General features: G+C 71.1%; 48 protein-coding genes and 1 pseudogene (1 of these 49 running past the window's edge). 23 read left to right on the top strand and 26 right to left on the bottom strand.

Annotation, left to right across the window (positions count from 1 at the left end; genetic code table 11):
* Window positions 1–716, top strand: partial view of an ABC transporter permease gene (locus NMN56_RS18405; RefSeq protein WP_283742494.1) — the 3' portion only. It extends 1,249 nt beyond the left edge of the window; only the last 716 of its 1,965 coding nucleotides appear in the window; its start codon lies off the left edge, out of view; it ends in the stop codon at window positions 714–716.
* Window positions 717–786: 70 nt separating this feature from the next.
* Here NMN56_RS18405 and NMN56_RS18400 read toward each other — a convergent pair whose 3' ends face one another.
* From NMN56_RS18400 to NMN56_RS18390, 3 genes are all read right to left on the bottom strand, one after another.
* Complete coding sequence (locus NMN56_RS18400; RefSeq protein WP_280842714.1) at window positions 787–1,350, bottom strand: RDD family protein; 564 nt, start codon at window positions 1,348–1,350, stop codon at window positions 787–789.
* Window positions 1,351–1,511: 161 nt separating this feature from the next.
* A complete protein-coding gene (locus NMN56_RS18395) occupies window positions 1,512–2,453 on the bottom strand; it encodes an SDR family NAD(P)-dependent oxidoreductase (RefSeq protein ID WP_274041697.1) in 942 nt (313 codons plus the stop codon).
* A 225-nt stretch (window positions 2,454–2,678) separates the two neighbouring features.
* The gene (locus NMN56_RS18390) at window positions 2,679–3,143 is read right to left on the bottom strand and encodes an ATP-binding protein (RefSeq protein WP_274041698.1); all 465 of its coding nucleotides are present in this window, start codon (window positions 3,141–3,143) and stop codon (window positions 2,679–2,681) included.
* A 159-nt stretch (window positions 3,144–3,302) separates the two neighbouring features.
* Between NMN56_RS18390 and NMN56_RS18385 the strand changes: the two genes are divergently transcribed.
* Window positions 3,303–4,142 carry a helix-turn-helix domain-containing protein gene (locus NMN56_RS18385; RefSeq protein WP_274041699.1) on the top strand — a complete coding sequence of 280 codons (840 nt, stop codon included), beginning with the start codon at window positions 3,303–3,305 and terminating at the stop codon, window positions 4,140–4,142.
* A complete protein-coding gene (locus tag NMN56_RS18380; protein ID WP_274041700.1) occupies window positions 4,139–4,387 on the top strand; it encodes a DUF397 domain-containing protein in 249 nt (82 codons plus the stop codon). Before NMN56_RS18385 ends, NMN56_RS18380 begins: the two co-directional genes overlap by 4 nt.
* Before the next feature lie 88 nt (window positions 4,388–4,475).
* Here NMN56_RS18380 and NMN56_RS18375 read toward each other — a convergent pair whose 3' ends face one another.
* Together NMN56_RS18375 and NMN56_RS18370 are read right to left on the bottom strand one after the other, a co-directional pair.
* Window positions 4,476–5,702: an alpha/beta hydrolase family protein gene (locus NMN56_RS18375; RefSeq protein WP_274041701.1), complete on the bottom strand. Its 1,227-nt coding sequence runs from the start codon at window positions 5,700–5,702 to the stop codon at window positions 4,476–4,478.
* Between the two features lie 187 nt (window positions 5,703–5,889).
* Window positions 5,890–7,479: an MFS transporter gene (locus NMN56_RS18370; protein WP_274041702.1), complete on the bottom strand. Its 1,590-nt coding sequence runs from the start codon at window positions 7,477–7,479 to the stop codon at window positions 5,890–5,892.
* A gap of 126 nt (window positions 7,480–7,605) precedes the next feature.
* Between NMN56_RS18370 and NMN56_RS18365 the strand changes: the two genes are divergently transcribed.
* From NMN56_RS18365 to NMN56_RS18355, 3 genes are all read left to right on the top strand, one after another.
* The gene (locus NMN56_RS18365; protein WP_274041703.1) at window positions 7,606–8,466 is read left to right on the top strand and encodes a helix-turn-helix transcriptional regulator; all 861 of its coding nucleotides are present in this window, start codon (window positions 7,606–7,608) and stop codon (window positions 8,464–8,466) included.
* Window positions 8,467–8,557: 91 nt separating this feature from the next.
* Window positions 8,558–9,298 carry a maleylpyruvate isomerase family mycothiol-dependent enzyme gene (locus NMN56_RS18360; protein ID WP_274041704.1) on the top strand — a complete coding sequence of 247 codons (741 nt, stop codon included), beginning with the start codon at window positions 8,558–8,560 and terminating at the stop codon, window positions 9,296–9,298.
* A gap of 209 nt (window positions 9,299–9,507) precedes the next feature.
* Entirely contained in the window at window positions 9,508–10,272 is a 765-nt protein-coding gene (locus NMN56_RS18355) for an NAD(P)-binding domain-containing protein (RefSeq protein ID WP_274041705.1), read from the top strand.
* Window positions 10,273–10,395: 123 nt separating this feature from the next.
* Here the strand turns inward: NMN56_RS18355 and NMN56_RS18350 are convergent, their stop codons facing one another.
* Entirely contained in the window at window positions 10,396–11,226 is an 831-nt protein-coding gene (locus NMN56_RS18350) for a helix-turn-helix transcriptional regulator (protein ID WP_274041706.1), read from the bottom strand.
* Window positions 11,227–11,346: 120 nt separating this feature from the next.
* On the opposite strand from NMN56_RS18350, the gene NMN56_RS18345 reads away from it, so the two are divergent.
* On the top strand, window positions 11,347–12,405 hold the full coding sequence (locus NMN56_RS18345; protein WP_274041707.1) for an aldo/keto reductase: 1,059 nt from the start codon (window positions 11,347–11,349) through the stop codon (window positions 12,403–12,405).
* A 128-nt stretch (window positions 12,406–12,533) separates the two neighbouring features.
* Here the strand turns inward: NMN56_RS18345 and NMN56_RS18340 are convergent, their stop codons facing one another.
* Window positions 12,534–13,139 (bottom strand): GNAT family N-acetyltransferase, encoded by a 606-nt coding sequence (locus NMN56_RS18340; protein WP_274041708.1) that lies wholly within the window; start codon window positions 13,137–13,139, stop codon window positions 12,534–12,536.
* A 243-nt stretch (window positions 13,140–13,382) separates the two neighbouring features.
* Window positions 13,383–14,594, bottom strand: a complete 1,212-nt coding sequence (locus NMN56_RS18335) for a Cmx/CmrA family chloramphenicol efflux MFS transporter (protein WP_274041709.1) — start codon at window positions 14,592–14,594, stop codon at window positions 13,383–13,385.
* 459 nt (window positions 14,595–15,053) lie between these two features.
* Between NMN56_RS18335 and NMN56_RS18330 the strand changes: the two genes are divergently transcribed.
* Entirely contained in the window at window positions 15,054–15,761 is a 708-nt protein-coding gene (locus tag NMN56_RS18330; protein WP_274041710.1) for an HD domain-containing protein, read from the top strand.
* Window positions 15,762–15,900: 139 nt separating this feature from the next.
* Here the strand turns inward: NMN56_RS18330 and NMN56_RS18325 are convergent, their stop codons facing one another.
* Window positions 15,901–16,635: a TetR/AcrR family transcriptional regulator gene (locus NMN56_RS18325; RefSeq protein WP_274041711.1), complete on the bottom strand. Its 735-nt coding sequence runs from the start codon at window positions 16,633–16,635 to the stop codon at window positions 15,901–15,903.
* A gap of 233 nt (window positions 16,636–16,868) precedes the next feature.
* Here NMN56_RS18325 and NMN56_RS18320 point away from each other — a divergent pair, with 233 nt between their 5' ends.
* Window positions 16,869–17,630 (top strand): siderophore-interacting protein, encoded by a 762-nt coding sequence (locus tag NMN56_RS18320; RefSeq protein WP_274041712.1) that lies wholly within the window; start codon window positions 16,869–16,871, stop codon window positions 17,628–17,630.
* A 167-nt stretch (window positions 17,631–17,797) separates the two neighbouring features.
* Here NMN56_RS18320 and NMN56_RS18315 read toward each other — a convergent pair whose 3' ends face one another.
* Window positions 17,798–19,480, bottom strand: a complete 1,683-nt coding sequence (locus NMN56_RS18315; RefSeq protein WP_274041713.1) for a CocE/NonD family hydrolase — start codon at window positions 19,478–19,480, stop codon at window positions 17,798–17,800.
* A gap of 191 nt (window positions 19,481–19,671) precedes the next feature.
* Between NMN56_RS18315 and NMN56_RS18310 the strand changes: the two genes are divergently transcribed.
* The gene (locus NMN56_RS18310) at window positions 19,672–20,442 is read left to right on the top strand and encodes a TetR/AcrR family transcriptional regulator (protein ID WP_274041940.1); all 771 of its coding nucleotides are present in this window, start codon (window positions 19,672–19,674) and stop codon (window positions 20,440–20,442) included.
* A gap of 44 nt (window positions 20,443–20,486) precedes the next feature.
* Here NMN56_RS18310 and NMN56_RS18305 read toward each other — a convergent pair whose 3' ends face one another.
* Window positions 20,487–21,206, bottom strand: a complete 720-nt coding sequence (locus NMN56_RS18305) for an SDR family NAD(P)-dependent oxidoreductase (RefSeq protein ID WP_274041714.1) — start codon at window positions 21,204–21,206, stop codon at window positions 20,487–20,489.
* A 208-nt stretch (window positions 21,207–21,414) separates the two neighbouring features.
* On the opposite strand from NMN56_RS18305, the gene NMN56_RS18300 reads away from it, so the two are divergent.
* Window positions 21,415–21,975, top strand: coding sequence for a MarR family winged helix-turn-helix transcriptional regulator (locus tag NMN56_RS18300; RefSeq protein ID WP_274041941.1), 561 nt, complete (start codon window positions 21,415–21,417; stop codon window positions 21,973–21,975).
* Between the two features lie 267 nt (window positions 21,976–22,242).
* A complete protein-coding gene (locus NMN56_RS18295; RefSeq protein WP_274041715.1) occupies window positions 22,243–23,121 on the top strand; it encodes a hypothetical protein in 879 nt (292 codons plus the stop codon).
* A 137-nt stretch (window positions 23,122–23,258) separates the two neighbouring features.
* Here NMN56_RS18295 and NMN56_RS18290 read toward each other — a convergent pair whose 3' ends face one another.
* The 4 genes from NMN56_RS18290 to NMN56_RS18275 form a co-directional block, all read right to left on the bottom strand.
* Window positions 23,259–24,722: a glutamate synthase subunit beta gene (locus NMN56_RS18290; protein ID WP_274041716.1), complete on the bottom strand. Its 1,464-nt coding sequence runs from the start codon at window positions 24,720–24,722 to the stop codon at window positions 23,259–23,261.
* On the bottom strand, window positions 24,715–29,337 hold the full coding sequence (gene gltB / locus NMN56_RS18285; protein WP_274041717.1) for a glutamate synthase large subunit: 4,623 nt from the start codon (window positions 29,335–29,337) through the stop codon (window positions 24,715–24,717). The genes NMN56_RS18290 and gltB overlap by 8 nt, the downstream gene beginning before the upstream one ends.
* Window positions 29,338–29,874: 537 nt before the next feature.
* Window positions 29,875–31,203, bottom strand: coding sequence for a cytochrome P450 family protein (locus NMN56_RS18280; protein ID WP_274041942.1), 1,329 nt, complete (start codon window positions 31,201–31,203; stop codon window positions 29,875–29,877).
* A 113-nt stretch (window positions 31,204–31,316) separates the two neighbouring features.
* Window positions 31,317–32,600 carry a cytochrome P450 gene (locus NMN56_RS18275; RefSeq protein WP_430542620.1) on the bottom strand — a complete coding sequence of 428 codons (1,284 nt, stop codon included), beginning with the start codon at window positions 32,598–32,600 and terminating at the stop codon, window positions 31,317–31,319.
* 311 nt (window positions 32,601–32,911) lie between these two features.
* Here NMN56_RS18275 and NMN56_RS18270 point away from each other — a divergent pair, with 311 nt between their 5' ends.
* The 11 genes and pseudogenes from NMN56_RS18270 to NMN56_RS18220 all read left to right on the top strand — a co-directional run bounded on the left by NMN56_RS18270 (window position 32,912) and on the right by NMN56_RS18220 (window position 45,607).
* Window positions 32,912–34,078 (top strand): LacI family DNA-binding transcriptional regulator, encoded by a 1,167-nt coding sequence (locus NMN56_RS18270; RefSeq protein ID WP_274041718.1) that lies wholly within the window; start codon window positions 32,912–32,914, stop codon window positions 34,076–34,078.
* Entirely contained in the window at window positions 34,075–35,034 is a 960-nt protein-coding gene (locus NMN56_RS18265) for a carbohydrate ABC transporter permease (RefSeq protein ID WP_274041719.1), read from the top strand. Before NMN56_RS18270 ends, NMN56_RS18265 begins: the two co-directional genes overlap by 4 nt.
* Window positions 35,031–35,888, top strand: coding sequence for a carbohydrate ABC transporter permease (locus NMN56_RS18260; protein WP_274041720.1), 858 nt, complete (start codon window positions 35,031–35,033; stop codon window positions 35,886–35,888). Before NMN56_RS18265 ends, NMN56_RS18260 begins: the two co-directional genes overlap by 4 nt.
* Window positions 35,888–37,195 (top strand): ABC transporter substrate-binding protein, encoded by a 1,308-nt coding sequence (locus NMN56_RS18255; RefSeq protein WP_274041721.1) that lies wholly within the window; start codon window positions 35,888–35,890, stop codon window positions 37,193–37,195. Before NMN56_RS18260 ends, NMN56_RS18255 begins: the two co-directional genes overlap by 1 nt.
* A 153-nt stretch (window positions 37,196–37,348) precedes the next feature.
* Window positions 37,349–38,362, top strand: a complete 1,014-nt coding sequence (locus tag NMN56_RS18250) for an ADP-ribosylglycohydrolase family protein (RefSeq protein WP_274041722.1) — start codon at window positions 37,349–37,351, stop codon at window positions 38,360–38,362.
* Window positions 38,359–39,642 (top strand): ADP-ribosylglycohydrolase family protein, encoded by a 1,284-nt coding sequence (locus tag NMN56_RS18245; protein WP_274041723.1) that lies wholly within the window; start codon window positions 38,359–38,361, stop codon window positions 39,640–39,642. The genes NMN56_RS18250 and NMN56_RS18245 overlap by 4 nt, the downstream gene beginning before the upstream one ends.
* Window positions 39,639–40,814: an ADP-ribosylglycohydrolase family protein gene (locus NMN56_RS18240; RefSeq protein WP_274041724.1), complete on the top strand. Its 1,176-nt coding sequence runs from the start codon at window positions 39,639–39,641 to the stop codon at window positions 40,812–40,814. The genes NMN56_RS18245 and NMN56_RS18240 overlap by 4 nt, the downstream gene beginning before the upstream one ends.
* A gap of 325 nt (window positions 40,815–41,139) precedes the next feature.
* Window positions 41,140–42,513 (top strand): annotated as a pseudogene (locus NMN56_RS18235) (ADP-ribosylglycohydrolase family protein); the annotation flags it as partial.
* Window positions 42,514–42,591: 78 nt separating this feature from the next.
* Window positions 42,592–43,530, top strand: coding sequence for a ribokinase (gene rbsK / locus NMN56_RS18230; RefSeq protein WP_283742493.1), 939 nt, complete (start codon window positions 42,592–42,594; stop codon window positions 43,528–43,530).
* Complete coding sequence (locus NMN56_RS18225; RefSeq protein WP_274041725.1) at window positions 43,527–44,762, top strand: CaiB/BaiF CoA transferase family protein; 1,236 nt, start codon at window positions 43,527–43,529, stop codon at window positions 44,760–44,762. Before rbsK ends, NMN56_RS18225 begins: the two co-directional genes overlap by 4 nt.
* A complete protein-coding gene (locus tag NMN56_RS18220) occupies window positions 44,759–45,607 on the top strand; it encodes an HpcH/HpaI aldolase/citrate lyase family protein (protein WP_274041726.1) in 849 nt (282 codons plus the stop codon). The genes NMN56_RS18225 and NMN56_RS18220 overlap by 4 nt, the downstream gene beginning before the upstream one ends.
* A 37-nt stretch (window positions 45,608–45,644) precedes the next feature.
* On the opposite strand, the gene NMN56_RS18215 is transcribed toward NMN56_RS18220, so the two are convergent.
* The 11 genes from NMN56_RS18215 to trpB all read right to left on the bottom strand — a co-directional run bounded on the left by NMN56_RS18215 (window position 45,645) and on the right by trpB (window position 57,545).
* The gene (locus NMN56_RS18215) at window positions 45,645–46,385 is read right to left on the bottom strand and encodes a VIT1/CCC1 transporter family protein (protein ID WP_274041727.1); all 741 of its coding nucleotides are present in this window, start codon (window positions 46,383–46,385) and stop codon (window positions 45,645–45,647) included.
* A gap of 126 nt (window positions 46,386–46,511) precedes the next feature.
* Window positions 46,512–46,886, bottom strand: a complete 375-nt coding sequence (gene mnhG / locus NMN56_RS18210; RefSeq protein WP_274041728.1) for a monovalent cation/H(+) antiporter subunit G — start codon at window positions 46,884–46,886, stop codon at window positions 46,512–46,514.
* Window positions 46,883–47,188, bottom strand: coding sequence for an MrpF/PhaF family protein (locus tag NMN56_RS18205; RefSeq protein ID WP_274041945.1), 306 nt, complete (start codon window positions 47,186–47,188; stop codon window positions 46,883–46,885). The genes mnhG and NMN56_RS18205 overlap by 4 nt, the downstream gene beginning before the upstream one ends.
* Window positions 47,188–47,772 (bottom strand): Na+/H+ antiporter subunit E, encoded by a 585-nt coding sequence (locus NMN56_RS18200; protein ID WP_274041729.1) that lies wholly within the window; start codon window positions 47,770–47,772, stop codon window positions 47,188–47,190. The genes NMN56_RS18205 and NMN56_RS18200 overlap by 1 nt, the downstream gene beginning before the upstream one ends.
* Window positions 47,769–49,568, bottom strand: coding sequence for a Na+/H+ antiporter subunit D (locus tag NMN56_RS18195; protein WP_274041730.1), 1,800 nt, complete (start codon window positions 49,566–49,568; stop codon window positions 47,769–47,771). The genes NMN56_RS18200 and NMN56_RS18195 overlap by 4 nt, the downstream gene beginning before the upstream one ends.
* A gap of 55 nt (window positions 49,569–49,623) precedes the next feature.
* On the bottom strand, window positions 49,624–50,259 hold the full coding sequence (locus NMN56_RS18190; protein WP_274041731.1) for a Na(+)/H(+) antiporter subunit C: 636 nt from the start codon (window positions 50,257–50,259) through the stop codon (window positions 49,624–49,626).
* Window positions 50,256–53,294 (bottom strand): Na+/H+ antiporter subunit A, encoded by a 3,039-nt coding sequence (locus NMN56_RS18185; RefSeq protein WP_274041732.1) that lies wholly within the window; start codon window positions 53,292–53,294, stop codon window positions 50,256–50,258. Before NMN56_RS18185 ends, NMN56_RS18190 begins: the two co-directional genes overlap by 4 nt.
* A gap of 131 nt (window positions 53,295–53,425) precedes the next feature.
* On the bottom strand, window positions 53,426–54,556 hold the full coding sequence (lgt, locus tag NMN56_RS18180) for a prolipoprotein diacylglyceryl transferase (protein ID WP_274041733.1): 1,131 nt from the start codon (window positions 54,554–54,556) through the stop codon (window positions 53,426–53,428).
* A gap of 70 nt (window positions 54,557–54,626) precedes the next feature.
* Window positions 54,627–55,367, bottom strand: a complete 741-nt coding sequence (locus tag NMN56_RS18175; protein ID WP_274041734.1) for a DsbA family protein — start codon at window positions 55,365–55,367, stop codon at window positions 54,627–54,629.
* Window positions 55,368–55,491: 124 nt separating this feature from the next.
* Window positions 55,492–56,310 (bottom strand): tryptophan synthase subunit alpha, encoded by an 819-nt coding sequence (gene trpA, locus NMN56_RS18170; protein ID WP_274041735.1) that lies wholly within the window; start codon window positions 56,308–56,310, stop codon window positions 55,492–55,494.
* Window positions 56,307–57,545 carry a tryptophan synthase subunit beta gene (trpB, locus tag NMN56_RS18165; protein ID WP_274041736.1) on the bottom strand — a complete coding sequence of 413 codons (1,239 nt, stop codon included), beginning with the start codon at window positions 57,543–57,545 and terminating at the stop codon, window positions 56,307–56,309. The genes trpA and trpB overlap by 4 nt, the downstream gene beginning before the upstream one ends.
* Between the last annotated feature and the right edge of the window lie 126 nt (window positions 57,546–57,671).

Below are 57,671 nucleotides of genomic sequence, written 5' to 3'. Positions count from 1 at the left end.
CGTGGCTGGACCGGCTCGGGGTCGGGCACCTGGCGCACCGCAAACCCGCGCAGCTCTCCGGCGGGCAGGCCCAACGGGTCGCGCTCGCAAGGGCGTTGGCGGCGCGGCCCCGCCTCCTCCTGCTGGACGAACCACTCGCGGCGCTCGACCAGACGACACGCGCCCACGTACGGCACACACTCCGCCGCCACCTCGAAGGGTTCGGCGGCGTCTGCCTGATCGTCACCCACGACCCGGTGGAGGCGGTCTCGCTGGCTGACCGCGTCCTCGTGCTGGAAGAGGGCCGCGCCGTGCAGGACGCGCCCCCTTCCGAGGTCACCCGCCACCCGCGTTCGCCCTGGGTGGCCCGCATGCTCGGCCGTAACGCACTCGCCGGTACGGCGGCGCCCGACGGCACCCTCACACTGACCGACGGCGGACGCCTGGTCGTCGCCGACCCCGTGGACGAGGGCACGCGCGCCCTCGCCGTCATCCCGCCCGAGGCGGTGGCACTCCACCGCGAGCGCCCCGAGGGCAGCCCCCGCAACGTCTGGCCCGGCACAGTCCGCGAGATCACCGCCGTCGGCAGCCGCCTGCGGGTGCTGGTGACCTCGGAGGAGAGCCCCGACCTGGTCGCCGAGATCACGACGAACGCCGCCACCGAGCTACGGCTCAGCGACGGCGCTTCCGTCTACACCAGCATCAAGGCCACGGAGATCACGCTCGTGGAGACCTGACCCGGGACCGGACCGACCGGGACCTGACTACCCCGACCGGCCGGGGCCGGGGCCGAGGCCGGGCGACTCCTCACCACACGCGCTGCACGGCCTGCCCGGTCCGCGTTCTGAAGGTGCTGCGGTCGACAGTTATGGTCCCGGACACCTTGTCGTGCCAGCACTGGCGGTACGGCTTGTCCCAGAGGCACCATGCCTGGTTGAGGAAGCCGGCGACCGGCACGAACGACACCGCCAGATGGAACAGTTCGCGCCACGCGGCCCGCCAGAAGCCGACCCGCTTCCCGTTCCGCAGCCGTACGACCCGCAGTCCCACGAGTGCCTTGCCTATCGTGCTTTCGAACCGCATCAGCGCGAACGGGAACAGCAGCACCCACAGCACCGCCACCCCGGACACCACAGCGGTCCCCGACGCCGTGCTCCACTCGTCGCCGATCTGCGGCAGTCCCAACTGCACGATGAACGCGACCCCCGCGAAAAACAGCATCAGATCCACGGCCCGCGCCACGAACCGCTGAGCCCGGCTCGCCAGCACTATGGTCGCCCCAGCGCTCGGCGGCGGCGCCACCCCCGCTCCACCGTCACCGAACCCCGCAGCAGCGGCTCCACCCTGAGCGCCGTAGGACTGCAATGTCACCAAACTCCCCGATATCAACTCTCCATGGACCGCTTCACCGCGCCACGGCAGCCCAGTATGACCCCCACGCCTCCGGCGCCTCGGAGCGCGGTGACGGTCTCCGGTGGAGCGCGGTGACGGTCTCCGGTGGAGCGCGGTGACGGTCTCGGACGGCCGGGCGCTCAGAACTCCGGTTCCACACCCGCCAGTTCGCGGGAAGCTTCCCACAGCCCGGCCGCGACATCGGTGTCGGTCAGGTGCTTCCAGAGGGGTGCGTTACGGGGCCGCCCGCGCAGTTCGAACATCCGGGGGCCCCACATCTGCCCGCCCCGCACCTCCGGGTCGAGCAGGGCCCGGACGGCGGGCCAGGCACCCGCCTCCTTGCCCTGGACGAACAGTCCGAGCGGCAGCGCCCGCAGCCGCTCGCCCGTCGTACGGACATGAACCGGCGGGCGCGACGGGGTCAGCCCGTCGAGGGCTCCGCCCGGGTGGGCGATCACGCTCAACGCCGTACTGCCCGCTGCGCGCAGGCGGCGGTCCAGTTCGAGCGCGAAGAGAATCTGCGCCAGTTTGGAGCGCCCGTAGGTGCGCTCGGGGTCGTAGTCGCGGACGTTCTGGAGGTCGTCCAGGTCCAGGCGTTCGGACTTGGCGGCGAAGCTGCCCGTGGTGACGATCCGCGCGCTGCCCGCCGCCTCCAGCAGGGGCGCCAGCCAGGCGGTCAGTGCGAAGTGCCCCAGGTGGTTGACGCCGAACATCAGCTCGTGCCCGTCCTTCGTCTCCTGCCGCGGCGGGTGGTCCAGCGCGACACCCGCGTTGTGCACGACCCCGTCGAGGCGGTCGAGACCCAGCGCGTCGACGGACGCCTTGAGCGAGCCGAGTTCGGCCAGGTCCAGGCGCAGATGGCGCACCGCGGCCCCGGGCACCCGCGCCCTGATCGAGGCGAGCGCCGCCTCGGCCTTCACCGCGTCCCTGCTGCCGAGCACGACGGTGGCGCCCGTACCGGCCAGCTGTTCGGCCACGAAGTACCCGATGCCCGCGTTCCCACCCGTGACCAGGAACGTACGTCCTCCGGCAGCGGGCAAGCGGTGAACATCCCACGACCGGACACGGGCTACGGACGACATCGCGCTCTCCTCGCACTCTCACTGGCAGGCGTCCCGCCGCTTCCAGCCCCGGCGGCACCCCAAGGACCCGGCGGACCCGACGGAGACCCGACGCACCCAATGGACCCGGCGGGCCCACAGCCCCACACTCCCCCACGCCCACCGACAATCCGCCGACAGCCGCACCCGTGCCCGTCCCGTGCCCACCTACAGCTCCCCGACAGACCTCGTGCCAGGCGCCGGGGGTCACACCCCGCCCACACCGCCACCCCGTCGCACCGAGACCTCCGCCCACACCGCTTTCAACGGCGCCGCACCCTCCAGCACGCCCCACCGCGTACTCAGCGCCTCGACGATCAGCAGCCCGCGCCCCGACTCCGCCTCGTCCGAAGGCGCCGCCGCCGAGGCCGGAGGCCGCGAGTCCGCACGGGTGTCGGTCACCTCGACGCGCACCAGCTCCGCACCCTCCAGCGCCATCCGCACCTCGAAGTCCCGCCCCGGCACCCTGCCGTGCAGCACCGCGTTGGACGCCAGTTCCGCGACGATCGCCGCCACGTCCTCGGACACGGGGCTGCCGTACGGATGGCCCCACTCGTCGAGCTGGTGCAGCACGAGCAGCCGCGCCAGCCGTGCGCCCCGCCGGGTGGCGGAGAAGCGCTGGCAGAACACACGTACGGTAATCGGCATCTGGGCCTGTGAGGTGGCGTGCATACGTACACGGTGGCGGCCCCGCAAGCCGCGTGACCAGCAACTCCGTTGGTACGCGGCGCCGCGTACCAGTTCCGGCCGTAGACAGTACGCCCAACATCCAGTAACCCTGGGTGAGTTCCCATGGGCGTGGGACTGATGCGACACCGGAGGTGCCGGTATATGACCGACTACGACGAGCGTTGGGGCTCCGGCGAGCCCGAATCCTCCGACAGCCTGCGCGAGTTCGGCTCGATCGTCCAGTCCTTCCGCGAACACCGCGGCTTCACCCAGGAGCAGGCGGCCCCCCTCATCGGGTACTCACCCCACACGCTCCGCTCCGTGGAACAGGGCCGCCGCTTCCCACCCCACGACTTCCCCCGCCGGGCCGACGCCACATTCATGGCCTTCAACACCATCATCAAGGCCGCCCGCTACCTATCCCGCAACCCGGGCCTGGCGGCCTGGTTCCGCATGTGGGCCAGGATGGAGAGGGAGGCGATCAGCCTGTGCACGTACGAGTGCCGGATCGTTCCCGGGCTCTTGCAGACCGAGGCGTACATGAGGGCGTCATTCCAGAGCAGTGTGCCGCCCCAGTCCGACGCCCGAGTCGAAGCGCAGATCGCAACGCGCCTCGACCGACAGCGCATGCTGCGGGAACGTCAAGAGACAGCGTTCAGCTTCATCGTCGAAGAAGCGCTCTTCCTCAGGAGGACTGGTGGGGCAGACGTCACACGGGAATTGATCGAATCGGTGCTGGACTTGATGAACCTGCGCAACATCGACGTCCAGGTCATGCCTCTGGTTCGTGAGAACCACAGTGGCCTAGATGGCCCGCTCCAACTGCTGGAGACGCCCGACAGTGTCTGGTACGCCTACTGCGAGGGCCAACGAGGAGGCTTCCTCGTCTCTGACGCGAAAGAGGTCAGTGTGCTCCAACTGCGCTATGCCAGGATGCGATCACAGGCTCTCACCCCCGAGGACACCGTGAGCCTGCTGACTCAGATGCGAGGAGCGCTATGAGCACCAGAGGTCTGAACTGGTTCAAGTCCAGCTACAGCGGCACCGACGGCGACAGCTGCCTCGAAGTAGCCCTCACCTGGCACAAGTCCAGCCACAGCGGCGGGGACGGCGACAGTTGCGTCGAGGTCGCCGAGTGCCCCGAGGCGATCCACGTCCGCGACTCCAAGGACACCACCCTCCCCCACCTCACCCTGACACCCCACACCTGGGCCGCGTTCACGACGTACGCCCGCTCGCAGGCGTAAGGACTCAAGGACACGAGGGCATAAGGATTCAAGGGCACAAGGTGAACGAACGGGTCCCGGGCCGTGCGGTCCGGGGCCCGTTCCGTGCTCAACGGGGCTCGTGGAAGGTGACTTCGGGGTTGGACGGCGTCGGCCGGTCGAGCACAGGGCGGGCGCTGCCTCGTAGGGCGTGGTCGAAGAAGGCGGCGACGTAGGTGGTGGTGATCTCTCCGGAGCGTTTGCCGGAGAGGGGGGCCGAGGGGTCGGTCTGGCCGAGTTGGCCGGCGAGTACGGGCAGGTCGGTGAAGGTGAAGTGGCCGGAATCGGCCACGGTGAGCCAGCGCTTCCAACCGTTCAGGCGCCGCCAGTCGCGTTCCCAGGTGGTGTCCTCGCCGCCGGGCGAGTGCCCCTTCTGGGTGCCGAGCATCAGGAACGGACGCCCGTTCAGGCCCTTGCGCGGTACGGGCGCGAAAAAGGTGCCGTCCAGGTTGGCGCCCGCGCGCACGCGCGGATCGGTGGCCATGGCGCGTGCGGCGGTGTTCCCGCCCAGCGAGTGGCCCGCGGCACCGACCCGCTTGGGGTCGATCATCGACGCGTGCTTCCAGACGGAGGGGCCGCGGCCCAGCAACCCGTCGAGAACGAAGGAGACATCGGCGGCCCGGTTCGTCGCGGCCTTGGCCAGCACCTTCTTCTCCGCCTTGTCCGTCGGGGCGCTCTCGACGGTCTCGCAGGCGACGCAGGTCAGGGTGCGTCCGCCGGGGAAACTGGTGCCGAAGGTTTCGTACGCGTGGTCCAGCAGGGCAACGACGTAGCCGCGCGAGGCCAGTTCCTCGGAGAGCAGGCTGAGGGTGGCACGCGAGGCCGTGAACCCGGGCGAGAGGACGACCAGCGGGTGCTTCCCGGCCACCGGCCGCGCCCCGGCGCGGGCGTGCGTACGGGTATCGGCGAGCTGCCCCGCGCCGACGCGGCCCCCCAACTTCTGGCCCTCGATCAGCAGCTTCGCCTCCGCATGGGTCATGTAGCGGGTGGGACGGCCGCCGCCCGCACGCGCGGGGTAGTAGAGCGAGAGCATCAGCTCCCGTCCCGCCGCCTTGGGCACCCATATGTCGCGGCGTTCCCTGTCCACGAGGTGCCGTGTGTCCCTCCCGACGGCGTACGGCCCGGACAGGTCCGGGATGGCGAGCCGCTGACCGGCGCCCGTTCGCGGGGACTCGGCGCCGTCCCTCTCCTGAGAGGCGGACGGCTCCTCACCGTTCGCCACGTACGCCCCGACCAGGGACAGGGGCAGGACCACCCCGAGGACAACCGCTGCTGCGCTACGACGAGTTCGGATCATGGAACGAACCTAGAGAGCGGCGCCCGCCCCACCACACCGACGAAAGTCATCCGCCGGCATCACTTTCCGGGTGGACGGAACGGATGAACCGGCCGGACACCAACCAATCGGTCCTCAATCGGCCCTCAATCGGCCCCCAACCGGTCACCTCCCGACCGGCTGCCCGACCGGCCACCCCGGCCGGCGGTCACGGCAGCTCACGGCGGACGGACCCCAGCAGCGCCCACCCCGCGACACCGGTCACCGCGACGAACCCGGACGCGGCCAGCAGGGCGAGGTGCAGGCCCGGTACGAAGCCGGATACCGGTCCGGCGAGGAAGACCCCGAACGCGGCGACGCCGAGCGCTCCGCCCGTCTGGCGGCTGGTGTTGAGGACGGCGGCGGCCGTGCCGGCGCGCTCGGGTGGGGTGTGGTCGAGGAGGAGCGTGGTGAGCGCGGGAACGACGGTGGCGCCCGCGACGCCTACGGGGATCATCAGGAGCGCGACGGCCGGTGCCGGGGTGTGCGCGCCGGTCAGGGTGAGGCCCAACAGGCCGGTCGCCAGGACGAGTTGCCCCGCGGTGATGACGGCGCGCGGGCCGTAACGGGCGGTCAGGCGCGGGGAGAGAAGGTTGAGCGCGGCGGTCGAGAGCGCCATGGGCACGAACATCGTTCCCGCCGACAGCGCCGACTGTCCGCGCGCCTGCTGGAAGAAGAGACCGAGCGCGAAGACGGCACCGTAGAACCCGGCGTTGGCCGCGAAGCCGACGACGACCGGCATCGAGACGGCGCGCAGCCGGAAGAGGTCAAGCGGCACCATCGGATCGGACCGCCGTGCCTCCACCACCACGAAGACGGCCCCCGCGACGAACGCCAGCGCGACGGCCCCCAGCACCACCCCGCTCCCGTAACCGGCGTGGCCGCCCTCGATGACGGCGTACGTCAGTCCGCCGAGGCCCACGACTGCGGCGCACTGGCCCGGCAGGTCGAAGGAGGCGGCGCGGCGCGGCGAGCGTCCCGTACGCAGGACGAGCAGCGCGAACGCGAGGCCACAGACGGGAACGTTGACGAAGAAGACCGCCCGCCAGTCCCACACCGTGATCAGCGCACCCCCGAGCACGGGCCCCGCCGCCATGGCGACGGCGCCACCGGCCGTCCACAGCGCGATGGCACGCGCGCGCCGCGCGGCATCGTCGTAGGTCTGCCGTATCAGCGCCAGCGAGGCGGGCATCATCGCTGCGGCGGCCACACCCTGCGCGATCCGCGCCGCGATCAACGCGCCCAGCGTGGGTGCGAACCCGCAGGCGAGGGACGCGAGCGTGAAGAGCACGAGGCCCGAGCCGTACGCGCGTTTCGCCCCGAAACGGTCGGAGAGGGCGCCTGCGGACAGCATGAGCGCCGCGAAGAAGAGCGTGTAGCTGTCGACGACCCACTGGAGCCCGGACATCCCGGCGCCGAGCCCGGCACGCACGGCGGGGAGCGAGACGTTCACGGCGGAGACGTCGATGGTGATGACGCAGAACCCGAGCAGCCCCGCGACCAGCACGGCACCCTGCCTGGCCGGCGGCACACCCCGCTTCGGCGGTGCGGCCCGGCTCGGCGGTGCGGCCCGCTTCGGCGGTGCGGCCCGCACTGGTGACCCGGGCGCCTCCGGCGGTCCCGGTGCCTCCGGCGGTCCCGGTGCCTCCGGTGTGCCACCGGGAATCTCGGTGCCGGCTGGGGCACCGGGGCCGTCTGCGACAGCGGCACCAGCTACGACATCGGCACCAGCAGGTGGCCGGGAGGGGGAGATCGACATGCCCTCACCCTCGCCCGCGCCCCCGTCCCCCCGGCAGACCGCACCCTTCGGGGGAGCGCGGTGCCAGGCCCTGTCAGGGCCCCCCACATGGTGCTCGTGTGACGCACTGGTTGCGACAATGGCCGGATGAGCGAGGGTACGGAACTGGGCCGCTTCCTCAGGGCCCGGCGCGGGCATGTGCGGCCGGAGGATGTGGGGCTTCCGGCCGGTACGGGGATACGCCGCACTCCGGGCCTGCGCCGTGAGGAGCTGGCGACGCTCGCCGGGGTCAGCGTCGACTACTACACGCGGCTGGAGCGTGGCCGCGAATCACGGCCGAGCCCCGAGGTGGTGGAGGCACTGGGCCGGGCGCTGCGGCTGCGCGGTGACGCGCTCCAGCGGCTGCGCGACCTGGCAGCCCTCGCGGCGCACAACGGCGGCGCCGCACGGCCGGTCGACCGTGCGGTCAGGCCCTCGGTGCTCCAGCTCCTGGAGGCGCTGCGCCCGGCGCCCGCGTACGTCGTCAGCCGTACGAACGACCTCCTGGCGGCCAACAGCCCCGGGCTGCGCCTGCTCCCCGGCATCGAGGAGTGGCCGGCGCCCCGCCGGAACATCACCCGGTACATGTTCCTCCACCCCCAGGGCCGGAAGCTCTTCAAGGACTGGGAGACGCGGGTGGCGCACAGCGTCGCGCACCTGCGCGCGGCGGCGGGGGCCGACCCCGACCAGCCCGAACTGGCCGCTCTTGTAGGCGAGTTGACGAGGAAGAGCCCGGTGTTCGCACGCGTATGGGAGCGTTACGAGGTCCAGACGCGGGGCGGCGGAGTCAAGCACTACCTGCACCCGCACGTCGGTGAGATGACCCTCTCCTACGAGGTCATGGCACTCTCCCGCACGGACGGCCAACGCCTCGTCGCCCACCAGGCAACCCCCGGCACCCCTGACCACGACGCGATGCTCCTCCTGGACATGGCACACCCGACACCGACACCGGCGCTCGACGGGTGAGGGCTCCTGTGACCTGCGCCCCGCGAAGGCCGGCCACAAGAGCGGCAAATCGTGTCGCGGTGCCGCGAGGCGGGCTGGCAGACTCCGCCGCGTGGAGACATCCGAGTACATCGAAGCCCTGCGCCGCGAGGGAAACCTCTTCGCCGACGCCGTCGAACGTACCGACCCCGCAGCGCCGGTTCCCTCGTGCCCTGACTGGCAGGTGCGCGATCTGGCCGCGCACCTGGGCAGCATGCAGCGCTGGGCCAGGGCCAACATGGCCGAGCGCAGACAGAAGATAGAACGGCCCGAAGGCGCACCGGAGATGAGCGACAAGGAACTCGTGCCGTGGCTGCGCGAAGGGCTCGGTCTGCTGCTGGAGACGCTGACCACGGCCCCGGCCGACCTGGACTGCTGTACGTTCCTGCCCGCGCCCTCGCCACTGGACTTCTGGGCCCGCCGGCAGGCACAGGAGGTGTCGATGCACCGCGTGGACGCGGAGCAGGCGGGCGGAATCCCGCTCTCCCCCGTCGACCCGGCCTTCGCGGCCGACGGCATCGATGAACTGCTCACCGGCTTCTACCCGCGCGGCAACCGCCCCCTGTACACCGAGGCGCCCAGGACCCTGCGCGTCCACGCGACGGACGTACCCGGCGCGACCTGGACCATCGACCTCCAGGACCCGACCCGCACGGCACGCACGGCGCAGCCCGCCGGGGAGGCCGACTGCGACCTCGCGGGCCCCGCAGCCGAGCTCAACCTCGTCCTGTGGAACCGGCTTCCCCTCAACACGGTGAACATCACCGGCGATACGACCCTTGCCCCGCTGTGGGCGAACGTCTTCTCCCCGTAGAACGCCCAGGCCGCCCAGGCCGCGCAAGCCGCTCGGACCGCGGAGGCCGCTCGGATCGCGGAGGCCGCTCGGACCGCGCAGACCGCGCAGACGCCGAGAACTCCTCCCGCAACGGGCGGCCTCCGCGCGCACGCTGTTGGCACCTACACTCTGCGGTGGCCTGCGTATCGAGGCGCAGGTCAGCGCTGGAAGGACCGCGGGGAGACGCAGTGGAACGCATCGGGATCATCGGCGTGGGCGAGATCGGCCGGGCCATCGTGGCGGGCCTGTGCGACGGCGTCGAGGAACCACCGGAGGTCTACCTCTCGCCGCGCGGCGCCCATGCGGCGGCCGAGCTGTCCCAGCGGTATCCGAGCGTGCAGGTGTGTGCTGACAACCAGGACGTGGTGAACCACTCCGAGGTGGTGATCCTCGCCGTCCGCCCCGTGGGTCACTCCGAGGCGCTCGCCGGGCTCCGGATCGGCAGCGACCGCATCGTGGTCAGCGTGATCGCCGGCGTCAGCATCGGCGAACTGCGCCAGACGCTCGGCACCGACGCTCCCCTGGTGCGTGCCATCCCGCTGCCCGCGGCCCGCGAGCGCCGGTCCGTCACCGTCACCCACCCCTCCCACCCGGCGGTCGAGGCACTCTTCGACCGCCTTGGCGAGGCGCTCCCCGTCGCTGACGAGGCGGACTTCAGCGTCTTCTCCACACTGACGGGCACGCTGACCGCCCATTACTGGTACCTGGCCACGCTCACCGACTGGGCCGCCCGACAGGGCATCCCCTCCGAGGACGCGGACCGTTACGTCCGCAGCCTCTTCCAGGGCGTCGGGCGCGCGTTGGGCGACGGTACGCGCTCCCTGCACCAGCTCGCGGGTGACCACGAGACGCCGAACGGAAGCAACGAGCGCCTCCGCACCACATGGTTCGACACGGCCAACTCCGAGGCTCTGGTCAAGGCACTGGACGCGCTCCTCACCCACCTCAAATAGCCATACCGGCACAGCCCGGGACGACGGTTCGCACTCAGCGCGCGAAGAGGCGGTGCGAACTCGGTACGCGAGAAGGCGGTGCGAACTCAGCGCGAACTCAGCGCGGCGAACGGGCAGTTGGCCTCACCCTGCGCGCAACCGGTCCAATGCCGACTGGCTCTCCTCATCAGCGGCGCGGTAGATCACCAAAAGCTGGTCGGTGTCCTGAAGCGGCATAAGCGTTTCGAAATCCACCGCGACCACACCGGCATCAGGATGCCGCATCACCTTGCGCCCGCGCCCATTGACCTTGATGTCCCGCTCGGCCCACAACCGCGCGAATTCCTCGTCGTGAGCTGTGAATTCGGCGATGAGGTCGCTCAACACCTGATCCTCCGGATGCGCGGCCCATGCAGCTCGCAGGTGAGCGATTCCCTCCCGCACGATGCGTTCGCGGTCGACATAGAAATCGCGCATCTTCGGATACATCAGACACAGCCACATCGCATTGCGCTGCTGCGGCGGCAGGGTGTCGAAATCCATTAGCAGCCTGGCCATTTCGCTGTTCCAGGCCAGGATGTCGTAACGGTGGTTCATCAGCATGGCCGGCAGCGGCGACAGGTCGGCGACCAGCCGGGCCAGCGGCGGCGCCGCGGTGGCGGCGGCCTTGTCCGTGTTACGGGGGCGCTGCCTGGCCAGGTTGAACAGGTAGACGCGTTCGTCGGGGGCCAGGCGCAGCGCCTGGGCCAGCGCCTCCACCACATCGGCCGAGGGCCGCAGCCCCCGGCCCTGTTCCAGGCGGACGACGTAGTCGATGCTGACCCCGGCCAGTTCGGCGACCTCTTCGCGGCGCAGCCCGGGGGTCCGCCGGGCCTGCCGGCGCGACGGCAGGCCGAAATCGCGGGGGTCCAGACGTTCGCGCCGGGTCCGCAGAAAGGCGGCCAGCTCCTGTGTGGTGTCCACGGTGCGGGTCATCACGTTCGACCCTACAACCAGGGTAGGAGTGGCCTTCCCAGGAACTTCTTTCCCTTACCCCGGGCCCGCGGTGGTCACAGGCTTGCTTGCGACAACGGATCACAAGCACAGGAGGACCCCATGTCCCTCACCCTCGACACCTACCAGCTGCTGGGCCGCTCCGGGCTGCGGGTCTCACCACTGGCACTGGGCGCGGCGACCTTCGGCACCGAGTGGGGCTGGGGCGCCGAGCAGGACGAGGCGCGCAAACTGTTCGACCTCTACGTCGAGCGCGGCGGCAACTTCATCGACACCGCCAGCACCTACACCAACGGCAGCTCCGAGCGCCTGCTGGGCGAATTCACCCGAGACAACCGCGAAAACCTGGTGCTGGCAACGAAATACACGACGCAGCGCAGGCCCGGCGATCCGAATTCCGGGGGCCCGCACCGCAAGAGCCTGTTCGCTTCGGTGGAAGCCAGTCTGCGACAGCTGAATACGGACTACATCGACCTGCTCTATCTGCACGTGTGGGACACCACGACACCGGTCGAGGAGATCCTGCGCGGCATGGACGATCTGGTCCGGCAGGGCAAGATCCTGTACGTGGCGATCTCCAACGCCCCGGCCTGGCAGATCTCGCGCATGCAGGCGATCGCCGACCTGCGCGGCTGGTCACCGCTGGTCGCGCTGCAGATGGAATACAACCTGGTCGAACGTACGGGGGAACGCGACATGATCCCCATGGCGCGCGAGATGGGGTTGGGGGTCGTTCCGTACTCCCCGCTGGCCGGCGGGGTGCTCACCGGCAAGTACAGCCGCGACGACCTGTCCGCGACGCACGTCGCGGACAGCACCCGCAAGGACCTCACCATCGCCAACGGCGCGCTCACCGAACGTAACTTCACCATCGTGGACGTCGTGAAGGAGATCGCCATGGAACTGGGCCACACACCCGCCCAGGTAGGGCTGGCCTGGACCCTGCAGAATCCGGGCGTGGCCGCGTCGATCATCGGCGCCCGCACCCCCTCCCAGCTGGAGGACAACCTGGGCGCTCTGGAGGTCGACTTCACCGCCTCCCAACTGGCACGCCTCGACGAGGTCAGCGCCATCGAACTCGGCTTCCCCCACGCCCTGCTCGCCAGCGACTTCGGCCGCACGGTGACCCGCGGCGACCTGAAGGTCGAACCCCGCCGCTGACACCCCGTCCCCGCCGGGCCCCGAGGGCACCACCGCCGCCACCCTCGGGGCACTCACCGGCCCGGCACCACTTGCCCGTCCCCCTGGGGCCCATCCGCGCCGGAGCCCCGTCCGCGCCGGAGCCCCCTCTATCCCGGCTGACCCGGCTGCCCTGACTGTCCCGGCTGCCCCGGCTGCCCCGGCTGCCCTGCGTACTCAGCACGCTCGGCATGCTCGGCGCGATGCAGCGCGTACACCGTCAGCGGCTTGCCGAACATCGTGTCCTCACGCAGGGGGCGGAAGCCGAGGCGTTGGGCGACCCGGAGTGAGGCCGTGTTCGCGGCGTCGATCATGGCCGTGAAGTAGGGCGCTTCCAACCGCGCGAACCCCCAGTCCACGCACGCGCGTGCCGCCTCGGTGGCGTACCCGTATCCCCAGGCTGACGGGGTGAACGTCCAGCCGGCCTCGATCTCGTCGAACTGTTCCCAGTGGTTCAGCCCACACCGCCCGAGGAACTGCCGCGTCCCCTTCAACTCCACGGCGCACAGCCCGTGCCCGCGCTCGGCCCACTGCCGCTCGACGCCGGAGAGCCGTTCGAGGGCCTGGTCGTACGTGTAGTGCGGCACGAACCGGTGGACCTGCGGGTCGGCGTGCAGTGCGACCAGCCGGTCCACATCGCTGGTGGACAAGGGGCGGAGCAGCAGCCGTTCGGTCTCGATGACGGGGGCGGACGGGTGCGAGGTGGCGTCGGTCATGCCGCCATGGTCTCCACACCGGCTCGGGCAGGCGGAAGCGGGTGCGGCGGAACCAGACCCACCGCACCCGCCCCACCCGCCGCACCTTCAGCCGCCCGCACGGCGCGTGCCCCGCACCTCGCACCCCGCACCCCGAACCCCGCACGGTCGGCGACCGGCCCGGTACACGACCGGGCGGTGTGCGACCAGGCCGGTGCACGACAAGGCGGTGCGCGGGCCCAGGCCGGTATGCCATTCGTACGCTCAGGCCCGTGCGCGATCCGTACGCTCAGACCGGTACGAGCGCGCACGCGCACGCCGCACACCGAGTGCCGACGCGGCAACGGCCAGCGAGAGTGCGACCATCAGGGCGCTGGTCCAGAGCGGCGCACGGTAGCCAAGGCCCGCGTTGAGGGCGAGGCCACCGGCCCAAGGACCGACAGCGGCACCGACATTGAACGCCGCCGTGGCAAACCCGCCTGCCAGCTTCGGCGCCTCGGACGCCGCATACAGGACTTGTGAGAAGAGTGTGGAGCCGACAGCGAACGACAGCCCGCCCTGGACGAACAGCAGCACCACGGCGGCGACGGGGTTGCCCGCCGCGAGTGCGAACAGCACCCACCCGGCGAGCAGCGCCGACCCCCCGCCCACCATCAGCGGCATCGGCCGCGCGTCGGCGACCCGTCCCCCAAGGGCGACGCCGAGGAACGAGCCCACACCGAACAGCGCCAGCATCGCCGGCACCCACACGTCCCCGAACCCGGTGACCTCGGTGACGAGGGGCGCCAGGTAGGTGAACGCACAGAAGGTCCCGCCGTTCACGAGTGCGCCCAGCAGCAGGGTCAGCAGCAGCCGCGGACGACGCAGCGCGCGGAACTCCCGCCGGACGCTGGGCAGTTCGGTACCCTCGTCCGCCTCGGCTCCGAGTACCCGCTCCCCCGGAACCGACTTGAGGATCGCGAAGACGGCGGGCACGGACACCAGCGCGATGGCCCAGAACGCCGCGCGCCAGCCCCACGCCTGCCCGAGCAGCGCACCCGCGGGCACACCCGCGACACAGGCGAGAGTGACCCCGCTGAGCAGGACCGATGTGGCGCGGCCCTTGGCGTTGGGCGCGACCAGGCTGGTTGCCGTCACGAGCGCCACGGCGAGGAAGCCCGCGTTGGCGAGCGCACCGACGACGCGGGCGCCGACCAGCACGGCGAAGCTGGTGGTGAGCGCTCCGAGCACATGAACGAGCAGGAACGTCACCAGGAAGCCGAGCAGCGCCCGGCGTCTGGGCCACCGCCTGCTGAGGACGGCCATCAGCGGTGCGCCGACGATGATCCCCACGGCGAAGGCCGAGGTCAGAAGCCCGGCGGAGGAGAGGGACACCTCCATGTCACGGGCGATGTCCGTGACGAGCCCGGACAGCATGAACTCGGACGTGCCCTGGGCGAAAACCGCCAGCGCGAGCACATAGAGAACGAATGGCATGACAGAACTCCGCGATCCATAACGGTCGTTGGACGGCAGGCGCGACCGACCCGCGTCCGGGCAGCACCGCACCCGGGCGCCGCAGCGGCACAGCAGCCGTCGTACGGAAGGGGAAGGGAAAAGGAGGGGAAAGGGGGGGGAGAGGTACGCGCAGCACAGCGGGCCGCACATCCGACAGGACGTGCGTCAGAGGGGGCGCGTGTCAGAGATCAACAGTCCGTGACTACGGCGATCCGACAGCGGAGCCGGAACCGGCAAGAGGCCACCGAAGCGCCGGTGGCTAGCGTCTGTCGGATTCGGGACTGGACATGCGGCGCACCTTAACGGGCCCACCCGCGCGCAGTCCACACCATTACGGGCCGCCCCGAGCCGGAGCCCGTGCCCTGAGCCCTGGCCCTGAGCTCCGCCAAGGGAAACCCAGTGAGCACGCGAAACGCTCCGAGATACAGTGCGAGGGCCATGACCAGCACCCCGCACGAAGCGCGTGCACTCTTCGACTTCATTGCCTACACCGCCCGCCTCCGCGAGGTGACCCGGCACAACAACGCGACGCCGTCCCGCAAGGAGTCCGTCGCCGAACACTCCTGGCACCTCGCCATGATCAGCTGGGTGCTCCATACCGAGTTCGAGCGTGAGACCGGGCACACGCTGGACCTGACCAGGATGCTGAAGCTGAGCCTGATGCACGACCTGGTCGAGATCGACGCGGGCGACCCGTCAGCCTGGGACACAGCGCCCAACGACGGCGACGCCGACGGCGGAAGCGGTGACCACGGCAACGGCAACGGCAACGGCAACGGCAACGATGGTGGTCCCGGCGGCAGCGAGAGCGAGAGCGACAAGGCCCGGATCGAGAACGCCGTCGCCCGGGAACGTTTCGGCTCCCTCCCCGCCCCCCTGGGCCCCGAACTGCTCGCTCTCTGGCGGGAGTACGAGGACGCCACCACCCCGGAATCCCGCCTCGTACGGGGCATCGACCGCCTCAACCCGGCCCTCATGCGCTACCTCACGGGCCAGGGCTGGAGCGATGTGGGCGCGGACGCCGAAGCTCTCGACCGCCTCCAGCTTCCGCGCGTAGGGGTGAGCCCGTCGCTGACCGCGCTCTACGAAGAGGTCAGGGAAGCCGCGAAGGCGAGCGGACTGCTCAGCCGACAGCGGCGGTCTTGACGAGCCGTAGCGGTCCTGACGTGCCACAGCGACCCCTGAGGAACCGTAGCGGTCCTGACGGCCGGAGAACGGCGTACCGATCCCGCCCCCCACGCCACCACCCGGTCACCCCGGCCAACCGGCCAACCGGTCATCCCGATCAACGTCCACCGCCGTCGTACTCCAGCCCCAGCAACCCGGCCAACTCCCGCAGGCACTCCTCGTACACGGGCTCCATGTCGGAGTAGACGGAGTCCAGTTGCCGCAGCACCTCCATGCACAGCAGCCCGTACAACCGTGACCAGCAGGTCAGGAAGACATGTGCGGCCTCGGGTGGCAGCCGTCCCCCGACGGACTCGGCGTACGCGTGCAACTGCTCCCGCAGCGAGGGGGCCAGTTCGGTGAGGTCCGGTACGGGGAACGGGCGGGTCTCCCACAGCTCCATGACCTGATCCCGCAGCACGGTCTCGAACCGCTCCCCCGCCACGAGCCGTGCTGATCCCGGCTCGTGGTGCACGGAGGGTATGGGCCGGGCGAATATCCAGCCGAACTCGGCGGGATGCGCGGTCGCCCATGCGCGCATGGCGCGGCACGTGGCCAACAGCCGTATGTCGAGGGAGTCTTCGGCGTGTGCGTCACGCGCCGCCTCCATCTCCCCGGTCAGTTCGCGGAAGAAGCGCGCGGTGACCGCGCCGACCAGTTCCTCGTGCCCCTTGAAGTAGTGGTAGAGCGCGGGGCCGCTCATCCCGACCTCTCTGGCCACCGCGTTCATGGTGACGGCGTCGGAACCGCGTGACGTCAACAGCCCCCGTGCCGCCTCATGAATCTCGGCCAGCGTGGCTTCCCGCAGCCGGTCCCGCCGGCTCGTGACCTGCGCCTGCACCCGCGTCGTCATACGTTCACGCTTCCTCTCCTCCACACCCCTGGCCCGAAATCCCTGGTCCGACGGACCGGGCCTCTCGCCGAACTTCCCACCCGCCGAAGGCCATTGACAGCCTACGCCTTCTATGTTTCCTTAGAGCTTCTAAGGCAGCTTATAGCCTGTCGAAGTTTCAGGGAAGCCCTGGCAGGAGCCTGATAGGGCCTGATGGGGGCCTGGCAGATGAAGGCAGGGAGGGGTGGGGGGACATGAAGACCGTGCGACGCCGTAATCCGCTGGCGGGGGCCTTCGCGAAGTACGCACTGGGGACGACGGTGACCGAGACGGGGATGGTCACCGCCTCCATGCGGCGAATCCGGCTGGTGGCCGACGGGCCGGTGCCCTTCGCCTACGCGCCGGGCCAGCATGTGCGGGTCCAGATCAACGATCCGCTGTCCGTCTCCGGGATCCTCCGGCCGGGAGAGACGCTGCGGACATACACGATCTGGGAGTTCGACCCGGAAGAGCGCGCGATCGAGCTGCGCGCGCACCTGTACGACGGCGAGGGCATAGGGCTGCGCTGGGCCCGCGAGGCGGCGCCGGGTGACGCGGTCACCGTGTGGTGGCCGCAGGGCAGCTTCTTCCTGCGCGAGGCCACGCACCACGTGTTCATCGGCGAGGAGACGGCGAGCGCCGCATTCGGGCCCATGCTGCGGGAGTTGGGGGACGCCGCCCAGGTGTCCGGGGTGATCGAGAGCGAGTCGCCCGAGCACGATCTGCCCCTGCCGGGGCCCTCGCACCACCTGCGCCGCGCCCACCGCCACGGCGCACCCGCCGCCTCCTCGCGCACGCTGCTCGCGGCGGTCGCCGACCTCGCACTGCCCGAGGAGGACGACCGCGCGGCCTATGTCGCGGGTGAGGCGAGGACGTGCCAGCAGGTGCGCGACCACCTGGTGAACGAGCGCGGGTGGCCCCGCACCTCGATCACGGTCAAGCCCTTCTGGGCCCCCAGCAAGCGGGGCCTGCATTGACGGGGCACGGGGCCGGCAGGCTCGCCCGACTCCCCCACCCACCCTGGCTCGCCCGGCTTGCCCGGCTCACCTACCCTGCCCGCCTCATCCGCCTCATCCGCCTCATCCGCCTTTCCTGCCTCACCTTCCTCACCTTCCTTGCCCGCATCGCCTGGGGTACCGGAGGACTAAGCACCCGCTGCCCCCAGCGGCAGAGCCAACGCCGATCCGGCATGCAGCGTGATGCGCACCGGTTCAAGACTGCTCGCCTCGACGGCCGACTCCCCGGTCCCGGACTGACGGGCGTAGCGGGGGTGGGCGCCTCCGCTGACCTGGAGGCGGATGCGGTGCCCTGCCGCGAAACGGTGCGCCGTGTGGCCCATCGGCACGGTGACCTCCGCGAGCTCCTGGCCGGCGGTCCGCAGCCGCCCCAGCCCGTCGCAGACGTTGGTGGAGCGGCCCTGTGCGTCCACGTCGCAAAGCCGGGCGAAGACATCGGCATACCCGGTGTCCGTGGAGATCGCCCAGCGCGCCACGACGGGGCCGAGCACGTCCAGGGGTTCGGTCAGCACCGGGCCGGTGAACGTCAGGACGTCCTCGCGCGCCTCCAGCGCCCGGTTGTCGCGGGCCCCGGCGGTACGGGAGAGCAGCGGCCCGCCAACAGAGGGGGTGGGGTCGGCGGGGTCGTAGCGGAAGGAGGTCAACGGCGCGGAATCCACGGACGGTTGCCGGGTCAGGTGCCCGTCCGCCGTGGGGAACCAAGGGGCGGTGCCGTGGGACGGCGGCCACTCCTCAAGCTCCCGCCAGGTCTCTTCCCCCGCGACGTGCACGCGCACGGGGGTGGGCCGCAGCCCGGACGGGTCGTCGCACAGGTGCGCACGCAGCCACGCGAGGCTCTCGGCGAACACCTCGGGCCAGCCCCGCTGGAGAGCGGAGGTGTGGGTCCAGGTGCCTACGAGCAGGGAGGTCTCGCAGCCCGCCGCGCGCAGTCGCCCGTACTGCTCGAAGGTCTGCTCTGCCAGCGCGTCGTGCCAGCCGGTGATCAGGGCAGTCGGCACCCGCAGCCGTTCCGCGGCCTTCCCCAGGTCCGCGCCGTCCCAGTACGGATCACCGGAGTCGGGGTGCGCCATCACACCGTCCAGCCAGGGCACTTCCCCCAGCACCGACGTGTGTGCGCCGCGCAACGGCCGGGCGGTGACGACCTTGCGCCAGCCGCGCTGGAGACGCAGCATCGCCTTGAGGGAGGGCATCGCCCCCCGATGCTGATACGTCATGCCCAGGCCGTCGAGCAGCGCGTTCTCCAGGTGCAGGACGCCGTCCGTGTGGAAGAGCGCACAGGGATCGTGCAGGCCGACCTGTACGACCATGGCCTTCAGTTCCGGTGGCGGGTCCAGCGCGAGCGCCCACTGCACATAGCCCAGATAGCTGGGGCCGATCGTGCCCAACGTCCCGTTGAACCAGGGCTGTTCGCGCAGCCACGACACGGTGGCCTGGCCGTCGGCGGGCTCGTTGCGCCACAGATCGAACCGGCCGCCCGAGCCACCTGTGCCGCGGCAGCTCTGGAGAACCACGTGGAATCCCTGTTCGGCGAAGAGCATGCCGTACTGGGGTGACCACGGCACTCCCCGACCGTAGGGCGAGCGCACGACAAGGGTCGGGAAGTCGCCCGCCGTACGGGGGAAGTAGTGGTCCGTGAGCAGCGGGCTGCCGTCGGCGGCCGGCACCACGAGCCCCGGCTCCCATCCGACCTCGTGCTGTTCGGGCGGCAGACCACGCCATGTGGCCCTCATCATGCGCGAGGAAAGCGGTGGCTTCCCCGAGGGTGCGGTCCACTTGGCTCTCGGCACGGCACCGTGCCCCTGTGCTGTCATGATGCGCCTCCCTTATTCTCGTACCTAGTACGAGAATAAGGGAGGCTTGGATGGCTCCGGTCCTCCGGGCAGGCGGGGTAGCCCTCAGCGCCGCGGGCGACCCCGTACTCGGGGCAACTTCCAGCCCCGCAGGCCGCTCTCCAGCAATCCGGGGCGCCCCCTCCCCCGACCAGGAAAGGAACGAGAAGAACGTGACCCGTCAGGACGGGGCCGACGCCAACGGCACCGACCCCCAGAAGCTCTGGCTGAGCCCCGGCAACCGGGGCAGAGGGCGCAAGCCCGCCTTCACCCGTGAGGCGATCACGGCGGCGGCCGTATCGGTGGCCGACGCCGAGGGCCTGGAGGCCGTCACCATGCGCCGGGTCGCCTCCGAGGTCGGGGCCGGTGTGATGTCCCTCTACAGCTACGCCCCCGACAAGGAGACACTGCTGGAGCTGATGGTCGACCACGTCAGCGGCGAACTTCCGACGGCGGAACCCCTCACGGGTGACTGGCGCACCGACCTCAAGGCCATCGGCCACCTCCAGCGCGCCCTGATGCTCCGTCACCCCTGGCTCCCCGCCGCGTTGTACGCGCGCCGCTCCCTGGGCCCGCACGCGCTGGCCTTCCTGGAACGCGCGCTCGCGGCGCTGCGGCCCAGCGGGCTGGACGGTGCGGCGAAGCTGGAAGTCTTCGCGCAGCTCACCGGGTTCACCGCCACACACGTGACCCACGAGATCGCGCAGGCAGCGGCGGCGCGGGCGCCGGAGCGTGCGGCTGCCGAGGCCCGCTACCTCGCCGCCGTCGCTGCGGACGGCCACCATCCGGAGCTGGCCGAGGCCCTCTCCACACCCGGAAGCGGACGCCTCCTCACCCCCGAAGCCACGTTCACCCGGTTCCTCAACCGCCTGATCGACGGCCTCGACACCGACACCGACACCGCCACCGCCACCGAAACGGGCACGGGCACCCGCACCGACTGAGCCGGAGCCGGCGGGCGGCACGGGCGCGTGGGGCCGCGCGCCGCTCAACGAGTCGCGTACTCACCACCGTTCACATTGAGCACCTGGCCCGTGATGTTGCGGGCCGCAGGGGAGGCGAGGAAGGCGACGGCGCCCGCCACATCCTCGGGGACACCGGGGCGGCCCACGGCGGTCGCGGCGACGAGGGAGTCGCGGCGCTCGGTCGTGAGCTTGTCGCGGAAGAACTCGGTGTCGGCGATGTACCCCGGCGAGACGACGTTCGCGGTGAGACCGCGAGGACCGAGGAGCCCGGCGAGCCCGACGTTCCAGGAGGCGAGGCCCGCCTTGGCCGCACCGTATGCGCCCGAGCCCTTGTCGGCCGCGATGGAGCCGATGTGGATGACCGCTCCCCCATCCGCGAGGCGGGCGTCGACGGCGCGGGTGGTGAGCGCTGCGGTCAGCAGGTTCGCGTCGAGGTTGGCGCGGAAGTCCCGTGCGTAGGCGGCGAGGTCGTCACCGCCGGGAGAGTCGAAGTCGGTCTGGCCACCCGCGTTGTTGACCAGCACGTCGAGCCGGTCGGGCAGTTCGGGCAGGAGCCGCAGCAGCGCGCCGGGCTCGGTGTGGTCGCAGACCACGGCGTGCGCGCCGGTCTCCTTCGCCGCCTCCTCCAGGGGCGCGGCGCGCCTTCCGGTGATGACGACGGTGTCGCCGCGCCCGGTGAAGTAGCGGGCGACGGCGAGGCCGATGCCGGTGGCACCGCCCGTGACAAGAATGCCGCGTGGCATAGAGTGACCTCCGAAGCAGTTTCGTTCAGACCTAAATTTAGATCTGAACGTGAACGTAACACCCGCAGGAGGGGCCATGGCAAGCGAGAAGAATCCCGGGGAACGCGCCTCCGACCACCCCGTGCCGAAGTCCGCACGAGAAGGGCCCGTACGGGAAGGGCCCATCCAAGAGGAGCCCGTACGGGAGGAATCCGTACGGGAGGCACCCGTGCGGGAGGCACGGGAGGGGGCCGTGCAGGGGGAGCACGTGCAGGAGATCGCCGGTGCCTGGCAGCGGGAACGCCCCGGCACCCCGGTCTCCTCCATCGGCATCGTCACCCCGATCTGGAACCTCGCGAAGCTCCTCGGTGACGACCGCCGCCGCGTCCTCGCCCGCGCGGGCGTCGACACCGCGACCCTCGACCTGCTCAGCGTGCTGCGCCGCGCCGGCACCCCCTACACCCTCACGACCCGCGAACTGGCGCGGCGCTCCCTGGTCACGGCGGGCGCCGTCTCCCAGCGCGTCACCCGGGCCGAGCGCGAGGGCCTGGTCACCCGGCGCCCCGGCGAGGGTCGCGGTCGCACGGTGGTGGTCCAACTCACCGATGCGGGGCACGAGTTGGTCGAGTCCACCGTCGACCAGGTCCTCAACCGCGAGGCCGAGCTGGTTTCGGGGCTCACCGCGCCGCAGCAGAGTCAGCTCGCGGAACTGCTGCGGATCCTCCTGCGGGACGTACAGCAGCGGCTGGGCGACGACCGGATCACGCACGTCGGGGAGCCGGGCACCTGAGCGTCACCGACGCCGGTACTGGTACCAGTACCGGTACCGGCACCTCGTTCGGGTGACCGTATGCCAGTTCCCGCCGAACGCTCCGTCACCGTTCATATGGTCCCCTCATGGTCACATCCCGTCATGAGACGGCGCACCGGATCTTCCAGGAACGGCCGGCGCTTCTCGTACCCACCTTCCGGCTGCTGGGGGTCTCGCTGCCGGAGCAGGCGACCGTCGAGGTCGTCAACCCCGGACACCACGGAGCTGAAGCCGGTCGAGCGGCGCGTGGACAGCGTGCTGCGGATCAAGCCCGCCGACGGCGGTACGCCCACCTTGCTGGCGATCGAGGCGCAGAGCGAACCGTCCCCGAAGAAGGCCGCCAGCTGGGCCTATTACACGTCGCACCTCCACGCCAAGCACAACTGCACCGTGCTGCTGGTGGTCGTCTGCCACGACAAGGCCACCGTGGAATGGGCAGCGGGCCCGCACCGGCTCGGCTCGGCGGACTGGACGATACTCACCGTCACTCCGCTTGTTCTGGGCCCGGGCAATGTGCCCCTGATCCTCGATGCCGACGAAGCCGCCAAGGACCTGCCCATGGCGACCTTCGCCGCCATGACACATGGCAAAAGCCCGGACGCACCGGCGATACTGGATGCGCTGGCACGCGCCCTCGGCCGGGCCGACGTCGAATCCCGGAACTACTACTCAGAGCTACTCGAATCCGGCCTCGGGAACACCCCGGCCCAGCGGACCTGGAGAAAGATCATGAAGGTAAACGGCAGCTACTTCCCCGGTCGGGGCACGCTCGTGGAGGAGACGTTCCTCGAAGGCAAGGCGGCGGGACTCGCCGAAGGTGAGGCGCGGGGCGAAGCACGGGGTGAGGTGAAGGGGGAGGCCAGGGGCGAGGCGAAGGGGCGCGCTGCTGAGCGTGCGCGCATGGTCCTCTACGTGCTGGACAACCACGGCGTCACCGTCTCGGACGGCATCCGCAAGCTCGTCTCCGACTGCACCGACCTCGATGTCCTCGACCAGTTGCTGGAGCGCGCCTTCACCGTCACCCGTGCCGAAGACCTGCTCCTCGGCACCCCCACGACCAGCAGCACCCCCACGACCAACATCCCCGCGAGCAGCCCGCGCGCGACCAGCGCCGACGAGGCGTAACTCCCGAGAAAGAACGCGGCGCCTGTCATCCGGTCGGGGACTGGCAGGCGCCGCGTGGGATCCGCACTCCGTTGTACGGAAGCTGGTGGGGAACGCCGGTGGGGAACGGAAGCCGGACCGTTGGGCGTTACCGAGGGTCAGACCGTCAAGGAGCGGTCCGTGGGGCGGATGGGGGCTGGGAGCGCGCTGGGTGCTCCGGTGAGGTGGCGGTCGACCGCCTTGGCTGCTGAGCGGCCCTCGGCGATGGCCCACACGATGAGGGACTGGCCGCGGCCCGCGTCACCGGCGACATAGACGCCGGGGACGTTGGTGGCGTAGTCGTCGTCGCGTGCGACGTTGCCGCGCGCGTCGAGTTCGACGCCGAACTGCTCGACCAGTCCGTTCTCACGGTCGACGCCCGTGAAGCCCATGGCGAGGGTGACGAGCTGCGCGGGGATCTTCCGCTCCGTGCCCTCCTTGGGCGCGGGGCGGCCGTCGGCGAACTCGACCTCGACGAGGTGCAGCCACTGGACGTTGCCGTCCTCATCGCCTTCGAAGTGGGTGGTGTTGACGGAGTAGACCCGCTCGCCGCCCTCCTCGTGGGCGCTCGTGACCTTGTAGAGCATCGGGAACGTCGGCCACGGCTGCGAGGCCGGCCTGTCCTCGCCCGGCTTCGGCATGATCTCCAGCTGGGTGACGGAGGCCGCGCCCTGGCGGTGCGCCGTGCCCACGCAGTCGGCGCCGGTGTCACCGCCGCCGATGACGACGACGTGCTTGCCCTCCGCTGTGATCGGCGGGGCGACGAAGTCGCCCTCCTGCACCTTGTTGGAGAGCGGGAGGTACTCCATCGCCTGGTGGATGCCGTTCAGTTCGCGGCCCGGCACCGGCAGGTCGCGGGCCGTGGTCGCGCCCGCGGCGATGACCACGGCGTCGTAGCGCTTGCGCAGCTTCTCCGCGTCGACGTCGCGCCCGATCTCCACGCCCGTACGGAACTTGGTGCCCTCCGCGCGCATCTGCTCGATGCGCCGGTTGATGTGCCGCTTCTCCATCTTGAACTCGGGGATGCCGTACCGCAGCAGGCCGCCGACGCGGTCGGCGCGCTCGTAGACGGCGACCGTGTGCCCCGCGCGGGTGAGCTGCTGGGCCGCGGCGAGCCCGGCAGGGCCCGAGCCGATGACGGCGACGGTCTTGCCGGACAGTCGCTCGGGCGGCTGCGGGGTGACGGACCCCGAGTCCCACGCCTTGTCGATGATGGAGACCTCGACGTTCTTGATCGTCACAGCCGGCTGGCTGATGGCGAGCACGCAGGCGGACTCGCACGGCGCGGGGCACAGCCGCCCCGTGAACTCGGGGAAGTTGTTCGTCGCGTGCAGCCGCTCGGAGGCGGCGTCCCAGTCGCCGCGGTAGGCGTAGTCGTTCCACTCGGGGATGAGGTTGCCCAGCGGACAGCCGTTGTGGCAGAAGGGGATGCCGCAGTCCATGCAGCGCCCGGCCTGCTCGCTGATGATGGGCAGCAGGGAGCCGGGAACGTAGACCTCGTTCCAGTCCTTGACCCGCTCCTCGACGGGACGCGACCGCGCGCCCTGGCGGTCCGTGGTCAGAAAGCCCTTGGGGTCAGCCATTGATCGCCGCCTCCATCATCTTCTCGTGGGTCGCGGACTCGGTGAGCCCGTCCCGCTCGGCGGCGTCCTTGGCGGCGAGCACGGCCTTGTAGGTGGCGGGGAGGACCTTGCCGAAGCGCGACAGCGCGCCCTCGGGTCCGTCCCAGTCGGCCAGGAGCGAGGCGGCAACCGTCGAGCCGGTCTCCTCCTGGTGGCGGCGCACCACATCGTGCAGCCAGCGTGCGTCCTCGGAAGACTCCCCATCGAGCGGCTCGACGGCGCCCCGCAGCCCGGCGTTGACGCGGGCCGGGTCCAGGTCGATGACGTACGCGACGCCACCGGACATGCCGGCGCCGAAGTTGCGCCCCGTCTCGCCGAGCACGACGGCGACACCGCCCGTCATGTACTCGCACCCGTGGTCGCCCACGCCCTCGGAGACGACGACGGCACCGGAGTTGCGGACGCAGAAGCGCTCTCCGACGCGCCCGCGCAGGAAGATCTCGCCGCCGGTCGCGCCGTAGGCGAGCGTGTTGCCCGCGATGGTGGAGAACTCAGCGAGGTGGTCGGCCGCCCGGTCGGGCCGTACGACGAGGCGTCCGCCCGAGAGGCCCTTGCCGACGTAGTCGTTGGCGTCGCCCTCCAGGCGCAGGGTGATACCGCGCGGCACGAAGGCGCCGAAGGACTGTCCTGCCGAGCCGGTGAAGGTGAGGTCGACGGTGTCGTCGGGAAGCCCGGCGCCGCCGAACTTCTTGGTGACCTCGTGGCCGAGCATCGTGCCGACGGTCCTGTTGGTGTTACGGATCGCGACCTGGGCCCGTACGGGCTGGGCCGCCTCGGGGGTGTCGGCGTGCAGCGCGTCGGCGGCCAGCTTGATGAGCTGGTTGTCGAGCGCCTTCTCCAGCCCGTGGTCCTGGGCGACGGCCTGGTGCCGCACCGCGCCCTCGGGCAGTTCGGGCACATGGAGCAGCGGCGCCAGGTCGAAGCCGCGCGCCTTCCAGTGGTCGACGGCCCGGGAGGTGTCGAGCAGTTCGGTGTGCCCGATGGCCTCGTCGAGCGTACGGAAGCCCAGCTCGGCGAGGAGTTCGCGGACCTCTTCAGCGATGAACTCGAAGAAGTTGACGACGTGTTCGGCCTTGCCGTTGTAGCGCTCGCGCAGCACCGGGTTCTGGGTGGCGATGCCGACGGGACAGGTGTCCAGATGGCAGACGCGCATCATCACGCAGCCGGAGACGACCAGCGGGGCCGTGGCGAAGCCGAACTCCTCGGCGCCGAGCAGCGCGGCGATGATCACGTCGCGCCCCGTCTTGAGCTGGCCGTCTGTCTGGACGACGATCCGGTCGCGCAGGCCGTTGAGCAGCAGGGTCTGCTGGGTCTCGGCGAGGCCCAGCTCCCAGGGGCCGCCCGCGTGCTTGAGCGAGGTGAGCGGCGAGGCGCCCGTGCCGCCGTCGTGGCCCGAGATGAGGACGACGTCGGCGTGCGCCTTGCTCACGCCGGCCGCCACGGTGCCCACGCCGACCTCGGAGACCAGCTTCACGTGGATACGGGCCGACGGGTTGGCGTTCTTCAGGTCGTGGATGAGCTGCGCGAGGTCTTCGATCGAGTAGATGTCGTGGTGCGGCGGCGGCGAGATGAGGCCGACGCCCGGCGTGGAGTGCCGGGTCTTGGCCACCCACGGGTACACCTTGTGGCCGGGCAGCTGGCCGCCCTCGCCGGGCTTGGCGCCCTGGGCCATCTTGATCTGGATGTCGTCGGAGTTGACGAGGTATTCGCTGGTCACGCCGAAGCGCCCGGAGGCGACCTGCTTGATGCTGGAGCGCCGTGCGGGGTCGTAGAGCCGCTCGGCGTCCTCGCCGCCCTCGCCGGTGTTGGACTTGCCCCCGAGCTGGTTCATCGCGATGGCCAGCGTCTCGTGGGCCTCCTGCGAGATGGAGCCGTAGGACATGGCGCCGGTGGAGAAGCGCTTGACGATCTCGGCGGCCGACTCGACCTCGTCCAGCGGGATCGGTTCGCGGTCGGAGCTGAAGCCGAAGAGCCCGCGCAGGGTCATCAGCCGCTGGGCCTGCTCGTCCACGCGCGAGGTGTACTGCTTGAAGATGTCGTAGCGCCGCTCGCGCGTGGAGTGCTGGAGCCGGAAGACGGTGTCCGGGTCGAACAGGTGCGGTTCGCCCTCGCGGCGCCACTGGTACTCGCCGCCGATGTCCAGGTCGCGGTGGGCCGAGGCGATGCCGGAGGCCGGGTACGCCTTGGTGTGGCGGGCCGCGACCTCCTTGGCGATCACATCGAGGCCCGCGCCGCCGATCTTCGTGGTGGTCCCGTGGAAGTAGGTGTCCACGAACGACTCGTCCAGGCCGACGGCTTCGAAGACCTGTGCGCCGCGGTACGAGGCGACGGTGGAGATGCCCATCTTGGACATCACCTTCAGCACGCCCTTGCCCAGCGCGTGGATGAGGTTGCGGATGGCCTGCTCGGGCGCCAGCTTGTCGGCCCCCGGCAGGAACGTGCCCGCGCTCACCAGGTCCTCGACGGACTCCATGGCCAGGTACGGGTTGACGGCCGCTGCGCCGTATCCGATGAGCAGCGCGACGTGGTGGACCTCGCGGACGTCACCGGCCTCTATCAGCAGCCCCACCTGCGTGCGCTGCTTGGTGCGGATCAGGTGGTGGTGGACGGCCGAGGTGAGCAGCAGCGAGGGGATCGGCGCGTGTTCGGCGTCGGAGTGCCGGTCGGACAGCACGATCAGCCGGGCGCCCGACTCGATCGCGTCGTCGGCCTCGGCGCAGATCTCCCTGATGCGTGCGGCCAGCCCGTCCCCTCCTTCCGCGACCTTGTAGAGCCCCGACAGGGTCGCGGACTTGAAGCCGGGGAGGTTACCGTCGGCGTTGATGTGGATGAGCTTGGCCAGCTCGTCGTTGTCGATCACGGGGAACGGCAGGGTGACGCTGCGGCACGAGGCGGCCGTCGGGTCCAGCAGGTCGCCCTGCGGGCCGAGCGACGAGTGCAGCGAGGTGACCAGTTCCTCGCGGATGGCGTCCAGCGGCGGGTTGGTGACCTGCGCGAACAGCTGGGTGAAGTAGTCGAAGATCAGGCGCGGGCGCTCCGAGAGCGCCGCGATGGGCGAGTCCGTACCCATGGAGCCGATCGGCTCGGCCGCCGAGGCCGCCATGGGAGCGAGCAGGACGCGCAGCTCCTCCTCGGTGTAGCCGAAGGTCTGCTGGCGGCGGGTGACCGAGGCGTGGGTGTGCACGATGTGCTCGCGCTCGGGCAGGTCGGCGAGCTTGATGAGCCCGGCTTCCAGCCAGTCCTGGTACGGCCGTTCGGCGGCGAGGCTCGCCTTGATCTCGTCGTCCTCGATGATGCGGCGCTCGGCGGTGTCCACGAGGAACATCCGGCCGGGCTGGAGGCGGCCCTTGCGCACGACCTTGGCGGGGTCGATGTCCAGTACCCCGACCTCGGAGGCGAGCACGACGAGCCCGTCCTCGGTGACCCAGTAGCGCCCGGGGCGCAGCCCGTTGCGGTCGAGCACGGCGCCGACCTGGGTGCCGTCGGTGAAGGTGACGCAGGCGGGCCCGTCCCAGGGCTCCATCATCGTGGAGTGGTACTGGTAGAAGGCCCGGCGTGCGGGGTCCATGGAGTCCTGGGACTCGGCGCTCTCCCATGCCTCGGGGACCATCATCAGCACGGAGTGCGGCAGCGAACGCCCACCGAGGTGGAGGAGTTCGAGCACCTCGTCGAAGGAGGCGGAGTCGGAGGCACCGGGCGTGCAGACGGGGAAGGTCTTCTCGAACGCCGGGTCGATCTGGGACTCGCGGGCCCGCATCCAGTTCCGGTTGCCCTGCACGGTGTTGATCTCACCGTTGTGCGCGACGAAGCGGTACGGGTGCGCCAGGGGCCAGCTCGGGAAGGTGTTCGTGGAGAAGCGCGAGTGCACCAGCGCGATGGCGGTGGCGAAGCGGCGGTCCGACAGGTCGGGGAAGAACGGCTCCAACTGGCCCGTGGTGAGCATGCCCTTGTAGACGATCGTGCGCGCGGACAGCGAGGGGAAGTACACCCCCGCCTCGCGCTCGGCGCGCTTGCGCAGCACGAACGCGAGCCGGTCCAGGGCCACTCCGCTCCTGGCCTCCCCCGCTTCGGCGTCGGCGGCGTCGGTCACGAAGAGCTGCCTGAGTACGGGCATGGTGGCGCGGGCTCCCGCGCCCAGCAGCTGGGGCGCGACGGGCACCTCGCGCCAGCCGAGGACCCGTAGCCCCTCTTCGGACGCAAGCGTCTCGATCTGTGAGACAGCCGCGGCGGAGGCGTCCGCTGCGTCCTCTGTGTCCTCTTCGGAAGGCAGGAAGGCGATGCCCACGGCATAGGAGCCGGCCTCGGGCAGCGCGAAGGGCACGTTCTCGCGCAGGAAGGCGTCGGGGACCTGAACCAGGATGCCCGCGCCGTCGCCGGTGTCCGGGTCGGAGCCGGTGGCGCCGCGGTGTTCGAGATTACGGAGAACGGTCAGCGCCTTCTCCACCAGATCGTGGCTGGCCTCACCGGTCAGGGTGGCCACGAAGCCGACACCACAGGCGTCGTGCTCGTACCGGGGGTCGTACATCCCCTGCTTGGCAGGGTGGGCGGCCCAATCCGCTGTAGGCACAGCACGCATTGGCTCTCCCGTCGTTTCGTGGCAGTCAGTACATACCGAGGGACGACGTTGGCCCTCTTCAGAACAAATTTCCGTGCAGGTTACAGGATGGCCCACTTCTCGAAAAGTGGATACGGCAGCTCAGCATGCGGACTGTCGTACGGGCGACGAGAGCGCCGTGCACGGAGATGTGGCCCTGTAGGGCCTGCGAAGGGTGGGGGTGGGGTGACCCCGAGGGGAGCGGTTCTCAGATGGGGAACGCCGGCGTCGTTGCCAGCGAGCCTTTCGACTTCTGCCCAACGCTGGGCCAAATGAAACCGCTGAGTAACACGGGGATCATGCATCCCATGCGGTACTCGGCGCCGTGGCCCAGGTCACAGGGCTACGGCGCCGAGTCGATACGGACAAGGCTCGTACCGGCATGGCCCACCCCGACGAGCCCGTTCCGCGTCCATCGCGGGCCCGCCCCGGGTCGGCCCGACCCGGGGTCGGAACGGCACGCGCGGGGGGAACTACGCGCGCGGGAACCAGCGAGTGCGGGAACTAGCAAGTGCGGGACTACGAGTACAGGAAGACGGGCAGCGACTCCAGTTCGTTCTGGGTGAGCACCGGCCGGTTGCGTACCTGCTCCGGGGGCACCGCGAGCCGCATCCCGGGGAACCGGGCGAAGAGCGCGGGCAGCGCGATGGACGCCTCCAGCCGGGAGAGCGCGGCGCCCGGGCAGATGTGCGGGCCGTGGCCGAAGGCCAGGTGCCGCACGGGTGTCTCGCGGCGGATGTCGAAGTTGTCGGCATCGGGCCCGTGCTGCTCCCGGTCCCTGCCGATCGCCCGGTACGACATGACGACACCCTCGCCCTCGCGCACCGTCGTGCCCCCCACCTCGATGTCCTCCGTCGCGAACCGCATCAGCAGATGCGTGGACGGCGACTCCCAGCGCAGGGTCTCCTCGATCACGGCGTCCCAGCCGATTTCCCCTGCCAGCACCAGCCGGAGCTGGTCAGGGTGGGTGAGCAGGGCCCGCACGGCACAGACGATCAGCCCGACGGTGGTCTCGTGCCCGGCCGCGACCATCGCCTCCAGGTTGCCCCTGACCTCCTCGGCCGTCAGCAGTTCGCCGCCCTCGTCGGCCTGGATCAGGGCGCTGGTCAGGTCGTCGCCGGGCTCAGCCGTCTTCTGCCTGACCAGATCGTGATACAGCTCGTCCAGTTCGGCGAAGACCGCGAGGCGCTGGTCCTGCGGGGTCACGGTTGAGAAGAACAGCTCGTACAACTCGTGCAGCCGGGGTTCCAGCTCGGGGTCGACGCCCATCAGCGCGCAGACCACCGACATGGGCAGCGGCAGAGCGAACGCCGCCTTCAGGTCGACGGCCCCGTCACCCGGTCCACCGCCGACCGGTCCGCCGCCGCCCGGCGCGGCTCCGGACGTACCCGCGTGCGCCGCCGCTTGGGACGTACCCTCGTGCGCCGCAGCTCCGGGCCCGCCCGCCCGTTCGGTCGCCTGCGCCGCGCGCTCGGCGAGACCGTCGAGCAGCCGGGCGGTGATGCCCTCGATGAGGGGCCTGCTGGCCTCCAGCCTGCGCGGGGTGATCGCCTGAGCGGTCTTGACCCGTAGCCGCCGGTGCTCGGGGCCGTCCTCGGTGAACATCGACCGGCTCGCGTCGACCAGGCCGATCAGCGGCCACTCCGCCGTCACCGCGCCACTGCGCCACAGGCCCCACTGCTGGATGTCCTTGACCAGCCGGGGATCGGTCAGCAGCCTGCGCGCCTCGGCGTGCGCGGTGATGGTCCAGGCGGGTGCCCCCATCAGGTCGACGCGCACGACGGGCCCCGCCTCGCGCAGCGCCGCCGTCTCCCCCGCGAGGTCCCCGACCATCGGGTCGATCACCATGGGGCACTCCCTCGCGCCGACGGGACACCGGCCCTGCGCCGCCGCTCCTTCGGCCACGGATCCCCCGGTGCCGGCAGACCCGGCGACCGCTTCTCCGATGGGCTGTTCCTGCATCATCTGCCTCCCTGCGCATGGACGGGGGTGAAATGAACCGGCAGCACGGACAGCCCACGCAGGAAGGGCGAGGGGCGTCTGCCCAGGGTCTGCGGCGGGACCGCCAGGTCGATTCCTGGCAGCCGGTCGAGCAGCACCTCGATCCCCGTACGGCAGACGATCTCGGCCATCTCCTGCGCGGGGAACGGGCATTGGAACTCGCCGTGGCTGAAGGCGAAGTGCGCGAAGTTGCTGTTGCGCAGCCCGTCGGCCGGGTCGGCCGCATGGGCCGACGGGTCGGCGTTGGCGCCCCCGAGGCCGAGCAGCAGCATGTCCCCCGCGGCGATGCGCTGCCCGCCGAGCCGGGTGTCACGGGCCGCCCAGCGTCCGGCCAGTATCTGGGTCGGGGTGTCCTCCCACAGGACCTCGTTCATCGCCTCGGCGATGCTGTGCCTGCCGCCGGTCAGCGAAGCGGCGAACCTGTCGTCCGTGAGCATCAGCCGCATCGAGTTGCCGATCCAGTCGGCCATGGGCAGATACCCGGCAGCGGTGAGCGCCATCAGGTCGAGGACGTACTCCTCGTCGGTGAACGTGTCGGGGAAGGCCATCATGTACGACAGCACATCGGCGCCCGGCCGCTGCCGCTTCCGCTCGACCAGCCGGTACATGAGGCCGATGGCCTGTTCGTAGCCGTGGATGGCGTCGGGGCCGCCGTCGGCCATGGCGCCGAGCGTGGAGATCAGCTCGGGCCCGTCGGAGTCGGGGAACCCGAGCACGCGGGCCAGTACGAGGACCGGAAGAGGCTTGGCGTAGGCGGAGATGACCTCGGCCTCACCCGTACCGCAGAAGCCGTCGATCAGCCGGTCGGCCAACTCCTCGGCATGCCGCCGCAGTTCGGTGTGGTCCACGCGCTCCAACGCGCCCTGGACCATGGCGAGATGGCGACGGTGCTCGTCGCCGACGGTGAAGTAGACGGAGGGCTGCCGGCTGCCGACCATCGGCCGCAGCGGCCAGTCCTCCGGCAGGGTGTCCCACTGGTTCCACAGCCCCGCGTCCCGGGGGAAGAGCACCGGATCGGACGTGACCTGGTACATCTCCCGGTAACCGATCACCAGCCAGGCGGGCACATCACCCGGTAGCTCCACGGGGACGACGGAGCCGTGCGCCTGCCGCATGTCGCGGTAGACGGCCTCCAGTTCGGTGTGGAAGCGGGGCCCCATGAGAGGCACGGCGCCCGCGTGCGCGGGGCATCCGCGCGGCGGTGGCGCGGGCGGCACCGCTGAGGCGTGGGGCTGGCTGGTCACGATCGCTACTCCCCTGTGAAAGGCGGCACTTGGCATGCGTGTCCGGTCAATCCCCGTACACCATAGGGCGATTGGGGATCAGTTTGTGGCCGTTCTCTTCCGCCACTCCTTTCCCGTCTCTCTCACGGTCCTTTCCCGGCTCTTTCACGCCGTGCCCGCGCGCTCTTCACGTGTCGCCCGGCTCCGCGCTCCCGCACGTTCATGGCGAACAACCCCTTGACAGAGGGCCGGGGCCCCAGCAATATCTGTAAACGTTTTCAGCTGCTGTAAAGGTTTACAGCAGCCTGGTCATCGCAAAGGGGCGATACGTGATGTCTGACGGCGGACCACCCACCATCGTGTCGATCGCCGAGCGCGCCGGCGTCTCGATCGCCTCGGTGTCCCGGGTCCTCAACGGCGTGGGGGCACGCCCCGACACCGTGCGGAAGGTGGAGCGGGCCGCCACCGAACTCGGCTATGTGCCCAATGCCGTGGCCCAGTCCCTCAAGGGGGGCAGGACCAAACAGCTCACGTTCGCCATGCAGGACATCGGCAACCCCGTCTACGTCGCCATGGTCCGCGAGATCCAGGCCGTCACCAGGACCGCCGGATACCGGCTGCTGCTGCACTCCACCGACGCGGTCATCGAGGACGAACTCGCCGTCGTACGCAGCCTCGGCGACCGTACGAGCGACGGGCTCATCCTCTGCCCGATCCGGATCACGCCCGAGCACGTCGAGGTGCTGAAGAACGCGGCCGGGCCCGTGGTCGTCATCGGCTCGCTCCCCGGTGACGTGCCGGTCGACGCCGTACAGGCCGACTCCATATCCGGCGCCGCGCTCGCGGTGGAACACCTTGCGGCGACGGGGCGGCGCCGTATCGCGTTCATCAACGGTCCCGTCGACACCGTGCCCGGCACCAACCGCAGGCAGGGCTACCTCACCGCGCTGGCCGAGCACGGCCTCGCACCCGACCCCGCGCTGGAGCGCGCCACGTCCTTCGGGCTCGCGGCAGGCCGCGAGGCGATGCTCGACCTGCTGGACTCAGGGGCCGCGCCCGATGCCGTACTCGGCGCGAACGACCAACTCGCCCTCGGCGCAAGCCAGGCCGCGCACGAGCGCGGCCTGCGCATCCCCGAAGACCTCGCCATCACCGGCATGGACGACAGCGATCTCGCCCGCGCCGGCTGGCCCCCGCTGACCAGCGTCGACCTCGGCTCCGAAGAACGCGGCAGGACAGCGGCCCGCATGCTGCTGGAGCGCCTCGCCGGCGCCGTGCCCGACGAGCAGCCGGCCCGCCGCACCACCGCGGCACCCCGGCTCGTCGTACGCGGCTCGACCGACGCCGCCTACGACCACGCTTCCGCCTCCGCTTCGGTGCCCGCTCACGCGTCCGCGCCCACAGGCGCCTCCGCTTCTGCATCCGCGTCCGCGCCCGCGTCCGGCCACGCTTCCGCTCCCGCTTCCGGGCAGGTCGGCGTCAGAGGCGAGGGCCGGTGAAGGGGCGCTCCGCGCGTGAGCGCGTTCCGTTCCGGGGGACGGCGCCGCCCAGGACACCGGCGGCGCGTAAGAGGTATCTCGGCCTCGACAGGGGCGCCTGGTTCCTGCTGCTGCCCGCGCTGATCCCGATTCTCATTCTGAGCGCCGGTCCGCTGCTCTACGCCATCTCGCTGGCGTTCACCGACTCGCAGGCGGGGCGTACGGTCGCCACGCAGTTCGTCGGTTTCGACAACTTCGCCGATCTGCGGCTCGATTCGCTGTTCTGGGAGTCCTTCCGTATCGGCCTGGTGTGGGCCGTGTGCGTCACCGGCTTCCAGCTGCTGCTGGCGCTCGGGCTGGCGCTGCTGCTCAACCAGAACCTGCGCTTCCGCTGGCTGGCCCGCACCCTGGCGCTCGTTCCCTGGGCCATGCCCGAGGTCGTCGTCGGCATCATGTGGCGGCTCGTCTACCACCAGGACGCGGGCATCCTCAACAAGACGCTGCGGCAGGTCGGCATCCTGAGCGAGGGCGGGAACATCGACTGGCTGACCAATCTCTCCCTCGCGCTGCCCGCCGTCATCCTCGTCGGCGTCTGGGCCGGCATGCCGCAGACCACCGTGGTGCTGCTGGCCGGTCTCCAGAACGTGCCCAGGGAGCTGACCGAGGCCGCGCAGCTGGACGGTGCGGGCATCTGGCGCCGGTTCGTCTCGGTGACCTGGCCCGCGGTCAAGCCGGTGGCGATCGCGATCACCGCGCTCAACTTCATCTGGAACTTCAACTCCTTCGGGCTGGTCTACGTGCTCACCCAGGGCGGACCGGGAGGACAGACCAGGCTGCCGATGCTCTTCGCCTACGAAGAGGCGTTCAAGTACGGGCAGTTCGGCTACGCCGCCGCGATGGGCGTCGTGATGATCGCCGTCATCGCGGTCTTCCTGACCGTTTTCCTGCGCAAGCACCTGAAGGAGGACCCCTCATGAGCGCGCTCCCTCCGCGTATCCACCTGGCCCGGGGCACCGGGCGCGCTGCGCAGTACCTCGCGCTGCTCTGCTACCTGGTCTTCCTCGCCTTTCCGCTGCTGTGGCTGATCTCGACGTCGTTCAAGTCGCCGCAGGAGCTGGGCAGGATCGACCCCACCTGGATTCCGCAGCACCCCTCCCTCGACAACTTCAGGGAGGCGTTCGAGGCGCAGCCTCTCGCCCGGTCGGCGCTCAACAGCCTGATCGTCGCGGGCAGCGCCACGCTCATCTCCGTGGCGATCGCCGTGCCCGCCGCCTACATCCTGGTGCGCTACCGCTCCAAGGTGAGCAGCGCGGCGACGGGCTGGGTGCTGGTCAGCCAGATGTTCCCGTTCGTGCTGGTCATCATCCCGCTGTTCCTGCTGCTCAAGAACGTTCACCTGATCAACTCCCTCTCGGGGCTGATCATCGTGTACGTCGTGTGGAACCTTCCGTTCTCGCTCTGGATGCTCCAGGGCTACGTCAAGGCGGTGCCGGTCTCCCTGGAGGAGGCGGCGGCGATGGACGGCGCGAGCCGGTTCCGCACCCTGCGCAGCGTGGTCCTCCCGCTGCTCACACCCGGGCTCGTGGCCACGCTGATGTTCTCCTTCGTCACCGCATGGAACGAGTTCTTCTTCGCGCTGGTGCTGCTCAAGTCTCCGGAGAATCAGACGATGTCGGTCATCCTCACCCGCTTCCTCGGGGCCGAGGGGGTCGCGGACCTGGGTCCGCTGGCCGCAGCCTCGGTGCTCGCGACCATTCCCAGCCTGCTCTTCTTCGCGCTGCTCCAGCGGCGGCTGGCGGGCGGCATGCTGGCGGGGGCGGTGAAGGGCTGATGAAGCGCGTACTCCCCGCGGCCCTCGCCACGCTGCTGGCCACCACGCTCCTCACGTCCTGCGCCGGCGGCGAGGGCGACGACAGCGGAACCGTCACCCTCGACTACTACAGCCTCGCCTGGCAGAAGGAGTCCGTGGCCGCCAACAAGGCGCTCGTCGCGCGCTGGAACAAGACCCACAAGGCGGTCAAGGTCCGCTATGTGCAGGGCTCGTGGGACAACGTCCACGATCAGCTGCTCACCTCGTTCGAGGGCGGCGAGGCGCCCGACATCATCCACGACGACGCCAGCGACCTCACCGACTTCGCGTACGGCGGCTACCTCGCCGACCTGAGCAAGCTCCTCCCCGGCGAGCTGCGCTCGGACATCCCCCGTACCTCCTGGGACAGCACGACGATGAACGGCGGCAAGGTCTACGGCGTGCCCTTCCTCCAGGAGCCGCGGGTGATCATCGCCAACAAGAAGCTGCTGGAGCGCTCGGGCGCGCGCATACCCACCGCCGGGAAGCCGTGGACATGGGACGAGTTCGAGAAGGTCTCCCGCCGACTGACGCGCCCGGGAAAGCGCTTCGGCACCGTCTGGACGATGAAGGAGCCGGTCAAGCAGTCCGTGAACCTGTCGCTGTCGACCGGCGGCAAGGTCTTCACCAAGAAGCGGACCGACGACGGCACGAAGAACGCCGTACGTTTCGACCGTGCGGACTCGGCGGTCAGCCGGCTCATCAACCGCCAGGTCAACAAGGACCGTACGGCCCCCAGAAGCGGCCTCGGCATGGGCGGCTCCGACGCGCTCCCGGGCTTCTTCGCGGGGAAGTACGCCACCGTCCCGCTCAACTTCTCCTTCCGCCAGCAGGTGCAGCAGCAGGCACCCGACGGCTTCGAGTGGACCGTGCTGCCGATGCCGCGTGGCGAGGGTCCGGGCCAGAACGCGCAGGGTGTCGTCCCGCAGACCCTCTCCGTCGCCCAGGAGAGCGAGCACAAGCAGGCGGCTGCCGACTTCATCGCCTACATGTCCAGGCCCGAGCACATGGCCGAACTCGCCAAAGGTGACTGGATCCTGCCGACAGGGAAGAAAGCCCTGAAAGATCCCGAGATCAACAAGAAGAAGGACGGCTGGCGCACCGGCGTCGCCACGGCGAAGACCCTCCGCCCCTCCCCCGCACTCGGCGTACGCGGCTACGCCGAGTGGTCCGACAAGATCGCCACTCCGGCCTTCCAGCGCTACTACAACGGCGACACCTCGCACACGGCACTGTCCGACTCCCTGGTCCACGACGGAAACCTCATCCTCAACCGCTACCAGCGCTGACCCCTGCCCCCTGCGGTCCCGGTGTCCCGGCGCCCGGGTCCCGCACACCGACCGCCTCGCTTCGATCCGCCACGCTCCGACCCCGCCACGCTTCGACCCACACCGCCCCGGCCCACCACGCCACCGCAACAGGAGAAGAGCACGATCCGCCACATGAGCACCACCCGCGACCGCGCGAGAGGCGCGATGACAGGGCTCGCCGTCGGCGACGCCCTCGGCGCACCCGCAGAGAACATGAAGCCCTCGCAGATCCGTGAGCGATGGGGCCGCATCGAGGGCTTCGTCTCCGACGACCCGGCCGGAACGGACGACACGGAGTACGCCATCTTCTCCGGCCTGCTGCTGGCCGAGCACGGCTCGGCGCTCACCGTGGAGGCCGTCGAGAGCGCATGGCACCGCTGGATCGCCGATGTCGAGATCGGCCAGGAGGGCTCCTTCAAGGGTGCGGGATTCAGCGAGCGCGGCACGCTGGAGAACCTCCGCAGGGGCCTGGCAGCTCCCATCTCAGCGCAGCACAGACACGCGTGGAGCGACGGACTGGCCATGCGCGCGGCCCCGTTCGGGGTGTTCGCCGCCGGGCGCCCGGCCGAGGCGGCGCGGCTCGTCGCGATCGACGGCACGATCAGCCACGAGGGCGAGGGCATCTACGGAGGCCGCGCCGTCGCCGCGGGCGTCGCCGCCGCCATGGTGGGCGACAGCCCTGACGCCGTCGTACAGGCCGCTCTCTCCGTCATCCCGGAGAACTCCTGGACCTCGCGCTCCCTCCAGCGCGCCGTCTCGGCCGCGCGCCGCGCGCGCCACAGGCCGGACGCCACGCGGCTGAGCGTCGAGCGGGCCGTACGCTCGTCCGTCGTCATCGGCGGCTACCCCTGGACCGATCTGGCCCCGGAGGCCGTTGGCCTCGCGTTCGGCGCTTTCACCGCACGGAGCGGCGACTTCAGGGAATCGGTGCTCACCGCCGTGAACATGGGCCGCGACGCCGACACCACGGCCGCTGTCGCGGGGGCGCTGGCGGGGGCACTGCGCGGCGAGAGCGCGATCCCCGCCGAATGGGCCGAGGCGATCCGGCCCGTACGCGGCACCTGTCTGCCCGCCATGGCGGGGCGGCATGTGCGGGAGATCGCCGACCAGTTGACGCTGCGGCACGACACGCGGGAAGCCTCATGAGCTGCACACTGACCGAGACCGGAACCGGCGCCGAAGAGGGCGTGCCCGGCGAGGACGTACCCGGCGAAGACGGGCCCGAAGGGGGCGCGGCCGGCGGTCCGGAGAACGCGGAGGACGCACAGGGCGGCGGGCCGCGCCGGATCGAGGGCCTGCTGCTGGGCCTCGCGGCAGGCGACGCGGCGGGCTGGCCCTCGGGGCGGCACAGGGCGGCGCGGCTGCCCGACTGGACGCGGCGGCTGACCCGCGAACTCGACACGTTCGCCGAGCAGAACGCCACGACCACGCTGCCCGTACCCATCGCGCTCAACCAGCCGCCGGAACCGCTGCGCCTGGGCCCCTCGGACGACGCGGAGTGGGCCGCCTTCACCGCCGGCGCCGTGCTCTCGGCGGACGGGGCAGGGCACAGCGACCTCACGCCCGACCAGCGGGTACGCGCGGCGCTCACGCTCTCGTGGAACGCGCTGGCCGACGAGGTCGCCGCCGCTGCCGAACGGGCCGAGGAGATCGAGTCGGCGCAGATACCGCTGCGCGCCCGCATCTCCGTACGCGCGGGGCTCGGGAACCTGGCGGCAGGGCTGCGGCCCCCGGCCACGGGCCACGACAACCCGCACTACTTCGACGACGCGGCCTGCGTACGTGCCGCCGTGCTGGCCGTCGTGCACCCCGGCGACCCCGAAGCCGCCGCCGGGCTCGCCGAGTTCGACGCGCGCTACACCCAGGACGGCGACGGGGTGCACGGCGCACGTGCCATGGCCGCTGCCGTCGCCACGGCGCTGGCAGGCGGCGAGGTCGCGGACGCCGTGGCCGCGGCGCTGGACCAGTTGCCCGAGGGTACGGAGATCCGGCGCAACGCGCTGCACGCCGTGGCCCTCGCGCGTGCCGCGGTCGCCGACAGACCTGGCCAGCCAGGCAACGCCTTCGCGCTCGTGCCCGTGCTGGAGCACGAGATCGTCGACCACGTCTACAGCTACGGCATCGCAGCCGCCGAGACCGTGCCCGTCGCGCTCGCCACGGCGACCGCCTCGGCAGGCGTGCTCAGCGAGGCCGTTCCGGCAGCCGCCTGCATGTCACGCGTCGCGGACTCGGCACCGGCGCTCGCCGGAGCCCTCACCGGAGCGCTCGGCGGTGCCCGCGCGCTCCCGGCTTCCTGGCGTGACGCCTGCCGGAGGCTGTCCGGCTGCTCCCTGCCGCAGTTCGCTGGGGCCGACCTCGTCGAGACGGCCGAGCAGTTGGCCGCACACCACCTGATCACTCCACTGGAAGGACCCCACGCCTCATGAGCACCTCCACATCTGATGTTCCGCAGGCCCTTTCCCTGGAGGACCGCACCGCGGGCTGCCTCGTCGGTGCCGCCGTGGGCGACGCGCTGGGCGGGCCCGTCGAGGGCTGGACGCCGGAGGCCATCGCCGAACGGCACGGGGGCCGCGTCCAGGGCATCGTCGAGCCGTTCCACAAGGACGAGTGGCGCACGGCCCGGCCCATCGCGCCGTACCACAAGGGCGACGGGCACGTCACCGACGACACCCTCATGACCCATGCCCTCGTACGCGTCTACGAGAAGACGCGCGACCACCTCGACGCGTACGCCGTCGCCGACCACCTGGTGCCCGACCTGATGGGCACCCCGCGCTGGATTCCCGAACTGGAGGCCGAGGCGCTCCCGTTGCAGCGGATCTTCCTCGCCGAGAAGTGGCTCGTCGCACGGCTGCACTACGGCCACGTCGACCCGCGCGAGGCGGGCAGCGGCAACATCGTCAACTGCGGCGCGGCGATGTACATGGCGCCTGTCGGCGCCGTCAACGCGGGCAATCCCGAGGGTGCCTACGCCGAGGCCCTGGATGTGGCGGCTGCCCATCAGTCGTCGTACGGGCGGGAGGCCGCCGGTGTCTTCGCCGCGGCCGTCGCCGCCGCCTACCGGCCCGGCGCCACGCCCGCCACCGTGGTGGACGAGGCACTGCGGCTCGCCAAGGACGGTACGAAGTCCGCCATCGAGGCGGTGGCGGAGGCCGCGGTCCGCTACTCGGACTTCGAACCCGCGCTGCGCCCGCTGCGGGAGGCCGTCGCCCCGTTCGACACCGTAGGACCCGACTACCGCAACCCCTCGCTCGGCGCCCGGCGCCCCTCCCGGCTGCACGCCATCGAGGAGTTGCCCATAGCCCTGGGCATGCTGCTCATCGGCGACGGCGACTTCCGCCACACCGTTCTCGGCTCCGTCAACTACGGGCGCGACTGCGACTCCATCGCCACGATGAGCGGCGCCGTCGTCGGCGCGCTGCGCGGCCAGGCCGCGGTTCCGGCCGAGTGGGCCGGGGAGGTCGCCCGTGCGAGCCGCCTGGACCTGGCAGGTCCTGCCGCCTCCCTGGCGACGGTGACCCGCGAGGTCTTCGCCCGCGATCTGGAGCGGCGGCGCGCCCACGAGGCGGTCTTCGCCGCGCTGGGAGCCCCCCAATGACCGCCCTCCCCGCACGCGCCGTCACCCCGAGCTGCGCTGTGCGCTCCGCAGCCAGTGCCGCGTACGGTGCGCGGTTCGCCGCGGGTACGCCGTGGCTGGCCGCGCAGTTCCCCGCGCCCCTTCCGGGCGCAGCCCGCAGCCGGGAACGTCCCCGCACCCACCACGACCGCCCCGCACGCGCCGTCACCCCGAGCTGCGCTGTGCGCTCCGCAGCCAGTGCCGCGTACGGTGCGCGGTTCGCCGCGGGTACGCCGTGGCTGGCCGCGCAATTCCCCGCGCCCCTTCGGGGCGCACCCTCACCGCACCGGACTTCGGGAGGCACCCCATGAATCTCCGTCTCACCTGGGTCCAGCCCGAGGACCTGGTCGGGCACGAGTTGCGCCAGGCCCAGCAGGACGGCCGCGACACCGCACCCGTGGCGGCGCGCTGGCGAGCAGCCGGCGGCCACGGAGCTCCGGACAAGGCGGGCGCCTCGCCGACCCCACCGAGGCCCGAACTGCGCGCGCTGGCAAGCGAGTTGCTGGACGAACTCGCCACGCTGCCCACCCCGTCGGCAGAACACGAGCCAACGGACCTGGCCGCGATCAAAGCGGCCTGCGCCCGCTGGCCTGAGCCCGTACGCAGCGCGCCGGGACTCGAAGCGCGTCTGCACGCGGCCTGGCTGGGCCGCGCCGCGGGGTGTCTGCTGGGCAAGCCGGTCGAGAAGGTGGACCTGGCCGGCATCAGGTCCCTGGCCGCTGCCACGGGCAACTGGCCGCTGAACGACTGGTTCACGGAGCGCGGCCTGGACCCCGGGATCGCGGCGGCGCACCCCTGGAACCGCCGCTCGGCCCCCACCTCGCTGGCCGAGAACATCGACGGCATGCCCGAGGACGACGACCTCAACTACCCGCTCCTGGGGCTGCTGTTGCTGGAGCGGCACGGTCACGGCTTCAGCACGGCCGACGTGGCGAAGCTGTGGCTGGACGAGCTGCCTGCAGGCCGTACGTTCACGGCCGAGCGCGTCGCGTACCGCAACCTGCTGGACGGCGTCGAGCCGCCCCGCACCGCCTCGTACCGCAACCCGTTCCGCGAGTGGATCGGGGCGCAGATCCGCGCGGACATCTTCGGCTGGACCCACCCGGGCGATCCGGGCGCAGCCGCCGAGGCCGCGTGGCGTGACGCGGTGCTCACCCACACGGCGAACGGGGTGTACGGCGAGATGTTCGCGGCAGCCGCGCTCGCCCACGCGGCGGCTGCGGCACCGTCCCCCGGGCGCGGGGGCGCGGCGCCGGACGTCCACGCGTGCCTGGAGGCGGGCCTGTCGGTGGTCCCGCCCGGTTCCCGGTACGCGGAGGCCGTCCGTACGGGCATCGCGGCTGCCCGTGCCTCGGACGACTTCGACGAGGTGGTCGACCACCTCCACGCCACCTATGGCGCCACCCACCACTGGGTGCACGTCCTCCCCAACGCGGCGCTCCTCGCAGCGGCCCTCACCCATGCGGACGGGGACTTCACGGCCTCCATCTGCCGTACGGTGTCCGGCGGTTGGGACACCGACTCCAACGGTGCGACGGCGGGTTCCCTGGCGGGCCTGCTGGCGGGCAGCCCGGAGGCGCTGCCGGAACGCTGGACGGCCCCACTGCGCAACCGCCTCGCGACAACGGTCGCGGGGCTGGACGGTATCGGCTTCGACACCCTGGCATCCCGCACCGCCGCTCTGGCCCAACTCCCGTACGGGAGCGGCGGGTCGGCGCCCCCGCACGGGAGCGGCGGGCCGGCACCCGGGGCGCGGCGCGTGCGCCATGGCGCGGGGCCGGGAGGGCCGGCCAGCCTCGCGGTGTTCGGCAGCACCAACATGGACCTGGTCGCGACCGTCCCCACGGCACCCGCACTGGGTGAGACGGTCACGGGCAGGGAGTTCCGTACGGTCCCCGGCGGCAAGGGCGCCAACCAGGCCGTCGCCGCCGCGCGCGCGGGAAGCGCGGTGCACATGATCGGCGCGGTCGGCGAGGACGAGTTCGCCGCCCGGCTCAGGGCCACGCTCGGCGAGGCGGGCGTCTCCACGGACGGGCTGCGCACAGCGCCCGGGTTCCACAGCGGTACGGCGCACATCACCGTGGACGGCAAGGGCGCCAACTCGATCATCGTCATTCCCGGCGCCAACGGCACGCTGAAGGGGATCGGCGCGGGGGACGAGGACCGTATCGCGCACAGTGACGCGCTCCTGCTCCAGTTGGAGACGCCGATGGAGGGCGTCGTGGCCGCGGCACTGGCGGCGCACGCGCGCGGCGTCCGTACGGTGCTGACGCCCGCGCCCACCCAGCCCCTGCCGCCCGAACTGCTCGCCGCCACCGACCTGTTGGTTCCGAACGAGCACGAGGCGGCGGATCTCTCCGGCAGAGCGGACCCCTACGAGGCGGCGGTCGCGCTGCTCGACCTCGTGCCCGAGGTCGTCGTCACGCTGGGTGCGCGCGGCAGCGTGTACGCGGCGCGGGGCGCCGAGCCGCTGACCGTTCCCGCCTTCCCCGTGCGGGCCGTGGACACGACGGCGGCGGGCGACACCTTCGTCGGCGCCCTGTGCACGGCGTACGCGGAGGGCCGTCCGATGCCGGAGGCGATGGCGTGGGCCTCGGCGGCCTCGGCGCTGGCCGTACAGCGCCCGGGAGCCTCGTCGTCCATGCCGGAGCGCGCAGAGATCACGGCGTACGCAGAGCAAAGGAACCCCGCACGATGAACGCAGGCACCACGGACAGCGACCCGATGAACGCGGGCGCAGGCGGCGCCGCTCCCCTCTCCGGGCTGCGCGTCCTCGACCTGGCCACCCTCTTCGCCGGCCCACTCGCCGCCACGATGCTCGGTGACTTCGGCGCCGAGGTCATCAAGGTCGAACACCCGCGCAAACCCGATCCCTCCCGGGGGCACGGGCCCAGCAAGGACGGCATCGGCCTGTGGTGGAAGCTGCTGGGCCGCAACAAGCGGAACATCACCCTGGATCTGTCCTCACCGGGTGGACGCGAGGTACTGCTCAAGCTGGCGGCGGAAGCCGACGTGGTCATCGAGAACTTCCGCCCCGGCACCCTGGAGAAGTGGAACCTGGGCTGGGACGAACTCTCGGCGGCCAACCCGCGTCTCGTGCTCGCCCGCGTCACCGGCTTCGGGCAGGTCGGTCCGTATGCGCACAGGCCCGGGTTCGGCACGCTCGCCGAGGCCATGAGCGGTTTCGCCGCGATCACGGGCGAACCCGACGGGCCGCCGACGCTGCCCCCGTTCGGCCTCGCCGACTCGATCGCGGCGCTCTCCACGGCGTACGCCGTGATGACGGCGCTGGCGGGCCGGGACCGTACGGGCACGGGGCAGGTGGTGGACATGGCGATCATCGAGCCGATGCTCACGGTGCTGGGCCCGCAGCCCATCTGGTACGACCAGCTCGGCTACGTCCAGCCCCGTACGGGCAACCGCTCGGCGAACAACGCGCCCCGTAACACCTACCGCACGGCCGACGGCCGCTGGCTGGCCGTCTCCACCTCGGCACAGTCGATAGCGGAACGCGTACTGCGCCTGGTGGGGCGCCCGGAGTTCCTGGACGAGCCGTGGTTCGCGACGGGCGCCGGCCGGGCGCAGCACGCGGAGGAGCTGGACGAGGCCGTCGGCTCATGGATCGCGCGGCACGACGAGGCGGAGGTCGTACGCGCCTTCGAGGAGGCACAGGCCGCCGTCGCTCCGGTGCACGACGTGCGGGACGTGATGGAGAACGAGCAGTACCGCGCGCTCGGTTCGATCACGGAGATCGAGGACGAGGACCTGGGCAAGGTGAAGATGCAGAACGTTCTCTTCCGCCTCTCCGAGACCCCCGGCGCCATCAAGTGGGCGGGCCGCGCGCACGGCGCCGACACGGACGAGGTGCTCACGGGTCTCGGCCTGGACCCGGCCGAGATCGCCGCGCTCCGCGAGGAGGGAGCGCTGTGACCGGTACCCCGCTCACCTGGCTGTACGTGCCGGGCGACCGCCCCGAGGTGGTCGCGAAGGCGCTGCGTTCCGGCGCCGATGTGGTCCTGGTGGACCTGGAGGACGCGGTGGCGCCCGACCGCAAGGAGTACGCCCGTTCCGCGACGGCCGAACTCCTCTCCGACCCGGCCCCAGGGCCCGCCCCCGTACACGTACGCGTGAACGCGCTGGACGGCCCCCTGGCGGCGGCCGACGTGCGCACCCTCACCGGCCTCCCCGGACTGGCCGGTCTGCGCCTGCCGAAGGTGACGGGCGCGCCGGACCTGGCCCGGGTCGCCCACTGGGCAGGGCCCCGACTGCCGCCGCTGTACGCGCTGTTGGAGTCCGCACTCGGCGTGGAACGCGCCTACGAGATCGCCACGGCGCACCCCGCGCCGTGCGGTATCGCGCTGGGCGAGGCCGACCTGCGGGCCGACCTGGGCGTCGCCGGCAGCCACGGGCTGGCCTACGCCCGCAGCCGTACGGTCGTCGCGGCCCGCGCCGCGGGGCTGGCCCCGCCGCCCCAGTCGGTCTACCCGGACGTGCGCGACACCGAGGGCCTGGCGGCGTCCTGCGCCGAGGGCAGAGCGGCGGGCTTCCTGGGCCGTACGGCGATCCATCCGCGCCAACTCCCCGTCATCGAACGGGCCTTCAGGCCGACGGCCGAGGAGATCGAGTCCGCGCGGCAGGTCGTGGAGGCCGCGCGTACCGAGGCGGGTGCGCTGGCGCTCCCCGACGGCCGCTTCGTCGACGCCGCCGTCGTGGCCGCCGCGACCCGCACCCTGGAGCTGGCCACACGCGCCGACCACGCCCCGACCGGCGCCTGAGCCCCGACCGGCACAGGGGCGTCCCCCGGAAGGGGGGTCAGCCGACCGCGACGCCGAACAGCGCCCCGAGCCCGTACGTCACAGCAGCAGCCGCGCCGCCCAGCGCGAGCTGCCGCAGCCCGCTGAACCACCACGGCCGCGCGGTCACCCGCGCCACGACGGCCCCGCACACGAACAGCCCGAACAGCGCCAGCAGTACGGCCGGCAGCAGGGCCGTCGCGCCGAACAGGTACGGCAGCACGGGAAGTACGGCACCGAGCGAGAACGACAGGAACGAGGAGACGGCGGCAACCGTGGGCGAGGGCAGGTCGGTCGGGTCGATGCCGAGTTCCTCCCGCGCGTGTATCTCCAGGGCCTGCTCGGGGTCGCGGTGCAGCTGCCTGGAGACCTCCATGGCGAGTTCGGGGTCGACCCCGCGCGACTCGTACAGCCCGGCCAGCTCCTTGACCTCCTCGCCAGGGCTGCGCCGCAACTCCCCGCGCTCGACCTCCAGTTCGGCGAGGACGAGTTCCCGCTGCGAGGCCACGGAGGTGTACTCACCCGCCGCCATCGAGAACGCACCGGCGGCCAGCCCCGCGAGGCCCGCGATGACGATCGTCTGCGAGGACGCCGAGCTGCCCGCGACACCCGTCATCAGACCGAGGTTGGAGACCAGCCCGTCCATCGCGCCGAAGACGGCGGGACGCAGCCAACCGCCGTTGACGTCCCTGTGGGTGTGGTTGTCGCGGTGGGCGGCATGGGTGGCGTGCGTCGGGTCCGAGACCCCGGCTTGGGACATGGCCGGTACTGCTCCCTTCGGTGCTGCGGTGCTTACGGTGTCGAAGATAGGCACGAATCGACGCCGTCTGCCAGCAAGGAAGGCCGTACTTACCGCGCTGACCTGCGGTTTTCCTCAGGGGTGTGATCAGGACTCCTCGGTGGGCCGGTCCTGCCCTCCGTGGCTGAGCGCCTCCCCCAGCTCGTCCTGCACGAGGTTGTCGCGATCGAGCCTGCCCGTCCGGTACGCGGCGCGACCCACCATGTGCGCCGCGACGGGAGAGGTGAGGAGCTGGAAGACGCCGACGAGCAGCAGCGTGCTCAGATCGACGAAGCTGCGCAGCCACAGCCCTGTCCCGATCAGTACGAGCAGCAGCCCGAAGGACTGCGGCTTGGTCGCAGCGTGCAGCCGCGTCAGCACGTCGGGCAGGCGCAGCAGCCCGATACCGGCCAGCAGGCACAGCAGCGCACCGGCGAACATGAAGACGAGCCCCGCCACATCGGCCACCCTGATCCAGTTCACGCGGTGCTCTCCTCCCCCGTCTCCTCGCTGGAGTCCGCGTCGCTGGTGCCCGCCTCGTCGCGCAGGGCCATGAACCGTGCGACGCCGATGGAGCCCGTGAACCCCAGGAACGAGAGGACCAGCAGCACGGGCAGGTAGTACGCGGTGTGCCGCACGGCGGTATGGACACCGATGCCCGCCATCGCCACCGAGATGAGCGCGTCCAGCGCGACGGCGCGGTCCAGTGTGGAGGGGCCCAGCGTCAGCCGCAGGGTCACCATCAGCCCGGCGGCGAGCAGCAGCCCCGCGATCACCGCGATCATCACGTCCACGGTCCGAACACCTCCTCCGCCGCCTCGGATGCCGTGATGGACGCGATGTCGGCCCGGGTGCCGAAGGCCCGTACGACACGTGCCTCCAGCCGCAGCGCGTCGCGCCGTGCCCGGTCGCGCTGCTCCTGGCTTCCGGCGCCGAGCACATGCAGATAGAGGGTGCCCGACCTGCGGTGCACCTCCAGTACGGTGCTGCCGGGAACGGCCGAGACGGCGACGGCCGTTGCCGTCAGCATCAGGTCGCCGGGGCAGCGCATCCGTACTCCGAGCACCGCGCAGGGCGGCTTGCCCGGGCCGACGATGTAGCGGTTGAGGCGCCAGCTGGAGACCACCATGTCGACGGCGAAGCGCGCCACGAACCAGAAGATGCCGACGGGATGGAGCCGCGCCTGCTTCTCGATCGGCGGCAGCGGAAAGAGGAAGACGACCAGCAGTCCGATCACCACCCCTGTCAGCAGGTTGGCGAGGGTCAGGTCGCCCCACAGCAGCATCCACAGCAGGGTCAGGCCGAGCACCATCGGCCACTGGGTTGCGCGCAGCCTGCTGGACTGGGGCAGCCGCTGGGGTGCCGTCAACTCTTCATCACCGCCTCCACATAGGGGGTTCGCGCGATCAGTTCACCGGCCGCGCGGTCGGTCAGCCCGAACAGCGGTCCCGCCAGCACCGTGAAGGCGATCCCGAAGACGACGAGGCCGATGGTCGCGCCCGTCATGCTCGTGGGCAGCGTGCTGCTGGTGGTGATCTCCTGGCCCCCGAACGTCGCGGTCACCCTGCGCCCCGCGAGCACGGTCTCCTTGCGCCCCGGCCCGACCCCGTCCCAGTCGGTGGCGGGCGTCTCCGCCGGACCTCCGCTCCCGCGCCCCGTTCCGGACCCGTCGTCCGCGGTGCCGCCCCCGCCGCTCCCCCCGCCGACTGCACCGTCCCCGTCCCCGCCGCCGTCCCCGTCCCCGTCCTCCTCGGGTGAGTCGCCCTCCGCCGTGTCCAGGACGGTGCCCACGGCGCACATCTCGGGTGTGGCGGCCCGCCAGAAGGCGAGGTTCCAGGCTTTGACCAGGGCGTAGAGGGTCAGCAGGCTGGTCACCGTACCGCCGGCGACCAGCACATACGTCAGCACTCCGCCCTCGTCGACGCCCGCGCGCAGCAGGCCGAGCTTGCCCAGGAACCCGGAGAGCGGCGGGATACCGGCCAGGTTCATCGCGGGGATGAAGAAGATGACGGCCAGCAGCGGCGAGAGCGTGGCGAGTCCGCCGAGGCTCTGGAGGTCGGTGGTGCCGCTGCGGCGTTCGACGAGCCCGGCGACGAGGAAGAGCGTGGTCTGCACGGTGATGTGGTGCGCCACATAGAAGACGGCGCCCGCGATGCCGTCGTGCGAGGCGAGCGCGATACCGAAGACCATGTAGCCCATATGGCTGACGAGGGTGAAGGACAGCAGCCGCTTGAGGTCGGTCTGCGCGACGGCTCCCAGGATGCCGACGATCAGCGACAGCAGCGCGACGGCCATCAGTACGTCCCCGATCCGGTCGCCGGGGAAGAGCAGCGTCTGGGTGCGGAGTATCGCGTAGACACCGACCTTGGTCAGCAGCCCGGCGAAGACAGCGGTGACGGGCGCGGGCGCCGTCGGATACGAGTCGGGGAGCCAGGCGGCCAGCGGGAAGACGGCCGCCTTGATACCGAAGACACCGAGCAGCGCGATCTGGATGACGGAACCCACGCCCTGCGGCAACTCGTCGAGCCGCGCCGGCAGTTCGGCCATGGTGACGGTGCCCGTGGCCGCGTACACCATCCCGACGGCGGCCATGAACAGCACCGAGGACAGCAGCGAGACCACCGCGTACGTCGCGCCCGCGCGGATGCGCGCGATGGTGCCGCCGATGGTCAGCAGCACATAGCTGGCGGTCAGCATGATCTCGAAGCCGACGTAGAGGTTGAACAGGTCACCGGCCAGGAAGGTGTCCGAGACCCCCGCGACCAGCACCAGGTAGGAGGGGTGGAAGACGGACAGCGGTGTGGCCTCGTCGTTGTCGGCCATGCCCTGCCCGACGGAGTAGATGAGCACGCACAGCGTCACGGCCGAGGAGATCACCAGCATCAGCGCCGACAGCCGGTCGGCCACCAGCACGATGCCGACGGGCGGCGGCCAGCCACCCGCGTACATCACCTGCGGCCCGTGCCGGTCGGCGGCGATGAGCAGCACCAGCGAGACGATCAGCACGGTCAGCAGCACGGCCGCGCTGATGAACCGCTGCACGCGCCCCAGCCTGGCCCCGATGGCGAGCTTCAGACCGGCGGCGCACAGCGGCAGGATCACCGGCAGCGGCACCAGCGCCGAGGCGAAGGCCGCGGCGTCCGACGGCTGTGCCCCGCCGCTCACCGCGCCGCTCCCGTCCGCGTCCCGCCGGCCCGGAGGCCGCCTGCCGCCTGCCGGTTCACCGGTCGGCGCCCAGGATCGTCTGCCACGGATCGTCCTCCCCTTCGGTCTCCTCCGCCGTCTCCTCGGCGCGTGCCTGGCGGGCGCGGAAGGCGCGCGCCTCGGCCCGCGCCCTGCGCCGCATCTGGCGGTACTGGTCGCGGGCGCGGCCGAGCTTCTGGTACGCGCTGCTGTGCTCCTGCGCCTCGCGCTCCTCCTCGTCGTGTGCCAGCGCGCGGTACTCGTGCCGGCGTTCGCGGTAGGTGGCCCGCAGCCGCTCGCGCTCGTCGGCATACTCGGCACGCCGCACGACGCGGATGTCCTCGTCGTCGTCGGGCACGTCGTCGTTGCCGGACAGCTGCCAGGAGCGGTACGCCATGGTCACGAGGAAGGCGGTCAGCGCGAGCGTGATGACGATGGCGGTGAGGATGAACGCCTGGGGCAGCGGGTCGGCCATCTGCCGCCAGTCGAGGTCCGGGTAGAGCAGCGCCGACTCACCGGCGGGGCCCGAGGTGGTGAGCACCAGCACATTGACGCCGTTGCCGATCAGTACGGCGCCCAGCAGGATGCGGGTGAGGGGCCGCGCCAGCAGCAGCGCCGTACCGGAGGCGAACAGCACCCCGCCGCAGACCACCAGCGCCAACGTCGCCGTCACGAGCCCGCCCCCTCCTGGCCCCCGCGCCGCTCCTGGCCCTCGCGCGCCTTCTTGGCGCGCTCGCGTTCCATGCGCCGGTCGATCTCGGAGCCGAGGCTGCGCAGGATGTCCAGGACGACACCGAGCACCAGCAGATAGACACCCGTGTCGAACAGGACCGGGCTGGCCGCGTGGAAGCCTTCGATGAGCGGGAGTTGGGCGTGCACGGTGCCCGACGCCAGCACGCTGCCCCCGAGCAGGAGCCCGGCGAGCCCGGTCACGGTGAGGATCAGCAGCCCGAGCCCGAGCAGGAACCCCGCGTCAACGGGGGCGGCGGCGGCCAGTTCGAGCCGGCCGCCCGCGAGATACCGCACGGCCACCGCGAGCCCCGCCACGAGCCCGGACGTGAAGCCGCCACCCGGCAGGTTCCCGGCGCAGAAGAGCAGGTAGAGCGAGAGGACCACGATCGGGTGGAAGACGAGCCGCGCCATCACCTCGAACATCACCGAGCGCCCCTCGGGGGCCAGGGTCACGCTCGCCGCCAGCCAGGTGCGCCGGGGCGCGACGGCCGAGCCGCGTGGCTGCAGCGCGTCGGGCCGCGCGGGCAGCTTCCACGCGTCGAGCCGGCCGACGGCGGCCCGCCGGGCGCCCGTGTCATCGAGCGCGACGCTGGCCGACCCCGGCACCAGCGGAGCCGGGAAGCGCGAGCCGCCCGGGCCAGGGGAGCCGGGTACGGGCAGCGCGACGGGCACGCGTGCGCGGCGGCGCAGATAGACGAGGCTGGTGACGCCGACGGCAGCGATGGCCAGCACGGCCGACTCCCCCATCGTGTCCCAGGCCCGCAGGTCGACGAGGGTGGTGGCGACGACGTTCTTGAGGTTCTCGTGCTCGGTCGCCGTCGCCAGCTCCGGCCCCGACGGGTTGGCGACGCGGGCGGCGAGCGTGAGGTAGATGAGCCCGGAGACGAGGGTGCCCATGGCGACGGCGAAGACGAGCTGCACCATGCGCCGTGGCCGCCAGCTCCTGTTCTGGCGGGGGAAGCGCGCGGGGAGCCTGCGCAGCACGAGCACGAAGATGATCAACGAGACGGTCTCCACGGCGAACTGCGTCAGCGCCAGGTCGGGCGCACCGTGCAGCACGTACAGCAGCGCGGCCCCGTATCCGGTGATCCCCGCGAGCACGGCGGCCTTCATGCGCTGCTGTGCCAGCACGCACAGCACCCCGACGGTGCTCACACCGAGCGCGACGACGAGCTGCGGCAGGGAGTCGAACAACCGGGGCGGCCCCAGGTGCTGCCAGGGCTTGTCGACGGCGAGTTCCACGCCCTCGAAGCCGAGCAGCACCACGAGCGCGGTACCGAGGTAGACGGGCAGGGAGCCGCGCTGCACGGTTCCGGTGACCTGGAGGGAGAGCCGCTCCAGGTTCCACAGCGCCCGTGCGAACACCTGGTCACCGTCGAACTGCGACAGCTTGTCCCCGAACACCCCCAGGGGATGTGCAGCGGCGAAGACGAGAGCGCCGAGCACCCAGGTCAGCGCCGAGAGGCCCAGCGCCGGCCCGAACCCGTGCCACAGCGCGAGATGGAGAGGCGGCCCCTCGGCGGGGAACGCCGCAGCGTACCGCCCCACCAGCCGGTCCAGCCACGCGGCGCCCGGCCCCAGCACGAGCCCGCACAGCGCGCACCCGGCGGCGGGCAGAAACGTGCGGGCTCCCGTACGGGTACCGCGCGGCACGGTCACCGGCTCCAGCGGCGGAGAGCCGCCCTTGGCGGCGAACGCGCCCCACAGGAAGCGCAGGGTGTAGGCGGTCGTCAGCACGGAACCGGCGACGACGGCTGCGAGCGCCCACAGTTCGGCCGCGCCTCCGTGCAGCAGCGCCGAGACCGTCAGTTCCTTCGACGCGAATCCGAACAGCGGCGGCACTCCCGCCATCGAGAGCCCCGCGAGCACCGCCGTCGCACACACCCACGGCAGCGAACGTCCCAGTCCTGAGAGCCTGTTGAGGTCCCGGGTCCCGGTGGCCTGGTCGATGATCCCGACGACGAGGAAGAGCGGCGCCTTGAACAGCGCGTGCGCCAGCACCATCGCGGCACCGGCGACGGCCGCTTCCCTGCTGCCGTCGCCGACGACCAGGGTGAGGAAGCCGAGCTGGCTGACCGTTCCGAAGGCGAGCAGCCGCTTCAGATCCGTCTCCCGCAGTGCCCGCCAGCCGCCCAGCAGCATGGTGACGGCGCCCAGTGCCAGCACCATCGCGCGCCACGGCACGATGTCGGCGAAGGCGGGAGCGAGCCGCGCGACGAGATAGACCCCGGCCTTGACCATGGCCGCCGCGTGCAGATAGGCGGAGACGGGCGTGGGGGCCGCCATGGCACCCGGCAGCCAGAAGCTGAACGGCCATACGGCGGACTTGGACAGCGCCCCCACCAGGACCAGCGCCACCCCGCCCGAGACGAGGCCACCCGGCTGAGGCGGCTCAGCGACCATCGCGGAGATCCGGTACGTGCCCGCTGCCTGCCCCAGCATCAGGAACCCGACGAGCATCACGAGCCCGCCGAACGCGGTGACCAGCAGCGCCTGGAGCGCCGCACGCCGGTTGGTCCTGCGCTGGGCGCCGTGGCCGATGAGCAGGAACGAGAAGACGGAGGTGAGTTCCCACAGCACGTACAGCACGATCAGGTCATCGGCCAGCACCAGCCCGAGCATCGCCCCGGCGAACGCGGTCAGCGAGGCGGCGAAGGCACGCAACCGGGGTTCGCCCGAGCTGAAGTAGCCCGCGCAGTAGACCATCACCAGCGCGCCGATGCCCCCGGCGATCAGCACCATCAGGAGGGCGAGCGCATCACACCTGAGCGAGAGGTGCACACCGAGTGCCGCGATCCACGGCCAGTGCTCGGTGACCACGCCCCCGCCGGCCACCTCGCCGTAGCGCGTCCCCGCCCACACGGCGGCGGCTGCGGGCACCAACGCGAGCGCCAGAAACGCACGGGGGCCGAGCCACCGCACAAGTGGCCCGGCACAGCACGCGGTCGCGAAGTGGGCGACGATCAACCACAGCACGCACAGAGAATTGCACATATATATGCGCAATTCGGGCAGGCGGTGCCCGGCCCTCCCCGCCGCAGCGGCACATGGCCACGGCGGCGGGTAACGACGCCCCTACGACAAGGACAACGGCGCCCGCGAGGACACTACGACTTGGACCCGTCCACGGCCTTGCTGCCCGACGCCGACGCGTCGTCGGCCGGGCCCCCGGCCGGCTCCTCGCCCGCATCGGCGGCAGCGCCGGAGGACTTCCCCGACTCGGCGGACTCCCCGGCGCCGGAGGACTTCCCCGCCGACCCGGCAGCCGCCTCAGGCTCCGGCTCCGGGGACTTGCCGGACACAGCGGCCTTCTTGGGCTCGTCAGCGCCCTTCTTCGACCCGGCAGCGGCCTTCTTGGGCCCGGAGGACTTGTCCGCGGCAGCGCCCTTCCCTGGCTCCTCGGACTCCTCCTCAGCGGGCTCGACGACCTCTTCACGCCCCGGGTGCTTCTTCGCCGAGATCACGATGGCTGCGACGGCGGCGAGGAAGACGACAATCGCCGTCCAGTTGTTGAGCCGCATCCCGAACACATGGTGCGCGTCGTCCACCCGCATGTACTCGATCCAGAAGCGACCTACGGTGTAGGCGGCGACGTACAGCGCGAAGGTCCGTCCGTGCCCGAGCTTGAAGCGGCGGTCGGCCCAGATGACGAGGATCGCCACACCGACGCACCACAGCGACTCGTAGAGGAACGTCGGGTGGTACGTCGCGAGGTCGGGGGTGTCGACGGGCCGGTGCTCCGGGTCGATCTTGAGCGCCCAGGGCAGATCGGTGGCACGCCCGTACAGCTCCTGGTTGAACCAGTTGCCCCAGCGCCCCAGCGCCTGGGCCAGGGCGATGCCGGGTGCGACGGCGTCCGCGTAGGCGGGCAGCGGAATGCCCCGGCGACGGCAGCCGACCCAGGCGCCCACGGCGCCGAGCGCGATGGCACCCCAGATCCCCAGGCCGCCGTCCCAGATACGGAACGCGTCAACCCAGTTACGGCCCTCGCCGAAGTAGAGCTGGTAGTCGGTGATCACGTGGTAGAGCCGGCCGCCGATGAGGCCGAACGGCACGGCCCATACGGCGATGTCGGCGACCGTGCCGGCCCGCCCGCCGCGGGCGATCCAGCGCCGCCCGCCGAGCCAGACCGCGACGAAGACGCCGAGGATGATGCAGAGCGCATAACCGCGCAGCGGAAGCGGCCCGAGGTGAATCTCACCGGCCGAGGGACTAGGGATAAAGGCAAGGGTCTCCATGGCGTCCCCGACGCTACCGTGCCGAGCCGCACCCCCTGCAATCAGCCCGCACAACGGCTCCATAACGGCCCTAGCCGCGCGCCTCCACCTTCTTCTTCAACTTGTCGGGAGTGAGCGGATCCGACTGATTCCCGTACACGTCCTTGCCGTCCAGCAGGATGGTGGGCGTTCCCCGGTGCTTCGTCTTGGTGAAGGCTTCGTTGGACGCCTTCACCCACTTCTCGTACTTGCCGCTCCGCACGCACTTCTCGAACGCGGGGCTGGACAGGCCGTCGACCTTCCCGGCCAGATCCAGCAGTCGCTCGTTGCTCCCGAACGCGTCGTCCTGCTCCTCGGGCTGGCTCTGGAAGAGCACGTCGTGGTACTGCGAGAACTTGCCCTCGTCCCGGGCACAGACCGCCGCGTTCGCCGACTTCGTCGAGCCGCTGCCGCCCATGTTCTGGTCGATGAGCGTCACCAGGTGGTACTCGGCCTTGAGTTTGCCCGCCTTCTCCAGCTGCCGGACGGTGCCGCGGTACTGGTTCTCGAACTGCCCGCACGCGGGGCAGCGGAAGTCCTCGTAGACCGTCAGCTTCGATGCCGCGCCGGCCTTGCCGACGGTGATCGGCTTCGCCGACTGGACGTCGCCGCCCCCGCCGTTGCCCTGGCTCGCGACGGTCACACCGACAGCACCTGCGACGACCAGCACACCGACGACGATCCCCGAGACCTTCATCGTCCGCCGGCGCTTCGCCGCCGCCTTCTCCCGCTGTTGCTCCGCACGCAGCCGCTCGCGGGCCGTCTGCTTGCCTTCACTGTTCCTCTGGCTCATCACACCCGGGGCCAACGAGACCGCGCGGCGACGGCGAGCCCGAACGTCCACCATTTCACCCAAAAGTGGGTTTACCGGCCCCGCCCTGCCCCGACGAGCAGGCAGCGGCGGGACCGGGCCCGGGCTACTTCCTGCGCACGCCGACCGCCAACTCCCCGGCGAGCGCCCGCACCTCGGCGAGCCCCGCGTCCAGCGAGTCTGCTGCGAGCAACAGCTTCACAAAGGCGGAGCCGACGATCACCCCGTCGGCGAACTCGGCGACCTCGGCTGCCTGTTGGGGGTTGGAGACCCCGAGCCCGACGCATACGGGCAGCGAAGTCACCGCCCTGGTACGGGCGACGAGTTTCTGCGCCTCACGCCCGACCGACTTCCGCGTCCCCGTGACGCCCATCAGCGAGGCGGCGTACACAAAGCCGCTGCCGGCCGCGGTGATCCGTGCCAGCCGGCCGTCCTGGCTGCTCGGCGCGACGACGAAGACCGTCGCCAGCCCCCAGCGCTCGGCCGCCTTCCGCCAGCCGTCGGCCTCCTCGACGGGCAGGTCGGGCAGGATGCACCCGGCGCCCCCCGCGTCGGCCAGTTCCTCGGCGAACCGCTCGACCCCGTACCGGTCCACCGGGTTCCAGTACGTCATGATCAACACCGGCTTGCCCGTGGCGGCATGCGCCTCACGGACCGTACGGATCACATCCGCGATCCGCACCCCGCCCTTGAGCGCGATGTCGTCGGCGGTCTGGATGACGGGCCCGTCCAGGACGGGGTCACTGTGCGGCAGTCCGACCTCGACCACGTCGCACCCGCTCTCCAGCAGCGCCGTGCACGCCGCGATACCGCCCTCGACGGTGGGGAACCCGGCGGGAAGGTAGCCGACAAGGGCGGCCCTGTTCTCGGCCTTGGCACCGGCGAGCGCGGCATCCAGCAGCGCGCCCCTCTGCAGACCACTCACTTGCTCTCCCCCTCACCGTCGTACAGCCCGAAGTACCGCGCCGCGGTGTCCATGTCCTTGTCACCGCGCCCGGAGAGATTCACCAGAACGAGTCCCCCGGAACCGATCTCACGGCCGAGTTCGAGCGCACCCGCCAGCGCGTGCGCGCTCTCGATGGCGGGGATGATGCCCTCGCTCTCGGAGAGCAGCCGCAGCGCGCGCATGGCCTCGTCATCGGTGACGGACCTGTACTCGCCGCGCCCGCTGTCCTTCAGATAGGCGTGCTCGGGGCCGATGCCGGGGTAGTCGAGCCCCGCCGAGATCGAGTACGGCTCGGTGATCTGCCCCTCGTCGTCCTGCAGAACGTACGAACGCGACCCGTGCAGAATGCCCGGCTCTCCCATGGACAGCGTGGCGGCGTGCTCGCCCGAGTCCACCCCGTGCCCCGCGGCCTCGAACCCGACCAGCCGCACCGCCGCATCGCCCAGGAACGCGTGGAAGAGCCCGATCGCATTCGACCCGCCCCCCACACACGCGGCCACGGCATCGGGCAGCCGCCCGACCCGCTCCAGGATCTGCCGCCGCGCCTCGACCCCGATCACCCGATGGAAGTCCCGCACGAGCTGCGGGAACGGATGCGGCCCCGCGACCGTGCCGAACAGATAGTGCGTATGGTCCACGTTCGCGACCCAGTCGCGGAACGCCTCGTTGATGGCGTCCTTGAGCGTCCGGCTCCCCGACGTCACCGGGATGACCTCGGCACCGAGCATCCGCATACGCGCGACGTTCAGCGCCTGCCGCTCGGTGTCGATCTCACCCATGTAAATGGTGCATTCGAGCCCGAACAGCGCGCACGCCGTAGCCGTAGCCACCCCGTGCTGCCCGGCTCCCGTCTCAGCGATCACACGGGTCTTCCCCATGCGCCTGGTCAACAGGGCCTGCCCCAGCACATTGTTGATCTTGTGCGAGCCGGTGTGGTTCAGGTCCTCCCGCTTGAGAAAGACCCGCGCCCCACCCGCATTCTCCGCAAACCGCGGTACCTCGGTGAGGGCGCTGGGACGCCCCGTGTAGTTGACGAGCAACTCGTCCAGCTCCGCGGCAAAGGCGGGATCAGCCTTCGCCTTCTCGTACTCGGCCGCCACCTCGTCCACGGCAGCGACCAGAGCCTCGGGAATGAACTTGCCGCCGAACGCGCCGAAATAACCGGCCGCGCTAGGAATCTGACCCTGCGGATCAGGAATAAAAAAGTCGGACATACCGACACCACTCCTAGGATGTTGACCCCAACAGGACGTCTCACCCAATCCCCAAAAGCCCCCAAATCATGCCCGCCCCACCCCACTCCAGGGCAGGCCCCGATACGGGCGGGGGGAGTCCTAGAG

Origin of the sequence: Streptomyces iconiensis (assembly GCF_028657195.3) — a bacterium.
Classification (GTDB): domain Bacteria; phylum Actinomycetota; class Actinomycetes; order Streptomycetales; family Streptomycetaceae; genus Streptomyces; species Streptomyces iconiensis.
Note: the sequence above shows the minus strand (reverse complement) of the source record. Positions and strands in the feature narration are given on the sequence as shown.

Coding starts and splice junctions, on each gene's coding strand:
- NMN56_RS18245 (WP_274041723.1), top strand. CDS start 38,359: ATGAGCTGCACACTGACCGAGACCGGAACCGGCGCCGAAGAGGGCGTG.
- gltB (WP_274041717.1), bottom strand. CDS start 29,337: ATGCGTGCTGTGCCTACAGCGGATTGGGCCGCCCACCCTGCCAAGCAG.
- NMN56_RS18225 (WP_274041725.1), top strand. CDS start 43,527: ATGAACGCAGGCACCACGGACAGCGACCCGATGAACGCGGGCGCAGGC.
- NMN56_RS18305 (WP_274041714.1), bottom strand. CDS start 21,206: ATGCCACGCGGCATTCTTGTCACGGGCGGTGCCACCGGCATCGGCCTC.
- NMN56_RS18215 (WP_274041727.1), bottom strand. CDS start 46,385: ATGTCCCAAGCCGGGGTCTCGGACCCGACGCACGCCACCCATGCCGCC.
- NMN56_RS18395 (WP_274041697.1), bottom strand. CDS start 2,453: ATGTCGTCCGTAGCCCGTGTCCGGTCGTGGGATGTTCACCGCTTGCCC.
- NMN56_RS18385 (WP_274041699.1), top strand. CDS start 3,303: ATGACCGACTACGACGAGCGTTGGGGCTCCGGCGAGCCCGAATCCTCC.
- NMN56_RS18390 (WP_274041698.1), bottom strand. CDS start 3,143: ATGCACGCCACCTCACAGGCCCAGATGCCGATTACCGTACGTGTGTTC.
- lgt (WP_274041733.1), bottom strand. CDS start 54,556: ATGGAGACCCTTGCCTTTATCCCTAGTCCCTCGGCCGGTGAGATTCAC.
- NMN56_RS18205 (WP_274041945.1), bottom strand. CDS start 47,188: ATGATCGCGGTGATCGCGGGGCTGCTGCTCGCCGCCGGGCTGATGGTG.
- NMN56_RS18260 (WP_274041720.1), top strand. CDS start 35,031: ATGAGCGCGCTCCCTCCGCGTATCCACCTGGCCCGGGGCACCGGGCGC.
- NMN56_RS18255 (WP_274041721.1), top strand. CDS start 35,888: ATGAAGCGCGTACTCCCCGCGGCCCTCGCCACGCTGCTGGCCACCACG.
- NMN56_RS18175 (WP_274041734.1), bottom strand. CDS start 55,367: ATGAGCCAGAGGAACAGTGAAGGCAAGCAGACGGCCCGCGAGCGGCTG.
- NMN56_RS18335 (WP_274041709.1), bottom strand. CDS start 14,594: ATGCCATTCGTTCTCTATGTGCTCGCGCTGGCGGTTTTCGCCCAGGGC.
- NMN56_RS18330 (WP_274041710.1), top strand. CDS start 15,054: ATGACCAGCACCCCGCACGAAGCGCGTGCACTCTTCGACTTCATTGCC.
- NMN56_RS18370 (WP_274041702.1), bottom strand. CDS start 7,479: ATGTCGATCTCCCCCTCCCGGCCACCTGCTGGTGCCGATGTCGTAGCT.
- NMN56_RS18365 (WP_274041703.1), top strand. CDS start 7,606: ATGAGCGAGGGTACGGAACTGGGCCGCTTCCTCAGGGCCCGGCGCGGG.
- NMN56_RS18345 (WP_274041707.1), top strand. CDS start 11,347: ATGTCCCTCACCCTCGACACCTACCAGCTGCTGGGCCGCTCCGGGCTG.
- NMN56_RS18350 (WP_274041706.1), bottom strand. CDS start 11,226: ATGACCCGCACCGTGGACACCACACAGGAGCTGGCCGCCTTTCTGCGG.
- NMN56_RS18320 (WP_274041712.1), top strand. CDS start 16,869: ATGAAGACCGTGCGACGCCGTAATCCGCTGGCGGGGGCCTTCGCGAAG.
- NMN56_RS18240 (WP_274041724.1), top strand. CDS start 39,639: ATGAGCACCTCCACATCTGATGTTCCGCAGGCCCTTTCCCTGGAGGAC.
- NMN56_RS18375 (WP_274041701.1), bottom strand. CDS start 5,702: ATGATCCGAACTCGTCGTAGCGCAGCAGCGGTTGTCCTCGGGGTGGTC.
- trpB (WP_274041736.1), bottom strand. CDS start 57,545: ATGTCCGACTTTTTTATTCCTGATCCGCAGGGTCAGATTCCTAGCGCG.
- NMN56_RS18325 (WP_274041711.1), bottom strand. CDS start 16,635: ATGACGACGCGGGTGCAGGCGCAGGTCACGAGCCGGCGGGACCGGCTG.
- NMN56_RS18280 (WP_274041942.1), bottom strand. CDS start 31,203: ATGGTGATCGACCCGATGGTCGGGGACCTCGCGGGGGAGACGGCGGCG.
- NMN56_RS18340 (WP_274041708.1), bottom strand. CDS start 13,139: ATGACCGACGCCACCTCGCACCCGTCCGCCCCCGTCATCGAGACCGAA.
- NMN56_RS18380 (WP_274041700.1), top strand. CDS start 4,139: ATGAGCACCAGAGGTCTGAACTGGTTCAAGTCCAGCTACAGCGGCACC.
- NMN56_RS18250 (WP_274041722.1), top strand. CDS start 37,349: ATGAGCACCACCCGCGACCGCGCGAGAGGCGCGATGACAGGGCTCGCC.
- NMN56_RS18270 (WP_274041718.1), top strand. CDS start 32,912: ATGTCTGACGGCGGACCACCCACCATCGTGTCGATCGCCGAGCGCGCC.
- NMN56_RS18290 (WP_274041716.1), bottom strand. CDS start 24,722: ATGGCTGACCCCAAGGGCTTTCTGACCACGGACCGCCAGGGCGCGCGG.
- NMN56_RS18315 (WP_274041713.1), bottom strand. CDS start 19,480: ATGACAGCACAGGGGCACGGTGCCGTGCCGAGAGCCAAGTGGACCGCA.